This is a genomic window from Pontimicrobium sp. SW4 (assembly GCF_039954625.1).
In the GTDB taxonomy this organism is placed as follows: Bacteria; Bacteroidota; Bacteroidia; order Flavobacteriales; family Flavobacteriaceae; genus Pontimicrobium.
Genome location: NZ_CP157199.1, coordinates 575730 through 633400, shown reverse-complemented (window position 1 = coordinate 633400; position 57671 = coordinate 575730). Strand labels below are relative to the sequence as shown.

Genomic DNA, 57671 nt, shown 5'->3' with positions numbered 1-57671 from the left:
CTATCTTCACTAGGCAATAATACTAAACAATCTTGTATAGCTTGTTCTTTTTCTTTTGCCTCTATTTTGTCTAGAGCATTATCTAAGGTTTTTACTTGATGCTCTGTATATTCATTTATTTCAACAGTATACTGCTGTCTTTTATTTTTTTTAAGTCTGTCTAGACACGTATTATAAGCTACTCTATATATCCAAGTTGAAAATTTAGAATCGCCTTTAAACTTGTTAAGCGATTTATAAGCTTTAATAAAAGTATCTTGTGCAGCTTCTTCAGCTTCTTCGGTATGCTTCATCATTCGCAACGCTAAAGTGAATACCAAGTCCTTATAACGATTCACTAATACTGAAAAAGCATTGGTATCGCCGTTTAAAATAGCCTCTATATAAACTTGATCGTTGGTGGTCATTATTACTATGACTATATAAGTCTAAGTTTGGTTACACTTTTTTACGAAAAAAAATAAATTTTAATTTTTTTGTAACCAATATTCAAAAGCAGTCGTCATAAGCTATGAACACATTAAAAATAATCAATTAAAAACAAACAATTATGGAAGTAGCAATAATGGCAATTATATTCGGATCGATTTTCGGAGTGTTTTATTTATTTATTTCGTCAAGAAACAAAGAGCGTTTAGCGCTAATAGAAAAAGGAGCAGATGCAAGTATCTTTAATATTGGTAAACGAGCAGGCTCATCATGGAAAGTGATTATTATTAATCTTGCTTTTCTTTTAATGGGAATTGGCTTAGGTGTATTTGTAGCAACCTTATTAGACACCTATTCTAGTTTAGATTCAGATGCTATATATCCTTCACTTATTTTCTTTATGGCTGGAGTTGGTTTATTTATAGGATATACGCAAACAAAAAAAGCAATAGACGAATAAAACACTACCTAATCAATCAAAAAGTTAAAAACCGTTTCGAAATTATCGAAGCGGTTTTTTTATGCTTTAATACTTAAAAAAATATCACGGCAATCAATAGATATGCTCTAATCTAATTAATTTTCTTCTTGAGGTTTAATAAATTCAGATCTGTATTTTTCTAAAAACTTTTTCTGTCTTGCAATCATTTGTTGTCTTATTTTATCAATATCCATAAAATCTTTTCCAAAATCACTTCCAAAAAAATCATCATTAAAAAAGTGCTTACTAAAAAGTGAATCTTTAGAGAAAATATCTTCAAAACCTTGGTTTTCAAAATGAGAAAATCCTCTAAAGAATTTAGATTCAAATGACTTAAGCAAGCTATCTTTATCAAAGGATGATAAGTCATTAAACTTGTTATTGGAAGACCAAGAATAGATACTATCATATCTAATTAAATTTCCATTTTCATCAAACTCTTTATCTACTTTCCAAGACCCTTTTGGTTGCTCAGCGATAGATTCTTGTTTTTCTTTTGTATTGTCTTTTTTGCCTTTATTGCTTTGACCATTGCAACTCAAGCTCAATAAAGCTACTGTTATAATTAAAATATACTTTTTCATTATCCTACATTTTAGTTATACTTTTTAATGACTTATCATGCATCAATACCTTTAATTATACATATAAGCCACCCGTTTTTATGAATTTTATTAACTTATTTTGGTGAAATATTTCTGAATATCTTTCCCCATTTTTATACCAAATACATTCTAAATAACTATCATCATTTTTTAAACCTAATGAGTTTTTCTTAGAAACATATTTGAGTACTTCCATTTTGGGACTATCCAAATGTCCTTTTATTTTCACCCAATCCCCAGGTTTAAATTTTCTAGGCATAGTAATATTCTATTTAATACTTAAGTACTGATTATTAAGAGGAGGCTGAAAAACCAGCCTCCTTCTCAACACTTAAGTCTAAAACTTAGTAAACAATTATAAAATTTTAATGGTTCTTGCAGGCTTTTGTTTAGCCTCTTCTTTTTTAGGTAAATGAATACTTAAAATACCATCTTTATACCTTGCATCTATTTTATCTTCATTAACACTTTCAGGTAATGTAAAAGTCCTTTTAAACGAAGAATATCCAAACTCTCTACGAGTATAATTTTTTTCCTCGTGTTCTTTTTCTTCCTTTAGTTCTGTTGAGATTGATAATAATTGATTGTCAAGATTAAGGTGGAAATCAGATTTCTTAAGACCAGGTACAGCCATATCTACTATAAAAGCATCAGCTGTTTCTTCTATATTTACTTTTGGTAAAGAAATACCTGTATTAAAATTTGAAGTAAATACAGATGGTAAGTCTCTGTTAAAGATATCATCTAACCAATTTGACCAATTTTGGAAGTTTGTATTTGAATTAGTGTTTGCTAAACTTCCATTTTTAGGAACATTAACTAAATTGCTCATAATTACAAAATTTTAAATTAAACATTATTTCAAATTTGAAACCTATAATTGATTTCAATATGTCATATACAAACAAAATACCAAAATGAGTAGAAGCTTATTTTTTTAAGAATATTTTCACATAAACAGAAGCTCTTATCGACTAATAATGAACAATTTGACAGATTTTTATTTTAAAAATGCCATCTTGACATTTATGTCTTTCCTACTTAATTAATGAGCTTATTAGATAAAAGCATAATTCAATTCTGCTAACTGATCCCTTTTTTTTCATAACTTTAATTTTTCAACAACCAACCAATTATGAAATCTATTAAATTCCTTCTATTGCTAATAATAATTAGCAGTTGCTCCTCTCCTACTAATTACGATGTTTTAATAAAAAATGGTACGATTGCAGATGGCTCAGGTAATGCAACTTATATAGGTAGTGTTGGTATTAATGCAGATACCATTGCTGCTGTTGGAGAACTTAAAAATGCCACAGGAAACATAGAGATTGACGCTACAGGTTTAGTGGTTGCTCCTGGGTTTATTAATATGCTTTCTTGGGCAACCGAATCGTTGATTGCAGATGGTAAATCACAAAGCGATATTCGTCAAGGTGTCACTTTAGAAGTCTTTGGAGAAGGATCGTCTATGGGACCACTTACAGAAGACAGAAAAAAACAATGGCAAGAAAATCAAAGCGAATTAAAATTCGATATTGATTGGACAACTTTAGACGAATATTTACAATCGCTTGTAAAGCGTGGTGTTTCACCAAACGTGGCATCCTTTATTGGCGCGACTACAGTTCGTGTAAATCATATAGGTTATGAAGATAGACCACCTACAGATGAAGAAATGTCATCTATGAAAAACATGGTGAGAGAAGCCATGGAAGATGGCGCACTTGGTGTTGGGTCGTCATTAATTTATGCGCCTGCATTTTATTCTTCAACTGAAGAATTGATTGAACTTTGTAAAGTTGCTTCGGAATATGATGGCATGTATATTTCGCACATGCGTAGTGAAGGCAATCGTTTATTAGAAAGCATGGATGAGCTTATACGAATTGCTGATGAAGGAGATATAAGAGCAGAAATTTACCATCTTAAAATGGCAGGAAAAGATAACTGGAGTAAATTTGACGCTGTCGTTAAAAAAATTGATTCAGCCAGAGCAACAGGTTTGTATATTACAACAGATATGTACACCTATACAGCTGGAGCAACAGGTTTAGATGCCTCAATGCCACCATGGGTTCAAGAAGGAGGCTATACTAAATGGGCTGAACGCTTAAAAGACCCAGAGATTAGAAAACGTGTTTATAAAGAAATGATCACACCAACGGATGAATGGGAAAACTTAATGTATGCCGCTGGAACACCAGACAATCTATTATTAGTGGGTTTTAGTAACGACAGCTTAAGGCATTATACAGGAAAAACATTAACTGAAGTTGCCAAAATCCATGGAAAAAATCCTGAAGAAACAGCCATGGACTTAGTGATCGCAGATGGTAGTCGTGTTGGAACTGTTTATTTCTTGATGAGTGAAGACAACGTAAAAAAACAAATAGCGTTACCCTATATGAGCTTTGGTAGTGATGCAGGTTCCATCGCTCCTGAAGGATTGTTTTTAAACTCAAATCCGCATCCCAGAGCCTATGGTAATTTCTCAAGAGTGTTAGGTAAATATGTAAGAGACGAGAAAGTCATTCCGCTAGAAGAAGCCATCTATAAACTAACTAAGCTGCCAGCCACTAATTTAAAAATTAAAAATAGAGGAAATCTAACTGAAGGCTATTTTGCAGACTTAGCTATATTTGACCCTTCAACAATTCAAGACCATGCCACCTTTGCCGAACCTCATCAATTATCAACTGGAATGGTACATGTATTTGTAAATGGAGAGCAAGTTTTAAAAGATGGTGAACACACAGGAGCATTACCAGGACAAGTAGTTAGAGGTCCAGGATACAAAGAAAACTAATGACCATAAACATATTTCAAATAGATGCTTTTACTGACCAGTTGTTTGGAGGAAATCCAGCAGCTGTATGTCCATTAAACGAATGGCTTCCAGATGCAACATTATTAAATATTGCTAAAGAAAATAATCTTGCAGAAACTGCCTATTTTATTCATAAACACGATAATGTATTTCATTTGCGTTGGTTTACACCTGAAATTGAAATCGACCTTTGTGGTCATGCAACTTTAGCTTCTGCCTTTGTGATTTTAAATTGTTTGGATTATAATTTTGACACAGTAGTTTTTCAAACATTGAGTGGCGAATTGATAGTGTCTAAAAATGAAGATTTTTTAGAGATGGATTTACCTTCTCGCCCACCAAGTAAAGGCGAACTACCAGAAATTATCTCAAAATCACTAAGTGTACAACCTATTGAAGTTTATAAAGCAAGGGATTATGTGTTGGTTTATGATACTGAAAATGACATTCAAAATTTAAAAGTAAGTGCTTCCATTTTAGAACAGATTGATTTAAGTCCTGGTGGTATAATTGTAACCGCAAAAGGTAATACTTCAGATTTTGTGTCTAGGTTTTTTACGCCTGGAGCTGCTGTTTTTGAAGACCCTGTTACTGGTTCGGCACATTGTACATTAGTTCCTTTTTGGGCAGATATATTAGGGAAAAATGAATTACATGCACTTCAAATTTCAGAACGCAAAGGGGAGCTATTTTGCAAACTTGCAGGTAATCGTATATTTATAAGAGGTACAGCAGTAAAATATCTTCAAGGTACCATAGACATTTAATTCACAGGAAAATCAAAATATGTATCTGGAAAAGGTTCGTTCTTTAACGTGAAATGCCACCACTCCTTAGTATAATACTTAAAGCCATGTTTACGCATAATAGTTTGCAATAACATTCTATTAGCTCTTTGCTGTGATGTTAATTCCAAGTTTGCCACCCAAGATTCAGATCCAAAAAAGTCCCAAGGGCTTCCCATATCCAATTCTTCACCCGTATTAATATCAACCAACGTCATATCTATTGTGCTTCCACGTGTATGACCAGATTTGGAAGATATATACCCTTCTTCAAAAAGATGTTCTTTTTTTACTTTTGGGTAAAACTTCTGCTTGTTAATAGTATCATTTAATTGTTTTGCCCATCTCACAAAATGATTTACAGCAGTTTGCGGTCTATAACCATCAAAAAACTTAATAGATAAATTGTATTGTTTTAATTCATCTTGCACATTTTTTAAAGCTTTTATAGCTTCAACAGACATAATAGCAACATTTTTTTTATATCCATCAATAGGTTTTCCAATAAAATTATCTACTCCAAAATATCGTAACTCTAGTTGAATATCTGGAATGGTATTACGAACATAATCAAAACCTTCTGGAAGTTTATTTTGAGAAGTACAAGACCAAATACTACAAACAAGAAGAAAAAATAAAAATCGTTTCATTTTACATTATTTAATTTACTAAGTTAAAAAATAATATAAAATAAAAGCCGAGGTCCCTCAACCTCGGCTTTCTTATTTGCTTTTATCTTACGAAGATAGATTTAGGGTCTCTAATTCTATTACATAACGCAAATATTAATTAATTAATCCATTGAACTAAAAACTAAATTTTAGTACACACCAAATGTAAAATTAATATTTAAATTATCGTCAAACAACATTATTAATTCGATGAAATACATATAATTTTAACATTTATCGTTTAAAATAGCCATTTTATCGATGAAATGCACAACTAGTATTACTTATTTATTATGTTATATAAACTGAAAAAGCCTCGTTCTAGATAGATACGAGGCTTTTCTACTAACCAACCAAAAATTGTTACTACGTTTTATTAAAGTAACCACACTTTTAAAAACTTATATGTAGTAACATTTATACTTATTCAATCATCATGCCAAAAATTAATATTTAAAAAGATTTTGTTAAATAAATTTATTTATATATCTTTATGATATCATTTTAATATCATTTAATTTAAATATCATGAAAGAAGAGAGAATTATTGTCCCAGCTAATGGTTACCTAATGTTGTTTGCATTTTTAGTTTTGTTTTTTGGAGGCATAGTCTCAGCAATTGCTTTGCAAAGTCCTTGGCCTGCTTTTGCTGTATTAGCAGCTATTTTTATTGCTCCTGGATTTATAATGGTTCAGCCTAACAATTCAAGAGTTTTGCTGCTTTTTGGAAAATATGTTGGAACAGTGAAAAAAAATGGCTTCTATTGGGTTAATCCTTTTTATACCAAAAAGAAAATATCGTTAAGAGCGAGTAACTTTGATAGTGAGCGCCTTAAAGTAAATGATAAACTAGGTAACCCAGTAATGATTAGTACTATTTTAGTATGGCGCGTTCAAAACACATACAAAGCAGCTTTTGATGTAGATAATTTTGAAAACTTTGTCCGTGTACAAACTGATGCTGCGGTACGTAAATTAGCTAGTATGTATCCTTATGATAATTTTGCTGATGAAGGACACAAAGAAGATATCACTTTACGCTCAAGTGTCAATGAAGTTAGTGAAGCATTAGAAAAAGAAATTGACGAACGCTTATCTATTGCAGGTATTGAAGTTCTTGAAGCTCGCATAGGTTATCTAGCGTATGCTCAAGAAATTGCAAATGCTATGCTAAAACGCCAACAAGCAACAGCAATAGTCGCTGCAAGACATAAAATTGTTGAAGGTGCAGTAAGTATGGTAGAAATGGCATTAGAAGAATTAGGAAAAAAACAAATTGTTGAACTAGATGAAGAACGCAAAGCAGCTATGGTTAGCAACTTAATGGTAATACTTTGCGGCGATAAAGATGCATCACCTGTATTAAATACTGGTACTTTAAATCACTAAAATGAATAAAAAACAAGTATATAGTATTGCTATAGGCAGTGCATTAGGATCAAGCATAGGAACAACATTTGGAGTCGTAGTTAATAATATTGCACTTGGTATTGTATATGGTTCCATGATAGGATCAATAATTGGTATATTGATTGCCGTATTCTATATTAAACAAGATAATAATAGTTTATAAAAGTATATAAAGTAATAGCCCAAAGATTAGAGTTTAAAAGATAAGAATCAGAGGCTAGAAATACTTTTAATCAATATGCAAGAGAAGGTTGGGTTGTATCACATACGGCATAAAGCACCTTCTTCATTGCACTTGAACGTAATAAAAATAGATAATGAACAATAAAAGACCTCGTATAAAAGTATCTTTTGAAACAGTAGATATTGTTATTGAACTTATCTCAATCACATTGCTCATTTTAATGTGGTGCTATTGTATTATAAATTACTTTGACCTTCCAGATACTATAGCTACACATTTTAATGGTACTGGAGAACCAGATGGTTATGGAAACAAGCTAACAATTTGGATTATTCCAGTGATTGCTACAGTTATATATGTTGGCTTATTTATTTTGAATAAATATCCACATATGCATAATTATATGGTAAACATAACAGAAGAAAATGCGCTAAAAAATTACCGCTTTAGCACACGCGTTCTAAGAGTAGTAAACTTTCTTTGTGTACTTTTAATGACATATGTAACGTATATGATAGTAGAATCAGCCTTTGGCAAACAATTTAATCTCGGAACCTGGTTTGTTCCTGTTGTCATTGGTATAAGTGTTATATTACCTATTGTGCTTATAGTGTACATGAAAAAAATGAATAAATAAAGAAGAAGAAATGGCGAAAAAGAAAGCTTTCGCATTGCGAGTAAATGAAGATATGTTAAAAGCTATTGAGAAATGGGCTTCCGATGAGTTTAGGAGTACCAATGGTCAAATAGAATGGATGCTTATGCAAAGCCTTAAAGACGCAAAACGAGAACCAAAAGAATCTTAAAACAATCATAAAGTTTTTCAATTGTATTAGTATTAAAAATTATTCCTTTAATTTTATGCTAACCAACCAAGATTTACATTGAAAAAAACCTTCATATTATTCGCCTTATTTACCGTCTTTATTGGATTTAGTCAAAACAAATCATTTACCGTTAAATATATAGACACACCAATTGTTCTAGATGGAAACTTAGAAGAATCCGTTTGGAATGATGCTGAATCTGCTACAAATTTCTGGCAATATTTTCCGACAGATTCGTTACAAGCAACTCAACAAGCTGATATAAAAATGCTCTTTGATGATACCAACCTATATATTGGTATGAAAGTCAATGCGCCTTCAAACAACTTTGTGATTCCATCATTACGTCGTGATTTTAGAGCTGGAGGGAGTGATAACATTACCTTAATGTTTGACACATTTAATGACGGAACAAACGCATTTATATTTGGTACAAATCCAGCTGGAGTGCAACGTGAAATATTACTGTCTGGAGGTGGTAATGAATTACGCGGCTTTAATGGTGCGTGGGATACTAAATGGCGAAGTGAAACTGTAGTACATGATAACTATTATACCGTTGAATGGATTATTCCATTTTCGGCGTTCAAATATCGTGAAGGAGAAACCAAATGGCGTTTTAATAGTTATCATTTCGATACCCAAGCTAACGAACGTAATACTTGGATGCAAATTCCTCAAAATCAACCAATTTTTAGTTTGGCCTATATGGGAGACATGATTTTTGAAAAGCCCTTAGGTAATTCAAAAACACCAATTTCAATTATTCCATATGTTAATGGTTTAATTGGGAAAGATTACGAAAACGGAATCACAACTGAAGATTTTAAATATGGTGGTGATGCAAAAATGACTATTGGTAATAGTATGAATCTTGACCTTACGGTTAACCCTGATTTTTCTCAAGTTGAAGTCGACCAACAAGTCACCAACTTAACAAGATTTGAAGTATCATTACCTGAAAGAAGGCAGTTTTTTATAGAAAATAGCGATTTATTTGCCGATTTTGGAAATGACAGAGACGCTAATCCTTTCTTTTCAAGACGCATAGGTATTGCAAGAGATGTAGATGGAAATAGCATAGAAAATGATATTATTGCTGGAGCTCGCCTTAGCGGAAAAATAAGTAATAATTTACGACTAGGAATTTTAAATATGCAAACCGCTGAAGACGTAGCAAATGAAATTCCAGCCACAAATAATGCAGTAATCACTGCACAACATAAACTCTTTAATCGTTCTAACATTAGTTTCATGTTTATTAATAAACAAGCAACAAAAGATTATGATTTTTTAGCAAATGAAGACAAATACAATCGTGTTTTTGGCCTAGACTACCGACTAGCATCAGAAGACAACACATGGATTGGTAAATACTTTTTCCACAAATCGTTTTCGCCAGATACTAGTGGAAAAGATATTTCTTCTGGAGCAACAACAGAATATAATAGTAAAAATTGGAATTTAAGCTTTGGAGCTATTTATGTTGGCGATAATTTTAGATCCGATTTAGGTTTTATTAGACGAACAGATGTTTTTAAAATTAGTCCAAAAATTGAACGCGTATTTTGGCCAAAAACAGGAGCCATACAGAAGCATAGTATTACAGTTATGCCATTCTATTTATGGAGACCAGAATTAGACTTCGAAAAATCCGATCATACAATTGTAACTAGTTGGAAAGCCGAAATGAAAAACACATCAAACATAGAGTTACAAATGTTTAATCGGTTTACACATCTTTATGATAGCTTTGATCCTACAAGAACAGATGGTGGAATTCCACTTCCAGGAAATAAAGGTTATCATTACACAAGCTTTGAAGCTAGCTATAGGTCAGATCAACGTAAGGCATTATCTTTTAACATACAACCATCTATAGGTCAATTTTATAATGGTAAAAAGTATTCTCTTGGAGGAACAATGTCTTGGAGGTTACAACCATATTTTTTAGCATCTATCCAAGTAAATTACGATAAAATTAATTTACCAAATCCATATCCAGACGCATCAATTTGGTTAATTGGTCCAAAGTTTGACGTCACCTTCAACAAAAATATATTTTGGGCAACCTTTATACAATATAGTACCCAAAGAGATAACTTTAGTATCAACACACGTTTACAATGGCGTTTCGCACCTTTATCAGATTTGTTTGTAGTATATAATGACAACTATTTTACCGACAACATATTTGCTCCAAGAGTACGATCTTTTAATGTTAAATTAACCTATTGGCTTAATATCTAATTATTTTTACAATCAACCTTAAAAAGCATCATTTTCAATTTAAAAATGGTACTTTTTTATTTACTCAAACCTTAAAGAACGTTTTATTTTCTTATTTTACGGCATAATAAAACTAACTATAAATGGAAAATACGTCACCTCTTTTCACAAATGACGCAATTGTTTTTGGGCTATTAATGCTTTCTCTAGGCTTTGTTTTTTACACGGAAGCAAAAAAAACAGGATTTTGGAATAAGTTTTACAAAATTATTCCTGGATTATTGATGTGTTATATGATTCCAGCAATATTCAATTCCTTAGGGCTAATCTCGGCTGATATTACTCAAACTTACTTTGTAGCAAGCCGTTATTTATTACCTGCTTCGTTAGTATTACTAACTATTAGCATTGATTTAAAAGCAATTTTTAATCTAGGTTGGAAAGCCTTAATTATGTTTTTTACAGGAACTATAGGTATCATTGTAGGTGGTCCGTTAGCTATTTTATTAATTTCAACTTTCTCACCAGAAACAGTTGGAGGAGCTGGATTTGAAGCTGTTTGGAGGGGGTTAGCAACACTGGCTGGAAGTTGGATTGGTGGTGGTGCCAATCAAGCTGCTATGCTAGAAATTTATGAGTACGACCAAACGCTTTATGGAGGCATGGTGTTAGTAGATATAGTTGTGGCTAATATTTGGATGGCTATTATTTTACTTGGAATTGGAAAACGTAAAAAAATTGACAAATGGCTTAAAGCTGATAATTCGGCCATAGATGAATTGCAAAATAAAGTGCAAAAATTTACTGATAAAATAACCAGAAACCCTTCACTAACCGATTTAATTATTATTCTAACATTTGCTTTTACAGCTGTTGGAATTGCACACTTTGGTTCAGAAAAAATCTCAACTTTCTTAAATGACAACTTTGAAGCTGTGAGTAATCCAAAAAGTGCTTTATCATCATTTGGTAGTAGTTTCTTTTGGTTAATAAGTATAGCTACACTGATAGGTATCCTTTTATCATTTACGAAAGCAAAAAATTATGAAGGTGCAGGAGCAAGTAAAATTGGAAGTGTATTTATATATATTCTTGTGGCGACCATTGGAATGAAAATGGATTTAGGTAAAATTTTTGAAAATCCTGGTTTAATCTTAATTGGATTAGTTTGGATGGCGATACATGCAGGACTATTAATTTTGGTTGCAAAAATCATTAAGGCTCCTTATTTCTTTTTGGCTGTAGGCAGTCAAGCAAATGTTGGTGGAGCCGCTTCAGCACCTGTGGTAGCTGCAGCTTTTCATCCATCGCTTGCCACTGTTGGTGCATTATTAGCAGTATTTGGATATGTTGTTGGAACTTATGGAGCAATATTATGTGCAGAACTAATGAAAATAGCTGCTGCTGGTTAGTATATAATAAATTAATATAAGATATTTGCCGACATAATTTTTTATAAATGAAAAAACTCACATTTTTATTAATAGCACTTACTATTATTTCTTGCGGTAAAAAAGAAGCCGATTTAACAGTTACTGGAACTATTAAAGGTTTAAAAAAAGGAACTGTTTACCTTCAACAGCTAAAAGATTCTTCTTTAGTTGTTTTAGATTCGATGGTTATTAATGGCGAACAATCTTTTATATTACAAAGCACTCTTGAAGAGCCTGAAGTACTATTACTAATGTTAGATAAAAATAGTTCAGAAGAATCAAGAATAGCTTTTTTTGCTGATAAAGGTATTACCGAAATTAATGCAACACTAAAAGATTTCCCTTTTAAACATACTATCAAAGGATCTTCTCAACAAGAGAAATACACTGAGTTTAAAAATATGATTTCTCAATTCAATAATAAAAATTTAGATATTATTAAAGCCAAATTAGAAGCACAAGTGAGTGGAGATACAGCTGAAGCTAATGCAAAAACAGCTGAAGCTAATAGCTTACTTAAGCGTAAATACTTATACGCTATTAATTTTGCTATAAATAATAAAGATAGTGAAGTGGCTCCTTATATTGCTATATCTGAAATTTATGATGCTAACACCAAGTTTTTAGACACTATATATAAAGCATTACCACAACATGTGGCAAATTCTAAATATGGTTTAGAACTAGATAAGTTTATTAAACAACGTAAAGAGGAAGACAAACAATAAAAAAGGCGCTTTAAAAGCGCCTTTTTTATTATAGTCTATTGATTTTTTCAATTAATGCTCGTCCTTTAGACTCGAGCTCTTGATTTATACTTTTAAAGTGTGCTTTCTTATCTTCAACACTTTTATCATTTACCTTTGCAATTAAATCGTCAAAAGTTTCAATTGCTTCATCAATTACAGCTTCACTTTTTTTAGTGTCTTTATCTGTATTTTCATATTCCCAAAAATAAACTGCTTCAATAATATCTCCAAGAACGTAGTTTATATCCTTTTTTAAATTTCTAACGTTTGCCATTTTATAATAAAAATTAATTTCTGCAAAATTACGGAATTTTACACATAAACCTCTAAAAGTTTTGCATTGTTTGATTCTAATTCAAATTGCTTTAAGGCAGCGGGAATCAAAACAGTTTCTCCCTTCGCAATTGTTTCAGAAAAACCTTTACTATTTATATTTATTTCTCCATCTACACATATATATATTATGAAAGAATCGTAATGATTCTCTTTTTTAATTGTTTGTGTAAGATGAATAAAATTTGTTGTGAAATAAGGACAAGAAACCATTTTATTAGTTTGATTTTCTTGCTTACTATAAGATACTCTAAAATCATCTTTCATATTAAAATCGATGGCATCAATAGCTAAATCGTTATGCAATTCTCTTTCATTCCCTTCATCATCTGTTCTATCCCAATCATAGACACGATAAGTAATATCACTTGTTTGTTGTATTTCGGCCAACATCACTCCTGCTCCAATGGCATGTACACGACCAACTTCAATAAAATAAGTATCGCCTTTCTTTACGTATTCAAAATTCAAAATTTTGGTAAGCGCTTTATCTTGTAAATGTTTTAAATAAACTTCAGGTGTTATTTTTTGATTGAATCCAACAATTAAATTTGCATCGTCATCTGCCTGCATCACATACCACATTTCGGTTTTACCAAACGAATTATGACGCTCTGCAGCCAATTCATCATTTGGATGCAATTGTATAGACAAATCTTCTTTAGCATCTATAAACTTTATAAGTAACGGGAATTTTTCTCCAAAAACCTTAAAGTTCTTTTTTCCAATGAGTTCTTCTTGATAAGTAGATAGTAATTGTTTGAGAGAAGAACCTTCTAACTTTCCATTTGAGACAATAGATGTATCTCCATCAACATCACTAAGTTCCCAACTTTCCCCAACATTCTTTGCATCACTTTTTTTATTGAGAATTGTTTTAAGTTTTTCACCTCCCCAAATTTTTTCTTTTAATATTGGGTGAAATTTAATTGGATATAAATGGTTTCTCATTAATTAATTTCCTGAATAGGTTACAAAGTTTCGAGGTGTTTCGTAGAGTGTTATTTCTAAATCCAACAATGTGTCAAGTTTTGGTTTAATCTTGTTATAAATAACAACAGCTATGTTTTCGGCTGTTGGGTTTAGATCTTTAAATTCTGGAACTTCAATATTTAAATTTTTATGATCAAAAGCGTCCTCTATTTCATTCCTAATAATATCTTTCAACACTTTCATATCAATTACATAGCCAGTTTCTTGACTAATTTCACCTGTAACGCTTACTATTAACTCATAGTTATGACCATGGAAGTTTGGGTTGTTACATTTTCCAAAAACTTCATCGTTTTTTTCGTGACTCCAGTCTTTTCTATATAATCGATGTGCTGCATTGAAATGTGCTTTTCTACTTACGGTTACCTTCATTGTCAACTAAATTTATGTGTTCGTAGAATTTATCAAAAATAATTTTAAACCAAGCAGTATAAAGCTCTGGGTGCAAAACCATGTCAACTTTTACATCTTCCAAATCCATCCATTTCCAAGATTCAACTTCATCTGGATTAATGTTTGGTTCACTATTAAAATGACCAACCATGATATGATCTAATTCATGTTCAGTCAAACCATTATCAAAAGGGGCTTTATAAATAAATGATATGGTTTCTTTTAGCTCTGTAACAAAACCCATTTCTTCTTGTAAACGACGTTTTCCAGCATCTATATTACTTTCACTATCACGTTGATGGCTACAACAGGTATTCGTCCAAAGTCCAGGAGAATGGTATTTACTTAATGCTCGTTGTTGCAACATCAATTCATTCTTATCATTAAATATGAATACAGAAAAGGCACGATGCAAAACAGCTTTTTCATGTGCTTCCATTTTAGGCATTAAGCCTATTTGCTCATCGTTTTCATTTACTAGAATTACTTTCTCTTCGCTCATAACACAAAAATACCAAGTAAAATTTTAAATTCCACTAATGATTTCATAAAATAAAAAGAGCATTCAATAATTGAATGCTCTTAAACTATTTTATATCGCTAAGGTTAATTAGCTATTACAATAAATTCACTTCTTCTATTTTCTTGGTGTTCTTCTTTAGAACATTTCACTCCATTCTTACATTTGTTTACTAATTGAGTTTCTCCATAACCTTTTCCAGTTAATCGGTCTTTAGAGATCCCTCCTTTTTCTACAATATACTTAACGGTAGATTTATTCCTTCTATTAGAAAGTGCTAAATTATAAGCATCTTTTCCTCTTGAATCTGTATGCGATCTTACATCTACTTTTACAGAAGGAAATTCATTCATATAGTTTATGATTTTTGTTAATTCTATTTCAGCGTCTGGTCTAATATTAGACTTATCGTAATCAAAATAAATTGGATTTAAATTGAGTAGTTTGAATAAATCTGTTCCGATTTCAGCTGCTTTTGGTTCTGCTTTTAAACTCAATTTTAAATCAACAGGTTCTCTTAATTTAGAGTGTACTTTAAATTGTTCTTCATCGCTACTGTAATCTGTTTTAGATGCTGTAACTCTATAGGTCATGTCTTTACACACTAGATCTGTTGAAAAAGCACCATTAGCATTAGATATTAATGTTTCAACTACATTATTATTCTCATCATAAATAGTGAGATTTGCATTCGCTATAATTTCATTTGTATCCACATCAACTACAGTTCCAGATACGTTTTGTTTACAAACATTTCTTGTAAAGCTATAAATATCGTCGTCTCCTTTTCCTCCTTCTCTATTTGATGAAAAATAACCTTTTCTAGTTTCTTCGTTAATGATATATCCAAAATCATCTTTTGGACTATTAATTGGCTTGCCAACATTATAAGGAATATCATTAGAGCTAGAAATATTGTCTATATTAGGAAACTCAAAAACATCCAATCCGCCTAATCCTACATGAGCATCAGATGAAAAATATAAAGTTCCGTTGTTACTTACAAATGGGAAATTTTCTCTTCCTTCTGTATTAATTTTAGAACCTAAATTTTGTGGGGTTCCATAAGTACCATCTTCATTAATTGTAACTACAAAAATATCTGAACCTCCAATCGTTCCAGGCATATCTGAAGCAAAGTAAAGCTTTGTTTCATCATTATTTAAAGCTGGATGTGCTACATTATATTCATCGTTATTAAAAGGCAATGGTGTAACATTAGTCCATTTACCATCAATTAATGAAGCTTTATAAACTTTTAAGCTGTGCTCATCTTTACTGTTTCTTTTAAACTTTCCATTAAAATAATTATTCCTAGTGAAATACATGGTCTTACCATCTTTAGAAAATGTTGTTGAAGACTCATGGTATTGTGTATTAATATCTCCTTTTATTTCAAGCACATTTGAAGCGTTTATACTATAAATATTTAAAAAAGGTTGCTCATTCCAATTATATATCTTCCCTTCACCTCTTGAAGATGCAAAATATATTCCTGATTTATAAAATGAAGTTCCGAAATCTGAATACTTAGTATTCAAGCTTAAGTTTTCTACTTTAAAATCGTCTGATAATTTTTCTATAACATTTAAATAATCAGAGGAATTAATAAATGCTTTTGCTCTTGAATCTTCAGGCTTTAAGCTAACAAATTGTTGCATTGCCTTGTCAGATTCTTTATATTTATTTTGAGCTTTTAATGCTTGCGCATACCTAAAATAATTTTCTGCTTCTACATCTTCGTTCTTAGAAAACAACTCTCCATACCAATTAGAAGCTTCTTCCATCATACCATTAAAATAGTAAGCATTAGCTAAGTTATTAAGAACTTCTGTCGATGAATTTCCACTTTCTACAATTTTCAAAAGCGCATCTACAGATTTTATATAAGACAATTTATCATACTGCTTTTGAGCATTATTTATTTTTCCCTTTTGAGCGTATGCAACATTAAATACAAATGTGCTTATAGCTGCTATTATATATATTCTTTTTTTCATGTTTGCTTTTTTAGAAGAATCTAGGTGATAAAATTTTGCCTACTTTTTTTAATTCAAATCGTAACATAATTTCATGTGTACCACTATTATAGTTATTTAAATTAGTAGTCGTATAATCATAGGCATATCCAATAAATAAACCTTCGCTAACTTGAAACCCTGCTAAACCACTAAACGAATCGTCCCAACGATATGCTAACCCTAAAGATAGTTTCTCATTAAACAATAAATTAGCTGATAAATCTGCAATTAATGGGGATCCTGAAACTGCTTTTACTAAAAATGCTGGTTTTAATTTTACACTTTCACTTAAATCAAAGACGTAACCTCCAATTAAGTAATAATGTAATCTCTCGGCTGCTATAGATTCTTGAAAATCGTCATAATGTTCTGTAGTAATAAAATTAGGAACAGATAACCCTAAATACCACTTTTGAGAATGCAAATACATTCCTGCTCCAACTGTTGGTGAAAACAGACTTAAATTCTCTTCAAATGCTGTATCCGGATTTTGATATCTTCCTTTACTCCAATCTGTATCTAATAAATGAAATCCTCCTTTAAGTCCAAATGACAATTTAGCTCCAGATTCATTTACAGGAACTGTATATGAAAAATTCGCGTCAAAATAAGTTTCACTTGCTGGTCCCAATTGATCATTTACAATAGAAAACCCTATACCTACTCTTTCATTTTTTAAAGGTGTATGTAAACTAAGTGTTTGGGTTTTTGGAGCACCATCTATACCGACCCATTGGGTACGGTATAGACCTGTTATACTCAATACTTCTCTTTGTCCTGTATATCCTGGATTAACACTCATTGTATTATACATATATTGTGTAAACTGAGGGTCTTGTTGTGCAAAACTTTCGTTAATCATAAATGTAAATACAAGTATGATTAACCCTTTTAATAATGATGATTTTTGTATCATTTTATTTTATTTTTTTTGAAATCTTTCTTTCTTATCTGTTTATATATAACCATCCATTTTTTGGCTTAGAACCATCTCCTAAGTCTAGGATATAATAGTAAGTTCCTGCTGGTAATTTATCTGATGAATTAATAGTAGATCTACCATTAGAAGTACCTTTCCAATTATTAGAATAACCTTTCTGTTTGTAAACAATATTACCCCAACGGTTATAAACTTCTAATGTGTTATTTGGATAATTTTCAATACATCCAATCACAAAATTTTCATTAACACCATCATCATTAGGTGAGAATTCATTATAGATGATTAAGCATCCTAATTGAGTAACTGTTTCATCATCTTCAGTATTACCATCTAAATCATCTCCATCATCACTAGTATCATTAACAACATCTCCAATTGGTGTTCTTGCATTAGCAACAACACTATTACTAACTCCTTCAGCATTAATTGCTTGTTGAGTAATAACAAAGTCAGCCATATAAGTTGCTATTTCTCCCACTAATAAAGTCCCTTCAGTACTTCCTAAATCTGAACTCATAAAGTAAGGTTCTGTAGTCAATGCTATAGGGTTTCCATTAGCATCTAGGAATGTATCTACTAATGAAACATTGGTTAATACAACATCTCCTGTGTTTTCAACAGTAATAGTATATGTTATTGTGTCACCAAGATTAGTTCCTGAAACAGAAGCAGATTTAACCACAGCTAATCTACCAATACAGTTGCCTGTATAAGTTACTGTAGTAGTAATATCTGATGCATGATAATCACATGGATTAGTCGGATCGGTAGGATCTTCACCATCTGGTGGATTTAACTCATCACCGTTTGTTACACCATCACCATCACAATCAGCTAATAAATAGTCTCCAGTTTGTGTTAAAGTAATATCGCTTGCTGTAAAATCACATGGATCGGTTGGATCGGTATCGCCTGGGCCTTGTGTACCATCGCCATCTGGATCTACTTCGTCTAAGTTCGTGACTCCATCGCCATCACAATCGGCTGTTGCCCACATTGAGGTCGTATTGCTTAAGTCTACATTGGCTAATGTTCCGCCTACACATGGATCTTGATCGTCTGGATCGGTCGTACTGTCTTCGCCATCGCCATCACAATCGGTTACTGCCGTTACTGTTAAAGTAATATCGCTTGCTGTAAAATCACATGGATCGGTTGGATCGGTATCGCCTGGGCCTTGTGTACCATCGCCATCTGGATCTACTTCGTCTAAGTTCGTGACTCCATCGCCATCACAATCGGCTGTTGCCCACATTGAGGTCGTATTGCTTAAGTCTACATTGGCTAATGTTCCGCCTACACATGGATCTTGATCGTCTGGATCGGTCGTACTGTCTTCGCCATCGCCATCACAATCGGTTACTGCCGTTACTGTTAAAGTAATATCGCTTGCTGTAAAATCACATGGATCGGTTGGATCGGTATCGCCTGGGCCTTGTGTACCATCGCCATCTGGATCTACTTCGTCTAAGTTCGTGACTCCATCGCCATCACAATCGGCTGTTGCCCACATTGAGGTCGTATTGCTTAAGTCTACATTGGCTAATGTTCCGCCTACACATGGATCTTGATCGTCTGGATCGGTCGTACTGTCTTCGCCATCGCCATCACAATCGGTTACTGCCGTTACTGTTAAAGTAATATCGCTTGCTGTAAAATCACATGGATCGGTTGGATCGGTATCGCCTGGGCCTTGTGTACCATCGCCATCTGGATCTACTTCGTCTAAGTTCGTGACTCCATCGCCATCACAATCGGCTGTTGCCCACATTGAGGTCGTATTGCTTAAGTCTACATTGGCTAATGTTCCGCCTACACATGGATCTTGATCGTCTGGATCGGTCGTACTGTCTTCGCCATCGCCATCACAATCGGTTACTGCCGTTACTGTTAAAGTAATATCGCTTGCTGTAAAATCACATGGATCGGTTGGATCGGTATCGCCTGGGCCTTGTGTACCATCGCCATCTGGATCTACTTCGTCTAAGTTCGTGACTCCATCGCCATCACAATCGGCTGTTGCCCACATTGAGGTCGTATTGCTTAAGTCTACATTGGCTAATGTTCCGCCTACACATGGATCTTGATCGTCTGGATCGGTCGTACTGTCTTCGCCATCGCCATCACAATCGGTTACTGCCGTTACTGTTAAAGTAATATCGCTTGCTGTAAAATCACATGGATCGGTTGGATCGGTATCGCCTGGGCCTTGTGTACCATCGCCATCTGGATCTACTTCGTCTAAGTTCGTGACTCCATCGCCATCACAATCGGCTGTTGCCCACATTGAGGTCGTATTGCTTAAGTCTACATTGGCTAATGTTCCGCCTACACATGGATCTTGATCGTCTGGATCGGTCGTACTGTCTTCGCCATCGCCATCACAATCGGTTACTGCCGTTACTGTTAAAGTAATATCGCTTGCTGTAAAATCACATGGATCGGTTGGATCGGTATCGCCTGGACCTTGTGTACCATCGCCATCTGGATCTACTTCGTCTAAGTTCGTGACTCCATCGCCATCACAATCGGCTGTTGCCCACATTGAGGTCGTATTGCTTAAGTCTACATTGGCTAATGTTCCGCCTACACATGGATCTTGATCGTCTGGATCGGTCGTACTGTCTTCGCCATCGCCATCACAATCGGTTACTGCCGTTACTGTTAAAGTAATATCGCTTGCTGTAAAATCACATGGATCGGTTGGATCGGTATCGCCTGGGCCTTGTGTACCATCGCCATCTGGATCTACTTCGTCTAAGTTCGTGACTCCATCGCCATCACAATCGGCTGTTGCCCACATTGAGGTCGTATTGCTTAAGTCTACATTGGCTAATGTTCCGCCTACACATGGATCTTGATCGTCTGGATCGGTCGTACTGTCTTCGCCATCGCCATCACAATCGGTTACTGCCGTTACTGTTAAAGTAATATCGCTTGCTGTAAAATCACATGGATCGGTTGGATCGGTATCGCCTGGGCCTTGTGTACCATCGCCATCTGGATCTACTTCGTCTAAGTTCGTGACTCCATCGCCATCACAATCGGCTGTTGCCCACATTGAGGTCGTATTGCTTAAGTCTACATTGGCTAATGTTCCGCCTACACATGGATCTTGATCGTCTGGATCGGTCGTACTGTCTTCGCCATCGCCATCACAATCGGTTACTGCCGTTACTGTTAAAGTAATATCGCTTGCTGTAAAATCACATGGATCGGTTGGATCGGTATCGCCTGGACCTTGTGTACCATCGCCATCTGGATCTACTTCGTCTAAGTTCGTGACTCCATCGCCATCACAATCGGCTGTTGCCCACATTGAGGTCGTATTGCTTAAGTCTACATTGGCTAATGTTCCGCCTACACATGGATCTTGATCGTCTGGATCGGTCGTACTGTCTTCGCCATCGCCATCACAATCGGTTACTGCCGTTACTGTTAAAGTAATATCGCTTGCTGTAAAATCACATGGATCGGTTGGATCGGTATCGCCTGGACCTTGTGTACCATCGCCATCTGGATCTACTTCGTCTAAGTTCGTGACTCCATCGCCATCACAATCGGCTGTTGCCCACATTGAGGTCGTATTGCTTAAGTCTACATTGGCTAATGTTCCGCCTACACATGGATCTTGATCGTCTGGATCGGTCGTACTGTCTTCGCCATCGCCATCACAATCGGTTACTACCGTTACTGTTAAAGTAATATCGCTTGCTGTAAAATCACATGGATCGGTTGGATCGGTATCGCCTGGGCCTTGTGTACCATCGCCATCTGGATCTACTTCGTCTAAGTTCGTGACTCCATCGCCATCACAATCGGCTGTTGCCCACATTGAGGTCGTATTGCTTAAGTCTACATTGGCTAATGTTCCGCCTACACATGGATCTTGATCGTCTGGATCGGTCGTACTGTCTTCGCCATCGCCATCACAATCGGTTACTGCCGTTACTGTTAAAGTAATATCGCTTGCTGTAAAATCACATGGATCGGTTGGATCGGTATCGCCTGGGCCTTGTGTACCATCGCCATCTGGATCTACTTCGTCTAAGTTCGTGACTCCATCGCCATCACAATCGGCTGTTGCCCACATTGAGGTCGTATTGCTTAAGTCTACATTGGCTAATGTTCCGCCTACACATGGATCTTGATCGTCTGGATCGGTCGTACTGTCTTCGCCATCGCCATCACAATCGGTTACTGCCGTTACTGTTAAAGTAATATCGCTTGCTGTAAAATCACATGGATCGGTTGGATCGGTATCGCCTGGACCTTGTGTACCATCGCCATCTGGATCTACTTCGTCTAAGTTCGTGACTCCATCGCCATCACAATCGGCTGTTGCCCACATTGAGGTCGTATTGCTTAAGTCTACATTGGCTAATGTTCCGCCTACACATGGATCTTGATCGTCTGGATCGGTCGTACTGTCTTCGCCATCGCCATCACAATCGGTTACTGCCGTTACTGTTAAAGTAATATCGCTTGCTGTAAAATCACATGGATCGGTTGGATCGGTATCGCCTGGGCCTTGTGTACCATCGCCATCTGGATCTACTTCGTCTAAGTTCGTGACTCCATCGCCATCACAATCGGCTGTTGCCCACATTGAGGTCGTATTGCTTAAGTCTACATTGGCTAATGTTCCGCCTACACATGGATCTTGATCGTCTGGATCGGTCGTACTGTCTTCGCCATCGCCATCACAATCGGTTACTGCCGTTACTGTTAAAGTAATATCGCTTGCTGTAAAATCACATGGATCGGTTGGATCGGTATCGCCTGGACCTTGTGTACCATCGCCATCTGGATCTACTTCGTCTAAGTTCGTGACTCCATCGCCATCACAATCGGCTGTTGCCCACATTGAGGTCGTATTGCTTAAGTCTACATTGGCTAATGTTCCGCCTACACATGGATCTTGATCGTCTGGATCGGTCGTACTGTCTTCGCCATCGCCATCACAATCGGTTACTGCCGTTACTGTTAAAGTAATATCGCTTGCTGTAAAATCACATGGATCGGTTGGATCGGTTGGTGTTTCACCATCTGGTGGATTTAATTCATGACAATCCGTGACTCCATCGCCATCTGTATCAGAAGTATTATCCTCAGTTACTATTACTTCAGATGTGTCATTGCCTGCACATGGTGCTGTTGCAGCTACTGTATAGGTATAGGTTCCTGCGCCTGCTAATGCTGGTGACCAGGTTCCACCTGTATCTGCGCCTGTTAACGAAGCAAATAATTGTGCCTCAGTTACAGTATCTCCAGAACATATAACTAAACTACCATCTGTTCCTGCATCTGGTGCTGCTTGTTCAGTAACTACTACTTCTGATATGTCGTTTCCTGTACATGGTGCTGTTGCAGCTACTGTATAGGTATAGGTTCCTGCACCTGCTAATGTTGGTGACCAGGTTCCGCCTGTATCTGCACCTGTTAACTCTGCAAATAGTTGTGCATCTGTTACTGTATTGCCTTCACAAATGGTTAATGTACCATCCGTTCCTGCATCTGGTGCTGCTTGTTCAGTAACTACTACTTCTGATGTATCATTAAAACAAGATGAAGTAACTGTATATGTATATGTTCCTGCGCCTGCTAATGCTGGTGACCAGGTTCCGCCTGTATCCGCGCCTGTTAACTCTGCAAATAGTTGTGCGTCTGTTACTGTATCGCCTTCACAAATGGTTAATGTACCATCTGTTCCTGCTTCTGGCGCTGAATTTACTGTAGTAACATCTGATGTTGTTCCTGTATAACCTCCTTGCCCTGTTACTTGACCAACTCCATTGACTGTTACTGGTGAATTACCTAAATAGCCATCATCATCTGGATCCGTATGTCCAGCTTCAATTGAATCTTTACATGTATCTCCATCTGAGTCATCATCTAAATGGTTAGGAATTCCATCTCCATCTAAGTCGTATATAGGGTTTACAACACCGTCAGCATTATGGACTCCAACATCATTATCATCATCATCTAAATAAGCTGGATAACCATCTCCATCAACATCAGCATCAGGATCTAAACCAACATATTCATTTAAATCTAATATTCCATCATTATCATCATCTATATCATCTTCATCTAATATTCCATCATTATCAGAATCTGGAACTAACCTCACAACCTCTATAGATAATTGCACTGACTCATGATTTGAAGAATAACCTGGAGATGCATTAAATCCTGGATAAAGATCAAAAGTCATTGATGCAGCAGTAGCTGTAAATCTAACTCTATTTAATCCCCAAGATTCTTGCGTAATCCCAGTAACTGTTTGTCTAGCTCCACCACTAATTGAGTAGTGAAATTCATCAATATAATTGGGAGAATAAGCAGATAATGCTGTAAGACTAAATATATTCACCTCATATACTTCGCCAATAATTAATCCTGTCATATTTGTTCCGACAATTTCTTCAGGATAACCTGTTCCTAAATCTCTAAGTGAAATCCAATTTTGATGTCCATTTGGAGGTAAAGGCAGAGGCGCATTTGTCCATACGCTACCTCCTCCTGCCGTTCCAGAAGCAGCAGCTATATCCCTGTTGGATATATCTGGTGTACCAGTAATAACTGCCCAACCTGTTGGTGCACAAACTGCACAGTTAGCTGAGCTATCGGTATCGGGAATGTCTTGAGCACTAATACTATTTGTTCCGAGTATTAATGTCATTAGACAGATTACAGAGGTATATCCATACCTCTGTAAGGTTTTAGTAAAAATTTTCATTGTTCTAATTAATATGTTGATTAACAATTGACATTTATTTCATCGATTAAAAACATTTTTTTACGATGAAATACAAATATATACGTTTATCTGTTAAATGCAAAATTATTCTTACATAAATTGATAATTGTTCTAAACTGCTCTCTTTTTATTATAAACGTCATGTTTTTATGACACACTGCTTTGAAGATTGTCACAAATTTACGTACCAAATGCTTAACTAAATCTAATATTACTACTCACTTAGTACTCACTAGTAATATTTAGCGTTAAAAAAAGCTGGCTACATATATTGATATTACTAAAAACATTAGTATCAATAAATTATAATACATTAACCCTTGCTAATATATCTTGACGGTATTTTTTACCAATAGGAATAGTTATATCATATAACTTTAATGATGTATAACTCACTTGGTCTAAATACGTTGTATTAACTATATAACTTCTATGTGAACGAATAAAGCTATAATTAAGCTTTTCTAGTATATCATTTAAACTACCACGAACAACATACTTTTTTTTGTCTTTTAATATAATTTCAACATAAATATGCGCGCTTTTTATGTATAAAATATCTTTAAAGGCTAGTTTGTAGAATACTCCTTTTTCTTTAATAAATAAGGCTTCTTTAATAATTAGATTATCACTATTTAATTGTCCGATTTTTTGTGAAAAATTATATAAAGCAATTTCAATAGAAGTATACAATTCGTTCTTTGAAAATGGTTTTACCAAATAAGCCGAAGGCATTACTGTTTTAGCTTTATTTAAAGTTATTACATCTGCATTTGATGTTAAAAATATAAATGGGAACTTATACTCTTTTTTAATAGTATTAGCTAAATCTATTCCAGTTTTATTACCCGAAAGTTCTATGTCTAAAATTGCTATATCTGGAATTTCATTTTCAATTACTTCAATAGCTTCTGTATAACTAATAGCTGGTTCGAAAGCATCGTAACCCAATTCTCTTAATGTTTCACATATACTATCTGCAATTATAATTTCATCTTCAACAACTAAAATTTTTACTTTATCCATGTATTAATATTTACCAGCTAATCAATAAGTTTTCTAGAAAATGCATCTTTAAAAACGATTTTATAATGTGCTCCATTTTCATTTTTAAAAGTTAATTTTCCTTGTAATTGTTTTGTCAAACGATTTACTAAATATAAACCTAAGCTTTTGTTATTCTTTATTTTAGCTTCATTAGATATTCCTACACCATTGTCTACAATTTCTAAAATATAATCTTCTTCTGTCTCTTTTCTAATTTCTATTTTTAAATCTCCTTCATTTTCTAAAAACGCATGTTTATAAGCATTAGTAATAAGCTCATTAATTATCAAACCTAAAGGAATTGCGGTATCTACATCGAAAAAGATATTACTAACTTTTATATTGGTTCTTATTTTCTTTTTAGGTGCATAAATGGTTGCCAACTCATTTACCAGATTAAAAACATAATCCTCAAAATCTATTAATCCGTTTTCATTTTGATATAGCTTTTGATGAATTAAGGCCATTGATTTAATTCTAACTTTACCATCATTAACTAATTCTATAGCTTTTTTATCTTCTATACCTTTAGATTGTAATTCCAACAAACTAGAAACTATTTGAAAATTATTTTTAACTCTATGGTGCACCTCTTTTACAAGTAATTCTTTCTCTTTTAAGTTAATCTCTATTTGCTTATTTTTCAGCTTTAACAAATTAGATTGCGTTCTTTTTTTTAATAGAAAAAAGAGTGTTATAATTAATAAAGCAACAGTAAGTGAGGCAATAATTACATATAAATTGGTTCTTTCTTCTTGGTATTTAAGCTCTGCTTCTTTATCTCTTACAGCTTGTTTCGTACTAAAAGACACTAACGACTTAGACAAATCTTGCGAATATATTTCTCTTAATAAACTTAATGCTTTGTTTTTAAATTGAAACGCTTCATTTGTATATCCTTTTTTAAATAATGTGTTGGCAGATTCGTTTACAAGGTGACAATAATCATTAGGATTTAATTTGCCTTTGCCTAATTCATTAATTTTTGAGCAAAATTCTAGTAGTGTATTGACTTTAAATTCTTTTAAAACACTTTGATAATCTTTTGAATCATTTTCTAAAGTCCCTAAAAACTTCGCATATAAAGAATAGCTTTGATATAATCCTTCTTGGGTAGAAGACATCTCTTGAAGTAATTTTTTTACTCTCTCATTATAACCTCCTTTGTAAATATACGCATCTAATAAATTAATTAGTATTTTTTGATAATAGTGTGTATGATTAGCTATACTATTCTCAGTTTCCAAACATTCTTCACTTGTTTTAATATAAGCATCTAAGTTTCCTTCGATGATGTAGAAATCACACAAATGGTATAAAAATGCTATAATTAATTCTTTATCATCAAGCTCTCTTGCTATCTCAAGGTTTTTTAAGCATAAACTCTTACCATTCTCTAGATCAAATTGTATTTCAAAAAGTACTAGTTTATGTGTATCTGCCCATAACCTTGCTTTTACTACATCTTCTTTTTCTTTTTTAAATCTATTTATATAATTTAAAAGCTTTTCATGTTCAAAATTAGCATCCTCAACAGTTTCTCTATCTCTTAGCTCATAAATTTGAAACCATTTTAACTTAACATAATCCAGATTAATATCTTTAGTATTTATGGGCTCTTTTACATATTTATTAATGAAGTTTGATATATAATGGAATTCGATATCGAATTGCTTACTTGCATTTACAATGAACGAATACCATTGATTATATGTAATTGGATTTTCAAGTGCAATATTTTTTAATAAGCTATTGTAGTCAGTTATCTTAGATAAGCTAATGTAATAGCTTGCAGAGTCAAGTTCTTCCTCTATTATAAGTTTTTCAATACGTTTTGTATAATCATTTACAGAAGTTTTTGTGCTTGTATCGAATTGTGAAAAACAAGTATTACTACATATAAAAAAGATTAATGCAGTGAGTAGATTTTTAATCATTTATTATTGGATATTTACTATCGTAAATATAGAAATCCATTTTAACAAAAACATTTTTTTAATAATCACTTTTATGGCTATTAACCCTATATTTGACACTTTTTAGAACATTATGAGTTTTATAGAGGAAATTAATAGGCGAAGAACCTTTGGTATTATTTCGCATCCAGATGCAGGTAAAACAACACTAACAGAAAAACTGCTTTTGTTTGGTGGTGCTATACAAGAAGCTGGTGCTGTAAAAAGTAATAAAATAAAAAAGGGAGCCACCAGTGATTTTATGGAAATTGAACGTCAACGTGGAATTTCTGTAGCAACTTCTGTTTTAGCATTTGAATATAACGGTATAAAAATTAATATTCTTGATACTCCTGGACATAAGGATTTTGCCGAAGACACTTTTAGAACCCTTACTGCCGTTGATAGTGTTATTGTAGTTATTGATGTTGCCAAAGGGGTTGAGGAGCAAACTGAAAAGCTTGTTGAAGTTTGTAGAATGCGAAACATTCCTATGATTGTGTTTATTAACAAACTAGATCGTGAAGGTAAAGATGCGTTTGATTTATTAGATGAAGTTGAACAAAAACTAGGTCTAAAAGTCACACCTTTAAGTTTCCCAATAGGTATGGGTTATGACTTTAAGGGTATTTATAATCTTTGGGAAAAGAATGTAAACCTATTTAGTGGTGATAGTCGAAAAAATATTGAAGAAACCATCGAGATTTCAGATTTAGCTTCGGAAGAACTCACAAAATTAGTTGGTGAAAAAGCAGCACAAACATTAAGAGATGAAATCGAATTGGTTGAAGGCATTTATCCAAAATTCGATAAAACAGATTATCTAAATGGCGATTTACAGCCTGTGTTCTTTGGTTCTGCTCTAAACAATTTTGGTGTTCGTGAGTTATTGGATTGCTTCGTAGAAATAGCTCCAAAACCAAGACCAAAACAAAGTGAAGAACGATTAGTAAAACCTGAAGAGAAAAAATTTACTGGCTTTGTTTTTAAGATTCATGCAAATATGGATCCAAACCATAGAAACCGTCTAGCATTTATTAAAATTGTTTCTGGTACTTTTGAAAGAAATAAGCCTTACCTACATGTGAGGCACAACAAAAAGGTGAAATTTTCAAGTCCTAATGCTTTTTTTGCAGAAAAAAAAGAAATTGTGGACATATCATATCCAGGCGATATTGTTGGATTACAGGACACAGGAACATTTAAAATTGGAGATACATTAACCGAAGGCGAAGTTTTAAATTATAAAGGTGTCCCTAGTTTCTCCCCAGAACATTTTAGATATATAAACAATGCAGACCCAATGAAAGCAAAACAGCTTTATAAAGGTATTGACCAATTGATGGATGAAGGCGTTGCACAGTTATTTACACTTGATTTAAATGGGAGAAAAGTAATTGGAACTGTTGGTGCACTACAATATGAAGTCATTCAATATAGGTTGGAACACGAATATGGAGCTAAGTGTACTTATGAAAATTTAAATGTACATAAGGCGTGTTGGGTTGAACCAGAAGACAAAAATAATGAAGAGTTTAAAGAATTTATACGTGTAAAACAACGTTTTTTGGCGAAAGACAAACAAAATCAACTCGTATTTCTAGCTGATTCTATGTTTTCTTTACAAATGACTCAGCAAAAATATCCTAGTATTAAATTCCATTTAACTTCTGAATACAACTAATAATTAATGAATATATAGTGTGTATGTTTCTAACGAAGCTATAATTCGATTTAATAAAAAAGTAGTATTTATTTGTTTTTAATCGTAATTATCGTACATTTAAACGATGATTTAAAGATTTAGCATTAGTGATTATATATTTAAAATAGATTCATAACCCCAAACATGAACTACTTATGGAAACTCAAGATAACATCTTCAGTAATGAAGATATTACAGTAACCTTTGAACCTTGCAAGTGTATTCATGCTGAAAAGTGTGCTAAAGAATTATCTCAAGTTTTTAGAACTTCTGTAATTCCATGGATTAATTTAGAAGGTACAGAACCACAAAAGATTATTGAACAAATAAAAAAGTGCCCTTCTGGAGCTCTGCAATACTCTTTAAATACTATTAAAAGAAAAGTAAGCTAAACAAAAAAATAAAGATAAAAAAAGCCCTTTGTGAATCACAAAGGGCTTTTTTTATGCTTGTCCTGTTGGCCCAAAATTTAATGGCATTGGAGGTTGCTCATAATCTTTTATCTCTCCATGTGCATTCTCAAATCGTTTAACATTTTCATTTAAAGCTTTTACTAAACGCTTCGCATGTTGCGGTGTTAAAATAATTCTTGATTTTACTTTACTTTTTGGGATTCCAGGCATAATACTTACAAAGTCAAGAACAAATTCAGAAACTGAATGATTGATTATTGCTAAATTAGAGTATATTCCTTCAGCAATTTTCTCATCCAATTCTATATTAATTTGACCTTGTTTTGGTTTATTTTTATTTTCTGCCATAATAATAAATTTAAAAAAATTCCCGCAAGAGCGGGAATTTTATATTTAGTTATAATTTAGCTCTTGTTTAGCTTGCATCATTTCGTCAAACTCTTCTTTAGAACCAACGATAATATTCTCGTAATGTCTAAGTCCAGTACCCGCTGGAATCTTATGTCCAACAATTACGTTTTCTTTAAGTCCTTCAAGCGTATCTATTTTACCATTAACGGCTGCTTCGTTTAAAACTTTAGTTGTTTCTTGGAAGGAAGCTGCAGAGATAAATGATTTTGTTTGAAGCGAAGCTCTTGTAATTCCTTGAAGAATAGGAGTTGCTGTTGCTGGATTCGCATCACGAGCTACAACTAAGTTCTTATCTTCACGACGTAACAATGAGTTTTCATCTCTTAACTCTCTAGACGTAATAATTTGTCCAGCTTTTAGGTTTTCAGAATCTCCTGCCTCTTCTACTACTTTCTTTCCAAAAATCTCGTCATTTTCTTCAATAAAATCAGACTTATGTACTAATTGATCTTCTAAGAAGATAGTATCACCAGAATCTTGAATTCTAACCTTACGCATCATTTGCCTTACAACAACTTCAAAGTGCTTATCATTAATTTTCACACCTTGTAAACGATATACTTCTTGTACTTCATTAACTAAGTATTGTTGCACTGCAGAAGGACCTTTAATATTTAAAATATCGTTAGGTGTAATTGAACCATCAGATAATGGCATACCAGCTTTAACAAAATCATTTTCTTGAACAAGAATTTGATTTGAAAGTTTCACTAAGTATTTCTTAATATCTCCTAGTTTAGATTCAACTATAATCTCACGGTTACCTCTCTTAATTTTACCAAAAGAAACTACACCATCTATTTCACTAACTACAGCTGGGTTAGATGGATTACGCGCTTCGAATAGCTCTGTTACACGAGGTAGACCTCCGGTAATATCTCCAGATTTTGCAGACTTACGAGGAATCTTAACTAAAATTTTACCTAAGTTAATCTTTTCACCATCATCAATCATCAAGTGAGCACCAACTGGCAAGTTATAAGAACGTATTGTTTCTCCTTTACTATCATTAATATGTAGTGTTGGAATTAACTTCTTATTTCTTGATTCAGAAATTACTTTTTCTTGGAAACCAGTTTGCTCATCAATTTCAACTTGGTACGTTACCCCTTGCTCAATGTTTTCGTAAGCTACTTTTCCAGAGAATTCTGAAATAATCACACCGTTATAAGGATCCCACTGACAAACAACATCATTAGCTTTCAACTTCTGACCATTCTTTATAAAGATTGTAGATCCGTAAGGAATATTATTGGTACTTAAAGTAATACCCGTTTTCTCATCAATTAACTTGATCTCAGACGTTCTAGAAATTACTACATCAATTTCATTTCCTTCACTATCTTCACTCTTTACAGTTTTAAGATCTTCAATTTCAGCTATACCATTAAACTTCACAGCCAATTTATTCTCTTCAGAAATATTACCCGCTATACCTCCAACGTGGAATGTACGAAGCGTTAACTGTGTTCCAGGTTCTCCAATAGATTGTGCTGCAACAACACCAACTGCCTCACCACGCTGTACCATTTTACCAGTAGCAAGGTTACGACCGTAACATTTAGTACAGATTCCCTTCTTAGCTTCGCAAGTTAATGGTGAACGTACTTCTACTGCATCTACAGGTGAATTTTCGATTTTCTTAGCAATGTCGTCATAAATATGACCTCCAGCTTCAACCAAAAGTTCATCGGTTAGTGGGTCATAAACATCATATAATGAGGTACGACCTACTATTCTATCTTCTAAACTCTCAACAACTTCTTCGTTTTTCTTTAATGGTTCTACATTAATACCTCTTAACGTAGCACAATCTTCTTCATTTACAATAACATCTTGAGATACATCAACCAAACGACGTGTTAAATAACCAGCATCGGCAGTTTTAAGTGCGGTATCGGCAAGACCTTTACGTGCACCGTGAGTAGAAATAAAGTATTCTAAAATTGAAAGTCCTTCCTTAAAGTTAGAAAGAATTGGATTTTCAATAATTTCACCTCCTCCTGCGTTAGATTTTTTAGGTTTTGCCATCAATCCACGCATTCCTGTAAGCTGACGAATTTGTTCTTTAGATCCACGAGCTCCAGAATCAAGCATCATAAATACTGAGTTAAACCCTTGTTGGTCTTCACGAATACGTTTCATTGATAACTCTGTCAATTCAGCATTTGTAGACGTCCAAATATCAATAACTTGGTTATAACGTTCATTATTCGTTATAAGTCCCATGTTATAGTTAGCTCTAATACCTTCTACTTCCTTGTTAGCAGCATCAATCATAGTATGCTTCTCTGGTGGAATAATAATATCCCCTAAACTAAACGATAATCCACCTTGGAATGCAAACTTATACCCTAAGGTTTTAATTTCATCTAAGAACGCAGCCGTTTCAGGCACACTAGTTGCTTTTAAAATATCACCAATAATATCTCTAAGAGATTTTTTAGTTAATACTTCATTAATATATCCAGCTACTTCAGGAACTTTATCGTTAAATAATACACGTCCAACAGTAGTTTCAACAATTTGATTTACTAACTCACCTGCTTCATTGAAGTCTTTAGTTCTAACTTTGATAGCAGCATTAAGATCAGCTTTATTTTCATTGTAAGCAATAACAACCTCTTCTGGAGAATAGAATGTTAATCCTTCACCAATAACCTTTACATCTTCTGTCGATTTACGCAACTTAGTCATATAATATAGACCAAGTACCATATCTTGAGAAGGTACCGTTACAGGAGAACCATTTGCAGGGTTCAAGATATTATGAGATGCCAACATTAAAAGTTGAGCTTCAAGAATAGCCTCAGGTCCTAACGGTAAATGTACAGCCATTTGGTCACCATCGAAATCGGCATTAAATGCAGTACATACTAATGGATGTAACTGGATTGCTTTACCTTCGATAAGCTTTGGTTGAAATGCTTGTATTCCAAGTCTGTGAAGTGTAGGAGCACGATTTAAAAGTACTGGATGTCCTTTTAAAACATTCTCTAAAATATCCCAAACTACAGGTTCTTTTTTATCTATAATTTTCTTTGCAGACTTTACAGTTTTTACAATTCCTCTTTCAATTAATTTTCTAATTACAAAAGGCTTATATAACTCAGCTGCCATATTTTTTGGCAATCCACATTCAAATAATTTTAATTCTGGTCCAACAACAATTACTGAACGTGCAGAATAATCCACACGCTTACCAAGTAAGTTTTGACGGAAACGACCTTGCTTACCTTTTAATGAATCTGATAAAGATTTTAAAGGTCTATTTGAATCGGTTTTAACTGCTGATGATTTACGCGTGTTATCAAATAATGAATCTACAGATTCTTGCAACATACGCTTTTCATTACGCAAAATAACCTCTGGTGCTTTAATCTCAACAAGTCTCTTAAGACGATTGTTACGAATAATAACACGACGATATAAATCATTTAAATCAGACGTTGCAAAACGACCACCATCAAGAGGCACTAAAGGACGTAATTCTGGTGGAATTACTGGAACAGCCTTCATAATCATCCATTCAGGGTGATTTTCTCTATTCTCGTTAGCTTCTCTAAATGCTTCAACAACTTGAAGACGTTTTAAGGCTTCTGTTTTACGTTGTTTAGACGTTTCAGTATTCGCTTTATGACGTAATTCGAATGATAATGAATCTAAATCAATTCGTGATAATAGTTCAATTAAACATTCAGCTCCCATTTTAGCAATGAACTTTTCTGGGTCGTTATCATCTAAATATTGATTTTCTTTTGGAAGTGTTTCAAGAATATTTAAGTATTCTTCTTCCGTTAAGAAATCCATTTTTTGAACAGGCTCACCTTCAGCATTTTTAGCATTTCCTGGTTGGATTACTACATAACGCTCGTAATAGATAATCATGTCTAATTTCTTAGATGGTAATCCAAGTAAATACCCAATTTTGTTAGGCAGCGAACGGAAGTACCAAATGTGTGCTACTGGAACAACAAGGTTAATGTGGCCTACACGGTCACGACGTACTTTCTTTTCGGTTACTTCTACCCCACAACGGTCACAAACAATACCTTTGTAGCGTATACGCTTATACTTACCACAAGCACATTCGTAGTCCTTTACAGGTCCAAAAATACGCTCACAGAATAAACCATCACGTTCTGGTTTATGTGTTCTATAGTTAATAGTTTCTGGTTTTAAAACTTCTCCACGAGAGGCAGCCAAAATTGACTCTGGAGATGCTAAACCAATTGAGATTTTATTAAATCTCTGTACTGTATTCTTATCTTGCTTTCTTGCCATAATATATGGTTATGATAATGAATTAATTACTCTTCTAATCTTATGTCTAGTCCAAGACCTTTCAATTCGTGCATTAATACGTTGAAAGATTCTGGTAGTCCAGGTTCTGGCATTGGTTCTCCTTTTACGATTGCTTCGTAAGTTTTTGCTCTACCAATTACATCATCAGATTTTACTGTTAAGATTTCTCTTAATGTTGCCGATGCACCATAAGCTTCAAGTGCCCAAACTTCCATTTCTCCAAAACGCTGACCACCAAATTGTGCTTTACCACCAAGAGGTTGTTGTGTAATTAATGAATATGGTCCAATTGAACGTGCATGCATCTTATCGTCTACCATATGTCCTAGTTTTAACATATAGATAACACCAACTGTTGCTGGTTGATCAAAACGAGATCCTGTACCTCCATCATATAGATAAGTATGACCATATCTTGGAATTCCAGCTTCGTCTGTGAATCCATTAATCTGATCAATTGTAGCACCATCAAAAATTGGTGTAGCGTACTTACGATCTAATTTTTGTCCTGCCCATCCTAATACTGTTTCATAAATCTGACCAATATTCATACGAGAAGGTACACCAAGTGGATTCAATACGATATCAACAGGCGTTCCATCTTCTAAGAAAGGCATATCTTCTTGACGAACAATACGAGCAACAATACCTTTGTTACCGTGACGTCCTGCCATTTTATCTCCAACTTTCAGTTTACGTTTTTTAGCAATATAAACTTTAGCTAATTTTATAATACCTGCTGGCAATTCATCACCAACTGAGATTGTAAACTTCTCACGTCTTAAAGATCCTTGAAGATCATTTTCTTTAATTTTATAGTTGTGAATTAAATCTGCAACTAATTTATTAGTCTGTTCATCTGTGGTCCACTTTCCTGATACTAAATGTGCATAATCATCTACAGCATTTAACATTTTTAAAGTAAACTTCTTTCCTTTAGGGAAAACCTCTTCACCTAAATCATTAAATACACCCTGAGCAGTTTTTCCAGCAACTATAGCAAAAAGTTTTTCAATTAAAACTTCTATTAAGTCATCAAACTTTTTGTCGTAAACAGCTTCTAGTTGAGAAATATCTTCTTTATCTTGAGCTCTTTTACGCTTATCTTTAATTGCTCTTGCAAACAATTTCTTATCAATTACAACACCATGTAAAGAAGGTGAAGCTTTTAAGGATGCGTCTTTTACATCTCCAGCTTTATCTCCAAAAATAGCACGTAATAATTTTTCTTCAGGAGTAGGATCACTTTCTCCTTTTGGAGTAATTTTACCAATTAAGATATCTCCTGGTTTAATTTCGGCACCAACACGAATCATTCCATGCTCATCAAGGTCTTTCGTAGCCTCTTCTGAAACATTAGGAATATCGTTAGTTAACTCTTCATTACCAAGCTTTGTATCTCTTACTTCTAAAGAATATTCATCTATATGAATAGATGTAAATACATCTTCTCTAACAACTTTTTCGGAAATTACAATTGCATCCTCAAAATTATATCCTTTCCAAGGCATGAAGGCAACTTTCATGTTTCTACCTAAAGCTAATTCTCCTTTTTGGGTTGCGTAACCTTCACACAATACTTGTCCTTTAGTTACTTTATCTCCTTTTTTAACAATTGCTTTTAAATTAACAGATGTTCCTTGGTTTGTTTTTCTAAACTTAGTTAAAGGATATGTTACCGTATCTGTATCGAAACTTACCATGGCTTCTTCTTCAGTACGGTTATATTTAATAACTATTTCGTTAGCATCTACATACTCTACAACTCCTTCTCCTTGGGCATTAATTAATACTCTTGAATCTGAAGCTACTTGACGCTCTAATCCTGTTCCAACAATAGGAGCTTGAGGACGTAATAATGGTACCGCTTGACGCATCATGTTTGATCCCATCAACGCACGGTTTGCATCATCATGCTCTAAGAATGGAATTAACGATGCCGAGATAGATGAAATTTGGTTTGGCGCAACATCTGTATAATGAATAGATGTTGGATCTACCACAGGGAAATCACCTTCTTGACGTGCAATAATTTGATCGTGTAGGATTTTTCCTTTGTCATCAACTTTAACGGTAGCCTGAGCTATTAGTTTTTCTTCTTCTTCTTCAGCACTTAAGTAAACTGGTGTTCCTTTAATATCAACTACTCCATTTTCAACTGACCTATAAGGTGTTTCAATGAATCCCATTGAATTTACTTTTGCATAAACCGAAAGCGAAGAAATTAAACCAATGTTTGGTCCTTCTGGCGTTTCGATAGGACATAAACGTCCGTAGTGTGTATAGTGAACATCACGAACCTCAAATCCCGCTCTTTCACGAGATAAACCTCCAGGTCCTAAAGCTGATAAACGACGCTTATGCGTAATCTCTGCTAATGGATTGGTTTGGTCCATAAACTGAGATAGCTGGTTGGTTCCAAAAAATGAGTTAATTACAGACGACAAGGTCTTTGCATTAATCAAATCTATTGGCGTAAACACCTCATTATCACGAACATTCATACGTTCACGAATAGTACGTGCCATACGCGCTAAACCAACACCAAATTGAGAAGATAACTGCTCACCTACTGTACGTACACGACGGTTAGATAAGTGATCAATATCATCAATCTCTGCTTTTGAGTTAATTAATTCAATTAAGTATTTTATGATAGTAATAATATCTTCTTTGGTAAGCACTTGCTTATCCATTCCAATATCTAACTGTAATTTTTTATTCATTCTATAACGACCAACTTCACCTAAGTTATAACGTTGATCACTAAAGAATAGCTTGTCAATAATACCACGAGCTGTTTCCTCATCTGGCGGCTCAGCATTACGTAATTGACGGTAAATGTGTTCTACTGCTTCTTTTTCAGAGTTAGTAGGGTCTTTTTGAAGTGTGTTATGGATAATTGCGTAATCACCAGATTGTCCATCTTCTTTGTGTAAAAGAATAGTTTTCACACCAGCTTCAAGAATTTCTTCTACATTGTCCTTATCTAATATAGTATCACGATCAAGAACAATTTCATTTCTTTCTATTGATACTACTTCTCCTGTATCTTCATCAACAAAATCTTCATGCCATGTATTAAGCACACGTGCAGCAAGTTTGCGATTGATTACTTTTTTAAGTCCCGATTTAGAAACTTTCACTTCTTCAGCTAGATCAAATATTTCAAGAATATCTTTATCTCTTTCAAATCCAATAGCACGGAATAGTGTAGTTACAGGTAATTTTTTCTTTCTATCGATATACGCATACATGACACTATTAATGTCTGTAGCAAATTCAATCCAAGAACCTTTGAAAGGAATTACTCTTGCCGAATATAATTTAGTTCCATTAGCATGGAAAGATTGCCCAAAGAATACACCTGGAGATCTATGTAATTGAGATACAACAACACGTTCTGCCCCATTGATACAAAATGTACCACTAGGTGTCATATATGGAATTGTACCTAAATACACATCTTGAACAATAGTTTCGAAATCTTCATGTTCAGGATCTGTACAGTATAATTTAAGTCTTGCTTTAAGCGGAACACTATAAGTAAGTCCTCTTTCAATACATTCTTCTATGGTGTATCTTGGTGGATCAATAAAATAATCCAAAAATTCCAAGACAAATTGATTACGAGTATCTGTAATCGGGAAGTTTTCCATGAAGGTGTTATATAACCCTTCATCACCTCTTTCTTCTGATTTTGTTTCTAACTGGAAAAAATCCTGGAAGGATTTAATCTGAATATCCAGAAAATCAGGGTATTCGGTTCTATTTACAATAGACGAGAAATTTAATCTTTCAGCTTTAGTTGCTAACATCGACGGACGAAATTTTGATTAAAAAATAATTTTACGTGTACATAACGTTTATATACACAAAAGGGTCTAGGTCGTAGAGACACCTCTCCAGACCTAAACCATATTTTGTAGGTTAGTTAAGCTTACTTAAGCTCAACCTCTGCTCCAGCTTCTTCTAGAGAAGACTTAAGGCCTTCAGCTTCATCTTTAGAAACTCCTTCTTTGATAGCGCTAGGTGCATTATCAACTAATTCTTTAGCTTCTTTTAATCCTAAACCAGTTAATTCTTTAACTAATTTTACAACTGCTAATTTAGAACCACCAGCTGCTTTAAGAATTACATCAAACTCTGTTTGCGCTTCACCAGCATCATCACCACCAGCTCCAGGGCCAGCAGCTACAGCAACTGCAGCAGCAGCAGGTTCGATACCATATTCATCTTTTAATATTCCAGCTAATTCGTTAACCTCTTTTACTGTTAAGTTTACTAACTGTTCTGCGAAATCTTTTAAATCTGCCATTTTTCTATCGTTTTAATAATTTTGTAATTTAATTTATTTTGTAAAAAGTGCGTACATTTTAAACTATCCCTCTTTTTGAGATAGTGTTTTTAAGATACCTGATAATTTACCACCACTAGACTGAAGCGCTGAAACAACGTTCTTAGCTGGAGATTGTAATAATCCAATAATATCTCCAATAAGTTCTTCTCTAGATTTGATATCTACCAACATATCTAATTGGTCGTCACCTAAGTAAATTGCTTCTTCAATAAAAGCTCCTTTTAATAAAGGCTTATCTGATTTTTTTCTAAAAGCTTTAATTACTTTTGCTGGTGCGTTTCCTGTCTCAGAATACATAACCGAAGTATTACCCTTTAATATAGAAGGTAATTCTCCAAATTCTCTATCTGAAGCCATCATTGCTTTTTCAAGCAAGGTATTCTTTACAACTGCCAACTTAACGTTTGCTTTAAAGCAAGCACGACGTAAGTTTGAAGTAGTTCCTGCATCTAATCCAGAAATATCAGCCAAATAAATATTTGCGTTTTCGGATAATTGAGCAGTTAACTCTTCAATTACTTGTGATTTTTCTTCTCTTGTCATAATAAAAAGTTTTACTGCTTAACCTATTTTTGGATCAATTGCAACACTAGGACTCATTGTACTTGACATAAAAATGCTTTTTACGTAAGTTCCTTTTGCCGCAGTTGGTTTGAGTTTCATTAATGTTGTAAGTAACTCTTGTGCATTACCTGCAATTTTATCAGCACTAAATGATGCTTTACCAATTGCTGCATGAACAATACCAGTTTTATCAACTTTAAAGTCAATTTTACCAGCTTTCACTTCACCAACAGCTTTAGCAACATCCATAGTTACTGTACCTGTTTTTGGATTAGGCATTAAGCCACGAGGACCTAATACTCGTCCTAAAGGACCTAATTTACCCATAACGCTAGGCATAGTAATAATTACATCAACGTCTGTCCAACCACCTTTAATTTTTTCAAGGTATTCATCCAAACCAACATAATCAGCACCAGCTTCTTTAGCTTCTGCTTCTTTGTCTGGAGTTACTAATGCTAAAACTTTAACATCTTTACCAGTACCGTGTGGAAGAGATACTACACCTCTTACCATTTGGTTAGCTTTTCTAGGATCTACCCCTAAACGAACAGCTAAATCTACTGATGCATCAAACTTTGCATTGGTAATTTCTTTTATTAATACTGATGCCTCGTTTAGAGAATAAAATCTTCCTTTCTCTATTTTAGCAACAGCTTCTTTTTGTTTTTTTGTTAATCTTGCCATTTTAAAATCTTTTTAGGTTAATTAGGTGCTTCACCACCTTTAACAGTTATACCCATAGATCTTGCAGTTCCCGCAACCATTTTCATTGCTGATTCAATTGTAAATGCATTTAAATCTACCATCTTGTCTTCAGCAATAGTTTTAACTTGATCCCAAGAAACTTTAGCTACTTTTTTTCGGTTTGGTTCTCCTGAACCTTTTTTCACCTTGGCCGCTTCTAATAATTGTACTGCAGCTGGAGGAGTCTTGATTACAAAATCAAATGATTTGTCTTTGTAAACAGAGATAACAACCGGTAATACTTTACCAGGCTTATCTTGAGTTCTTGCATTAAATTGTTTACAGAACTCCATTATGTTAACTCCAGCAGCACCTAAAGCGGGTCCAACCGGTGGCGATGGATTCGCAGCACCTCCCCGAACTTGTAACTTAACTACTTTACCTAATTCTTTTGCCATTTTTAATAATTTAGTTTCATATGTCTCTTAAAGTTGGAAGCTCAAGAACATACATATATAGTGTAACAATTATTATACTTTTTCAACTTGCATATAGCTTAACTCTAATGGTGTTTTTCTTCCAAAAATCTTTACCATTACTTCTAGCTTACGCTTTTCTTCATTTATATTTTCAATAGTACCATCAAATCCATTAAATGGACCATCAATTACTTTTACTGTTTCTCCTTTTGTAAAAGGAATCGCAACATTAGAATCTGCTTCAACAGATAACTCATCTACCTTACCTAACATTCTGTTTACTTCAGATTGTCTTAATGGTACAGGGTCACCTCCTTTTGTTTCTCCCAAAAACCCAATTACATTAGTAATGGATTTAATGATATGCGGAATCTCACCACTTAGGTTTGCCTGAATCATAATATAGCCTGGAAAAAAAACTTTTTCCTTATGGACTTTTTTTCCATTACGTATTTGAATCACTCTCTCGGTTGGCACCAAAACTTGATCAACAAAATCACTTAAACCTAATCTAGCAATTTCGTTTTCAATGTAGTTTTTGATTTTGTTTTCTTGACCGCTTACAGCCCTTACAACGTACCATTTTTTCTCAACACTCTCAGACATTCTCAAAATGTTTTTAAATCCAATTAAAATACGCCTTTATAACTCTGCTAAAAACTGTATCTACTCCCCAAATAGCCAGTGAAAAAATAATAGAAAACACAGCAACTAATACTGTTAAACTTTGTGCTTCTGACCAAGGAGTCCAGCTTACATTATTTTTAAGCTCTCCAAAAGATTCTTTTATATAATTTACTATTCCTGCCATTTGTTTTTATTTTTTGCACGGGTTGAGAGACTCGAACTCCCGACACCTGGTTTTGGAGACCAGTGCTCTACCAACTGAGCTAAACCCGTAAATATAAGTCAAGGTATTCCGAAAAAATCGGAATACCTTAACTTAATATTTATTAACTTAAATTAGTCTAAAATCTCAGTAACCTGACCAGCTCCAACTGTTCTACCACCTTCACGGATAGCGAAACGTAAACCTACGTTCATTGCAATTGGCTGGTGTAAATCAACAGTAATTGTTAAGTTATCTCCAGGCATTACCATTTCAACTCCATCAGGTAAATTAATATTTCCTGTTACATCAGTTGTACGTACGTAGAACTGTGGACGGTAGTTATTATGGAATGGAGTATGACGTCCACCTTCTTCTTTTTTAAGGATATAAACCTCAGCTTTAAACTTAGCATGTGGAGTTACAGAACCTGTTTTACAGATTACCATTCCTCTTCGGATATCCGTTTTTTCAATACCTCTTAATAAGATACCAACGTTATCTCCAGCTTCACCTCTATCTAATATCTTACGGAACATTTCAACTCCTGTAATAGTAGATGTTAATTTTTCAGCTCCCATACCAATAATATCAACAGGATCTCCAGTATTAGCAACACCTGTTTCAATACGACCAGTTGCAACTGTACCACGACCAGTAATAGAGAATACATCTTCTATAGGCATTAAGAAAGGCTTATCAACATCTCTAGTTGGTAATTCAATCCAGTTATCTACAGCTTCCATCAATTCCATAACTGTATCAACCCATTTTTGCTCACCATTTAAAGCTCCTAAAGCAGAACCTGAAATTACAGGACCGTTGTCACCGTCATATTCATAGAAGTTTAATAAATCTCTAACTTCCATATCTACTAATTCTAAAAGCTCTTCATCATCCACCATATCAACTTTGTTTAAGAAAACAACAATACGAGGAATTCCTACCTGACGTCCTAAAAGGATATGCTCACGAGTTTGTGGCATTGGACCATCAGTAGCAGCAACTACTAATATAGCTCCATCCATTTGAGCAGCACCAGTTACCATGTTCTTTACATAATCCGCGTGACCTGGACAGTCTACGTGCGCATAGTGACGATTAGCTGTTGAATACTCAACGTGTGATGTATTAATTGTAATACCTCTTTCTTTTTCTTCAGGAGCGTTATCGATCGAATCGAATGCTCTCGCTTCAGATAATCCTGCGTTAGCTAATACAGATGTAATAGCTGCAGTTAAAGTTGTTTTTCCGTGATCAACGTGCCCAATTGTACCTATATTTAAGTGCGGTTTGGAACGATCGAAAGTTTCCTTTGCCATGATTTAAAATTTAATCTTAGTTATATAATAATATTAGTGTTCAAAATTTTTAAATCTTTATAAGAGCCAATGACGGGATTTGAACCCGTGACCTCTTCCTTACCAAGGAAACGCTCTACCCCTGAGCTACACCGGCCAAAAAAAAATTAGAGCGGGAGACCGGGTTCGAACCGGCGACATTCAGCTTGGAAGGCTGACGCTCTACCAACTGAGCTACTCCCGCAATTTTTTTTAAATCCTTTAAAATGTGGGGAGAGCAGGATTCGAACCTGCGAAGACGTAGTCAGCAGATTTACAGTCTGCCCTCGTTGGCCGCTTGAGTATCTCCCCAATTATAAAAAATCATCAGTCTTTAAAAGAACTTGAGCCGATGGAGGGACTCGAACCCACGACCTGCTGATTACAAATCAGCTGCTCTAGCCAGCTGAGCTACATCGGCTTATTTTGTTGTTTTTAACGCAACAAAAAGTCCGCTATTTCTAACGGACTGCAAATGTATATATATTTTTTTTGTTTCAAAACATTTTTTGAGAAATTTTCTCTATAAATATGTTCTTAGTTTTTCTTTTCTCTTTTTTAGCTGTCTTTCTAAGGATGCAACTGCCATATCTGCACCTTCTTCAAAGCTTTTACATTGTTTTTTCACAACAAAACTATCTCCTGGTACATGTACTTTAGCTTCAAATATTTTATTTTGTTTATTACTAGTGTTTTCTACTTTCAGAAACACATCGGATTTAATGACTTTGTCATAATACAATTCTAACTTGTCCATTCGCTTTTGAATAAAGTCTATTAATTTTTGGTCTGCATTAAAGTTAACTGATTGCGTATTTACTTTCATCTTTTACTTTTTTTAGTTAGACAATATTTTAGTGTTTATTTATTTCTTGGATGTGATTTAGCATATACTTTTTTAAGTTCGGCAATACTATTATGAGTATACACTTGGGTAGCAGCTAAACTGGAATGCCCAAGTAATTCTTTAACAGCATTTAAATCGGCACCTTGATTTAGTAAGTGAGTTGCAAATGAATGCCTTAATATATGTGGACTCTTTTTTACTTTAGTTGATGCCTTACTAAAATAGTTATTTATTATTCTGTAAACAAGAGTTTCGTAAATTTTATGACCCTTTTTGGTTAGAAATAAGGTTTCTTTATCTACAATCTTTTCTAATCTATTTCTATTACTTATATATACTTTAATTGTATCCAATACAGATTCTAATAACGGTAAATAGCGTTCCTTATTTCTCTTTCCTAAAACTTTAAGTGTTTTATTTGCATTATCAACATCTTTTAACTGTAGTTGCACTAACTCGATACGTCTAATTCCAGTAGAGTAAAATAATTCGATTATCAACTTATCTCTTACTCCTTCAAAAGAATTATCAAAATTAAACTCATCTAATACCATATTCACTTCTTCTTGCGAAAAAGGAATTTGAATTTTTTTACTAACCTTAAGTGCTTTATGTTTAGATAAAGGGTTTACTTTTATTTCTTCTGTTTTTAGTAGAAATTTATAATAAGTGTTTAGTGAAGATACTTTTCTGTTTACAGTTCTGTTTTCTAAACCTGAATCTACTAAACTAATAATCCAATTTCTAATTTGTGAGTAGTTAGCTTTATCAATACTTACTTGATTAAAACATTCTTGATTGAATTTTGTAAAGTCACTTAAATCCTTCGCATAAGCATTTACTGTATGCTTGGAGTATTTCTTTTCTAATAATAGGTAATCTTTAAAAGATGATAAGGACATTGATATGTATTAGGCTTTTAAAAATACAAAACTTAAAAATGGTTGCGCTTCTTTTTTGAATAAAAAAATCCCACAATTTTCATTGTGGGATTTTTATGTATTTGTTTATATAAGTTTAAACTTCTTCTGCATCTCTTAATCTTTGGATGTATTGCGCTTTTTGAATTTGAGCTCTACGCGCTACCGAAGGTTTTGTAAACTGCTTACGTGTTTGTAACATTCTTTTCGTTCCAGTTTTATCAAACTTTCTCTTAAAACGCTTTAGCGCTCTATCTATATTTTCTCCTTCTTTAATTGGTATTATTAACATAGTGTCTTAACCTCCTCTCTTTTAGAATTTTGGTTTGCAAATATATAATTTATTATAAAATTACAAACGCAATTATATTTTATTTTAAAATATTTCTAGCGATTACCAATTTTTGAATTTCGGTTGTGCCTTCTCCAATAGTACATAACTTAGAGTCTCTATAAAATTTTTCCACAGGAAACTCTTTTGTGTATCCGTAGCCTCCATGAATTTGAACAGCATCATTAGCTACTTTTACACATACTTCACTTGCATACATTTTTGCCATGGCGCCAATGGTTGTCATACGTTCGCCTGCATTTTTTTTAGATGCAGCTTTATGAAGTAATAACTCTGATGCTTCAATTTCGGTAGCCATATCAGCCAATTTAAATGAAATACCTTGAAAGCTTGATATAGGTTTACCAAATTGATGACGCTCTTTAGAATATTTTAAGGATGCTTCATAGGCGCCTTTCGCTATCCCCAAAGACAAAGCTCCAATTGATATTCGTCCACCATCCAATACTTTTAATGATTGAATAAATCCTTCGCCTTCTTCTCCTAACATATTATCTTTATGTATACGACAATTATCAAACACTAGTTCTGCTGTTTCACTTGCACGCATTCCTAATTTATCTTCTTTCTTACCCGAAGTAAATCCTGGTGTACCTTTTTCTATCACAAAAGCAGACATGCCACGAGAATCACCTTTATCTCCTGTTCTTGCTATTACAACAGCAACATCTCCACTTTTTCCATGAGTAATAAAATTCTTTGCTCCATTAAGTACATAATAATCTCCATCTTTAATAGCTGTAGTATTCATTCCTCCAGCATCACTTCCTGTATTATGCTCAGTTAATCCCCAAGCTCCAATCCATTCGGCTGATGTTAGTTTAGGTAACCATTTTTGTTTTTGGATTTCGTTTCCAAAATAATAAATGTGTCCTGTACAAAGCGAATTATGAGCTGCTACTGATAATCCTATTGAAGGGTCGACTTTTGAAATTTCTTCTATAATGGCAATATATTCATGGTAGCCAAGTCCTGAACCTCCATATTTTTCATCTACAAAAATACCCATAAAGCCCATTTGTCCAGCTCTTTTAAAAAGTTCAACAGGGAAAATTTGAGCTTCATCCCACTCCATGATATTGGGTCTAATATATTGTTCTGAAAAATCTTTAGCTGAAGCTGCAATTAGTAATTGCTCTTCACTATAATTAAAATTCATAGCTATGTAATTGGTACGTATTAATTGAGGGTCAAATATAATTTAATTATCTCAATTTTATCGACTGGAAAGCCTTTTACTTTGGTTAAGTCATCCAAAGATTTGAAACCTTCTCTTAAGATCCGTTGGTCTAAAATTTCGTAAGCAATCTCGTAGTCTATATGCTGAATAGTCACAAGCTGTTCAATAGACGTAGAGTTTAACCTAATTTTTTTTATTTGTCTTGGTGTTTTTACTGTAAACTCGTTTAACAACCTTTCCATTACTTCAAGTGATATTCCGTAAACATCTTGTAACTGGACATCATCAATAAAACCACCTTCGAACTTATTTCTAAACTTAATAATTCTATCTGATAATTTTTCTCCAATCCCATTAATTCCCTGTAATTGTTTTGCTGTTGCTGTGTTTAAATCTATTTTTTGTATAAATGTTTTAGGCGTGTCATTTTGATATTTAAAGCTAGCTTTTGGTTTAGGGTTTGTAACCCATTCTGGGAATTTAAAATATGGGGATATAGCATTTAATAAAGAATCGGAAACTTTTGTAACCTCTTGAAATTGCTTTGTGGAATTTACCCATTTGTTCTGTTCTCGAAATTTTAATAGCCTATCTATTTCTTCTGGCAACATTCCTAATGTGTATCCTTTATAATCAGTAATGTAATTTGGGTTGAATGGAAATATTTTTGATTGCTGTGCTTCTATTTCAACTAAACGCAACGAGTCTATTTCGTTTTGAAATACTATTAATTCATCTTTATTAATTGGGATATCTTTTGAAGAAAAGTCTACAAAATAGTATAGACTTTGCATAATTAAGATGATTAATAACAATAAAAAAATCCCACTTCGTTGTCCTTTTGTGAACTTGAAATGGGATTTCTTCATAATATATATTTTAGTTTATTCTTTACTACCTCTAATTGCCGAAACATACTTAGCCATTTCTTCTCTCACTTTAGGGAATAAGAAGAATAGACCTATCATATTTGGAAATACTAATGCTAATATCATGGCATCAGAAAATTTAATTACTGCATCTAAAGTTGCAGCTGCACCAATTACTATAAATACTAAGAATAATACTTTGTATACTGTATCAGCAGTTTTTCCTTTTCCGAATAAATATTTCCAAGATTGAAGTCCATAATATGACCAAGAAATCATTGTTGAGAATGCAAACAATATAATAGCTATTGTTAATATATAAGAGAATCCAGGTATTACAGAATCAAAAGCCATAGATGTTAAATCTACTCCTCCAATTGAACTTCCATCCGCATTTAACAATACACTACTTGATGATTCTCCAGCTGCTCCATATTGGAACACACTTTGCATATTTCCACCATCTATATTAAAGAAAATAATAACCAAAGCGGTCATTGTACAAATTACAACTGTGTCGATAAATGGTTCTAATAAAGCAACTACACCTTCAGATGCTGGATATTTTGTTTTAACAGCTGAATGCGCAATAGCAGCAGATCCTGCTCCTGCTTCGTTTGAGAATGCTGCACGTTGAAAACCTACAATAAGTACACCAACTAGACCACCAAGTCCAGCCATAGGTGTAAATGCTCCATCAAATATTAATCCGAAAGCCGTTCCTATATCACTAAAGTTTGCAAAAATTATCACTAAAGCCGCAAGCACATAGATTCCGGCCATAAATGGTACAATTTTTTCAGTAATACTAGCAATACGTTTAATACCTCCAATAATTACAATACCAACTAAGATGGCTAAAATGATTCCAATAACAAACCCCATTGAACCACCTTCTAATCCTAACATTGATGTAATTTGAACTGTTGCTTGGTTAGATTGGAAAGCATTACCACCTCCAAATGAAGCTCCAATACATAGAACTGCAAAAATTACGGCAAGCACTTTTCCTATTCCTGCAAAGCCTCGTTCTTTTAATCCTTTAGACATATAATACATTGGTCCACCATATACCGTTCCATCTGGACCGACATCTCTATATTTTACACCTAGCGTACATTCAACAAATTTTGTTGACATCCCTATTAATCCACAAACAATCATCCAGAATGTTGCTCCAGGACCACCTAAAGCAATTGCTACAGCTACACCTGCAATATTTCCTAAACCAACAGTTCCAGAAACTGCGGTTGCTAAAGCTTGGAAGTGACTGACTTCCCCTTCTTTGCTTTCATCTCTAATAGTATCAGGAATATCTCCATCAATTGCTAATTCTGTTTTTCCAGCATGGTGCCCTCCTTCTATCTCGTCATATTTTCCTCTTACTGTATTAATTGCCAATCCAAATTTTGTAAAACTTGGAAACTTAAAATAAATAGTAAAAAATGTTGCTCCTACAACTAAAAGAATAACAACAAATGGGACATCTTTACCAGCTATAGGCACTGTAGTTAATACAAAACCTTCCCACCAAGTAGCAACTGGCATAAAGGCATCATTTATTTTTTCATCTAGGCCTTTTTCAGCTTCTTGAGCGAATGTTAAAATTGGTAAAATAAGGGTAAACATTGAAAGAAGATATTTCTTCATAGTTAAAAATATTAGTTAGTAGTTTATTTCAATTTTATGTTTGAAGCAAGCAAGATGCTAAAAAAAAATGAGTTTTTAAAACATTGGTTGTTAAAAAGCCTACTCAACTTCTATATTATATAATGAATTCAACTTCTGTATCTGCTCTGGTCGTCCTAAAACAATCACTTTGGAATTTGGATTTAATTTTTGCTCAGCTTCTGGATTTATCAAGTATTCGCCATTTTCATTTTTATAACCTATAACATTACAGCCTGTTTTTTTACGTAAATCTAAATCTCTTATGGTTTTTATTTGAGATGTATCGTACAAATGTTCAACAGAGATTTCTTCAATATTTATATTAGTCTCACCTACTATTGAAAGATTATCAATAAACTCCAATAAATCTGGAACCACTACTAATGAAGCCATATGATCTCCTCCAATTTTATCTGGTAGGATTACGTTATTTGCGCCTGCAAGTTTTAATTTACCATAGGTAGTTTCTTGTGAAGCTCGACTTATTATGCGTATGTCTTTATTTATCTGTCTAGCAGAAAGCACCACAAAAACATTATCAGAATCACTTGGTAGTGCCGAAATTAAGCAACTAGCTCTATCAACTCCTGCTTGCATTAGTATATCGTCTTCATTTGCATTTCCATATACAAAAGGCACCATATCGCTTTGATGTTTATCAACCGTTTCTTTTTTTGCCTCAATAACAACAAAAGACCTTTTATGAGCCAACAACTTTTTAGCTGCTTGTTTTCCATTTCTTCCATAACCACAAATAATAACATGGTTAGAAAGTGCATCAATCTTTTTTTGCATTTTTTTTTGTTTTAGTTCTTCAACATTATTTTTTGTGATAATATATTCTGTAATAACTTTTATTGCATAGCCTACTATTACAACACTAGTAAGAATAAGAAAAATAGTAAAAATCTTTGATTGAGAATCCAGTGAACCTCCAACTTCTTTAAATCCAACTGTTGTTATTGTAATTACAGTCATATAGAAAGCATCTAACCATGTATATTCATTTAGATACTTAAAACCTATTACTCCAATACAAAGCAAGATGAGTAATAGGGTTATCGCTGTATTAACTTTAGATCTAAATACTTTAATTAAAGGGTTTGTCATAATTTATAAATCAAAAACCGAGCTTCGTTTAGTGTATAATAAATCTTTAATTCGCATCCAGAACGCTATAAATAAGTAGAGTGCAAAACCAAACCCAAGTGTTACAAAGGTTAAGTACATAAAAGATGTTCTTACCACTTTAGCCCTAATTCCCAAGCGATCTGCAATACGCTGACACACATAATAGCCGTGTTTTTGGAAATATAGTAACGTTTTATAGAAAATATTCATGATGATTGTTACTTATTTATTTGTTTGTTAAATGTAATGCGCTAATTATAATTTGGATAAATATCGAATTTACATAAGCTCATTTTATATTGCAAGTTAATTAAATCTATGAAATTAATACACTTCCAATAGCGCATTGCAAACATTTATTTTTATCACAGTATTCATTTTTTAATTGTAATAAAGCTTGTGAATAAAATGCCGATTTAGATACATTTTTTAAAGTATTAAACTTATTAACAACTTCATTTTTCTCCGAAGGTAACTGCTGTATAATGTTTAGAATAATATCATTTGCTATTTTCCCTTGATGTTTTGCATATGAAAACTTTAATGGTGCAATGGTATTAATAATTAAAAGGTCAACAAATGAATTCGTTAGCTTTTTAGCGGAACGCTTTGACGTTTTATTTAAGGTATAATGTGTTTCCCAAAACACAGACGTTTTTACATCAAATATATTATAAATGTCTTTGGTGGTTTTTGCTTCAATTATTTTAGAAAATAAATTACTGTGTTTATAATATAAATTTGCTAATTGAGATAATCTAATGGTAGGAAAATTTGATGGTCGCAGCCTAAAAAATTGTATAGACAATACTCCTATAGTATTGATTTGGAATTTAGTTTTTATAAATTCATACTCCTTTTGTAGCTCATTTAAATAATGTTCTTGAGTATCTGTATCAAGTAATCCCGCTTGTCCAAATAATAAGGCTTCTATACTTTGCAATTTAGATTGTTGTTTTCGTAATACCGAAAAATCAAATGAATTTGCTAAACTTAAAAAAGCATCACTATTTACTTTTAATCCGAAATTTTTAGCAAGCATTTTAAAAAGCACTTCTTCCCAACTATTATTAGACTGTTTTAAAAGCCACTCAATATCGTTAGCTTTTCTTTCTAAACGCTCAAAATACAAACGCTCTAACCAATTTTGAAGAATAAAATCATCTACCGAAGAAAAATCATTCTCACAATTAATCCATTTTTCGTTTTTGGAAAATAGTTTTTCAAAGCTTTGCAAAACATTTTTAGAAACATATGTTTTTAGTTGTAAAGTTGGTATTTCGGTTTTATCTTTTCTAAATATTTCAATATCATGTTCCCAAACTACATGCAAAATCACATTGTCATAATTTTTGTCATTTTCATGGTTATGAACATACCAATCACTAGATTTAATATGTATTTCAACATTTCCAGCCCATAATTGTTTACCTATTACTAATAGAGCGTTAAAAAAGTCTGGTCCTGAATTATGATTATGAGCTCCTATATTAGTAATTGAAATTGCTTCACCTCCTGTTGTTTGTAATTGAAGTGTCTCAAACTTTTTATATTTCCATATATAGTGTAGAAAGTCTTCCCGCATTTAACTAAATTAATGAAAATTTTCGTAAGAAAAAACGCATACAACTGCACATTAGTTTAATAGTAAAATAGCTACTTTTATTTACTAATAGGTATAATGGTTAAAAATCTCAATACTTCTATCAAATTGATCTCATTGATTCACAGTAATTCTCTAATATTGGCGTAACTATTTTCAATAGCTTTGGCTTGTTTTTTCTTTCCAAGCCATTTTACTTTGGTAATCCCTTCACTGGTTTCTGGCTTTAATTCTCCACTATAGCTGGTATGCATTTCAAACCAATAGGTAATCTTGATTTTATAACGTCCATTACGCTTAAAAATATGATAGGTAGTTTCTAAAGGTTTTGTAATTCTAAGTCCCTTTACACCTGTTTCTTCTTCAACTTCACGAATGGCTCCTTCTTCTATAGTCTCTTTATTTTCAACACGACCTTTAGGCAAATCCCATTTATCGTTTCGGTAAATAAATAATACTTTCCCATCATCGTTAATCACTTTACCACCCCCTGCAATCACATTTGGAAACTTTTTTAAGAATTTTTTTAAAAGCTTATCTTTATTTGGATGATATAAATATACCCCTTCAATAGCCTTTCTTTTAAGGTCACGAACTACTTTAGGTAAATCTACATATTTTAGAGGGTACGTTTTGTATAGTTTATCCTTCGAAACTATAGAAGTAAGGATAATAGGTTTGTGGTTAACAAATACTTTATACATTGTGTATAATAAGAGTTAGGCTTTTGTAAAAGTATCAATTTTTAATTCATAGCAAGACATCTTCAAAAAAATATTTTTATTCAATATTTTTTTATTCCTAAAAATAAATTTATACGTAGTTTTGTAACTATGATTGCTAACAAGAACACTGCCAAAAAAACTGCCGAAGTTTTACTACAAATTAATGCTATAAAACTAAGTCCTAAAGAACCTTTTACTTGGGCTTCTGGATGGAAATCGCCAATATATTGCGATAATCGAATTGTACTTTCGTATCCACCAATACGAAACTATATCCGTGAAAAAATGGCAAAACATATTGAAAAACAATATGGTAAACCAGATGTTATCGCTGGTGTTGCTACTGGAGCTATTGGTATTGGGGCATTAGTTGCAGAATATTTAGGTTTACCGTTTATATATGTACGCCCTGAAGCAAAAAAACATGGGCGTCAAAATCAAATTGAAGGTTATATTCAAAAAGGACAAAGCGTTGTAGTCGTTGAAGATTTAATTAGCACAGGAAAAAGCAGTTTAAATGCTGTTAAAGCCCTAAAAACTGCCGAAGTTAATGTAAAAGGTATGGTCGCTATTTTCTCATATGGCTTTGATATCGCTAATGAAAATTTTACAAAAGAAAATGTAACACTTCATACTCTTAGTAATTACGAAAACTTGCTAGAACAAGCATTAGACACACATTATATTAACAAAAAAGAATTGGAAACTTTGTCGCAATGGAATGCTAATCCAAGTGAATGGAACGCTAATTGATACGTTAATAAAAAACACACTATGAATTTAGAATCACCTAAAGTATCTGTAAATAAATCGGCACAAGACGTTTTTAATTTTTTAACCAATGTTGAGAATTTTGAAAAATTGATGCCCGAAAACATTAGTAAGTTTGAAGTTTTAGATGAAGGCAAATTTTTGTTTGCCTTAAAAGGTATGCCAGAAATTATTTTAAAGCAAAAAGAAGCTACCCCACCAAATAGAATTGTACTAGGAGCTGCAGGTGGAAAGCTAGATTTTTCTTTAGTAGGTAATATTACTGAAACTTCAGAAAACCAAAGTGATATTCAATTAAGTTTTGCAGGTGATTTTAATCCAATGATGGCTATGATGATTAAAGGCCCAATATCAAAATTTATTGAAACCCTTGCTACGAATATTCCAAACGTAATCTAGTACAACAACTGTATTTCTTTTAATTCAAATTCTTTTATAATATCATCTTCAAGTAATATTTGAAGCGTCCCATTATTATTTACGCCTTGAATAAATCCTGAAAATAGATTTCCTTCAAAATCTTTAAAAGTTGATGGTTTTTGTTTTCTAAAAAGCAACGCTTCATAAGCACGCTTTATAAAGTCATGCTTTCCTTGTTCTAATTTATCAAAATAATATTTTAATTGATCTACAATACGAACTAATAACTCTTCTAGGTCAAACAAGTTTCCTGTGAGATTTTTTAATGAAGAAGCTGATGGTAAATTTGCAAACTGTGTTTGATTTACATTTAAACCAATACCAATAATACTACCTTCAATGTCTTGTTGTTTTATGACATTTTCAATTAAAATACCACATATTTTTTTTTGTTCTGACAAAATGTCGTTAGGCCATTTAACCACTAATTTTGGAACATGAAACAGCTGTAATGTTTTAATAATTGCCAAAGAAGTCACCATACTTATATAAAATTTATCATCAATAGATACGCCACAGTTTCGTTTAAACACACTACAAGTAAGGTTTTTACCTTTTTCTGAATTCCAAACAGCTCCAATTTGACCTCTACCGTTCGTTTGGTGTTTAGCTATAACAACTGTAAAATCTTCTAAAGTTTTTTTAGAAGCCAACTCACGCAAATACGAATTTGTAGAGTCAATGGCATTAAGTTTGATTATATGCATTACGACTAGAAAATTTAAATTATAATTTTCTTAAGAATATTAAAGGTATTATGACCTAAAAAAATAATAACTTTGCACAAATTAAAACAATTTAATGACGAAAGAAAATAGTAATGCAGACCATTTAATATCAGTTGTATTAAATGGCATTGAAGATGTAAAAGGACAAAACATTAATATTTTAGATTTAAGAGATATAGAAAATACCGTTTGCGATTATTTTATTATTTGCGAAGGAACTTCAAATACACAAGTTAACGCCATTGTAAATTCCATCCAAAAAAAGGTTAGTAAAGAAGCTAAAGACAAACCTTGGCATATCGAAGGTAGTGATAATGCCGAATGGGTTTTAATGGATTACGTTAATGTGGTTGTTCATGTTTTTCAAAAGCATATTAGAGAATATTATGATATTGAAAGCCTTTGGGGAGACGCAAAATCAACCGAAATAAAAACCAGTTACTAAAAAACAGTACATGTCAAAAGATAATAAATTAAATACAAAAAAACCAAAGTTTAGCCCATATTGGATTTACGGAATCATTATAGTTATATTTTTAGGAATTCAAGTTCTTTCAGGTGGTATGGGTTCAACCACTGGATCTCCAACCACTCAAGATAAATTTTTCGAGTATTTTGAAAATGGTGATGTAGAAAAAGTAGTCATCATAAACAGAATTCAGGCCAAAGTCTATTTAACACCTGAAGCCATTTCTAAAACGGAACATAAAAATACTGTAAAACCTCAACTGCTACCAATGTCTGGAAAAGCTCCAAACTATCAGTTTCAGTTAGGAGATCTTCAAAATTTTGAAGATAAAATAGATCAAATTAAATCTGAAAATACAGAATTAACTACCATTGTAGATTATAAAATAGAGGAAAACCTTTGGGGCGATTTTCTACTTACACTCTTACCTTTTGTACTTATTATTGGCGTTTGGATCTTTATTATGCGTCGTATGTCTTCAGGTGGAGGCGGTGGTGCCGGAGGTCAGATTTTTAATATTGGAAAATCTAAAGCCAAACTATTTGATCAAAATACCGAAGTAAAAACATCTTTTAAAGATGTAGCTGGTTTAGAAGGCGCAAAAGAAGAAGTACAAGAGATTGTAGACTTCTTAAAAAATCCTGAAAAATACACTTCTTTAGGTGGAAAAATCCCAAAAGGAGCCTTATTAGTAGGCCCTCCAGGAACTGGTAAGACTTTATTAGCAAAAGCAGTAGCTGGAGAAGCTAAAGTACCTTTCTTCTCATTATCTGGATCAGATTTTGTAGAAATGTTTGTTGGTGTTGGAGCTTCTAGAGTTCGTGACTTATTTAAACAAGCTAAAGAAAAATCTCCTGCAATTATTTTTATTGATGAAATAGACGCTATTGGTCGTGCAAGAGGAAAAGCAAATTTCTCTGGTTCCAATGATGAAAGAGAAAATACGCTTAACCAATTGTTAACCGAAATGGATGGCTTTGGTACAAACACTAATGTTATTGTACTTGCTGCCACAAACAGAGCAGATGTTTTAGATAAAGCCTTAATGCGTGCTGGACGTTTTGATAGACAAATATTTGTTGACCTTCCAGATGTTCGTGAGCGTAAAGAAATTTTTGAAGTGCATTTAAAACCACTTAAAAAAGCAAAAGAATTAAATACAGATTTCTTATCTAAACAAACTCCAGGATTCTCTGGAGCGGATATTGCCAATGTGTGTAATGAAGCTGCATTAATCGCAGCAAGAAAAGGAAAAAAATCTGTAGAAAAACAAGATTTCCTTGATGCTGTAGATAGAATTGTTGGAGGACTAGAAAAGAAAAATAAAATAATAACACCTGCTGAGAAAAAAGCTGTAGCATATCATGAAGCAGGTCACGCAACCATAAGTTGGCTACTGGAACATGCTGCTCCATTAGTAAAAGTAACCATCGTTCCTCGTGGACGTTCGTTAGGAGCTGCTTGGTATTTACCAGAAGAACGTTTAATTGTTCGTCCAGAGCAAATGCTAGATGAAATGTGTGCTGCCTTAGGTGGTAGAGCTGCCGAAAAAGTAATATTCAATAAAATTTCAACTGGAGCTTTAAGTGATTTGGAAAAAGTCACTAAACAAGCAAGAGCCATGGTAACTATCTATGGTTTAAGCGATAAGGTAGGAAACCTCACGTATTATGATTCTTCAGGTCAAAATGAATATGGATTTACAAAACCTTATAGTGAACGAACTGCTGAATTGATTGATAAAGAAATTTCAGATATTATTGAAGCACAATACCAACGCGCTATAAAAATATTAGAGGAAAATAAAGACAAACTCACCTTATTAGCTGAAGAGCTTCTTGTAAAAGAAGTGATTTTTAAAGATAATCTTGAAGTAATCTTTGGAAAAAGTCCTTTTACGAAGCATGATGAAGATATAGCCGAAGAAGAGTAGAACCGTTACAAAAACCTTAAATAGCCTAATGTTTCCTTTAGATTTTATATATTTGATAAAAACTAGGACTTAACTGGTTAATAGCGAAACCCTAAATGAGCCTATTTCGAAAAATCTTCGGTCCAAAATCTAGCGACTCTCAAGAACGCATTGAAAACGACGAGAGAAGCAAATATATGCCTGATATTAAGCTGCCTATTGATGAGCGTTTTACCATCAATTTTAAAGCTAATGGAGGTAAATTTTTATATTGTGAAGATTTTGATGAAGTAGACCAAAATTTAACTCTAATTTTAGAAGAAAACGATTGGAAAGATAAACATGTGATGGTTCTTGACGATCGCTTAGGTGACAAATTTGCTAACTTTAATCTAAAAATGAGTAAAAAAACAAGTGAGTGTACATATTTTTTAACCACTTGTGAATATTTAATCTCTAACGATGGTTCGCTTTTAATTTCGTCCAATCAAATTGCTGAAAAGAAACTAAAGGAACTTCCTTCAAATTTTATCATTTTTGCTACTACAAGTCAGTTTGTAGAAACTATTAGTGAAGGACTAAGAGGTATAAAAGATAAGAATCGTGAAAAAATACCTACCAATATTACTACAATTAAACATTTTAAAGCTAGCGAAGATAACGACTTCTTAAGTTATGGAAGTAGCTCAAAAAACTTATATTTGCTCTTATTAGAAGACCTTTAACCAAACCACGTGAAAGAACTAATTGTTAGAGCAATTTCAGGCGTTTTATACGTTATCCTTTTTTTATTATCCTTACAATCACAACACCTTTTAATAGGTTTATTTTTTGTTTTTGGATTGATTTGCATTGCTGAGTTTAACAAACTCATCAACCAAAAAGGGGTTAGCTCCTACGTAATTTTTATAATTTCCTACTTCTCTTTTTCTTATTGGCAATTAATGTTAGATAATAATGAGGGGTTTGATGAAGCAATTCAAATTTTGCATGTATTAACCATATTTGTAATGCTTTTTTTAATAAAAGATTTATTTTCAAAAAAGACATTGCCACTTTTTATAACCAATAAGTACATTAATACCACCTTCTATTTATCGAGTGGTTTCATTTTTATAATTCTTATTGCAAATTATTACGAAATATTTAATCCAAATATTTTACTAGGTGCATTTATATTAGTTTGGGTAAATGATACTTTTGCGTATTTAGTTGGTAAAAATTTTGGGAAACAAAAATTGTTTCCTAGCATATCTCCAAAAAAAACAGTTGAAGGCTTTTTAGGAGGCTTACTTTTTGCATGTATTAGTAGTTATTTTATTGCAAAACACACTAACACTTTGGGTTCTACCGAGTGGTTAATACTTGCTATAATT

General features: G+C 33.4%; 53 protein-coding genes and 5 tRNA genes (2 of these 58 cut by a window edge). 18 read left to right on the top strand and 40 right to left on the bottom strand.

Translation table 11 applies throughout. The features are described from left to right. A protein-coding gene (locus ABGB03_RS03005; RefSeq protein WP_347924715.1) for an RNA polymerase sigma factor crosses the window boundary here: on the bottom strand, positions 1 to 407 show its 5' portion. 193 nt of this gene lie to the left of the window's left edge; the window shows 407 of its 600 coding nt (coding positions 1-407); it begins with the start codon at positions 405 to 407; its stop codon lies off the left edge, out of view. A 143-nt stretch (positions 408 to 550) separates the two neighbouring features. Here ABGB03_RS03005 and ABGB03_RS03000 point away from each other — a divergent pair, with 143 nt between their 5' ends. Then, positions 551 to 889, top strand: coding sequence for a DUF6249 domain-containing protein (locus ABGB03_RS03000; protein WP_347924713.1), 339 nt, complete (start codon positions 551 to 553; stop codon positions 887 to 889). A gap of 116 nt (positions 890 to 1005) precedes the next feature. On the opposite strand, the gene ABGB03_RS02995 is transcribed toward ABGB03_RS03000, so the two are convergent. From ABGB03_RS02995 to ABGB03_RS02985, 3 genes are all read right to left on the bottom strand, one after another. Further along, the gene (locus ABGB03_RS02995) at positions 1006 to 1494 is read right to left on the bottom strand and encodes a hypothetical protein (RefSeq protein WP_347924712.1); all 489 of its coding nucleotides are present in this window, start codon (positions 1492 to 1494) and stop codon (positions 1006 to 1008) included. Between the two features lie 55 nt (positions 1495 to 1549). Beyond that, positions 1550 to 1774, bottom strand: a complete 225-nt coding sequence (locus tag ABGB03_RS02990) for a hypothetical protein (protein ID WP_347924710.1) — start codon at positions 1772 to 1774, stop codon at positions 1550 to 1552. Between the two features lie 96 nt (positions 1775 to 1870). Then, positions 1871 to 2347, bottom strand: a complete 477-nt coding sequence (locus ABGB03_RS02985) for an Hsp20/alpha crystallin family protein (protein ID WP_347924708.1) — start codon at positions 2345 to 2347, stop codon at positions 1871 to 1873. A gap of 303 nt (positions 2348 to 2650) precedes the next feature. Between ABGB03_RS02985 and ABGB03_RS02980 the strand changes: the two genes are divergently transcribed. Both ABGB03_RS02980 and ABGB03_RS02975 read left to right on the top strand, forming a co-directional pair. Beyond that, on the top strand, positions 2651 to 4324 hold the full coding sequence (locus ABGB03_RS02980) for a D-aminoacylase (RefSeq protein ID WP_347924706.1): 1674 nt from the start codon (positions 2651 to 2653) through the stop codon (positions 4322 to 4324). After that, complete coding sequence (locus tag ABGB03_RS02975) at positions 4324 to 5112, top strand: PhzF family phenazine biosynthesis protein (protein ID WP_347924704.1); 789 nt, start codon at positions 4324 to 4326, stop codon at positions 5110 to 5112. The genes ABGB03_RS02980 and ABGB03_RS02975 overlap by 1 nt, the downstream gene beginning before the upstream one ends. Here the strand turns inward: ABGB03_RS02975 and ABGB03_RS02970 are convergent. Next, positions 5109 to 5780, bottom strand: coding sequence for a M15 family metallopeptidase (locus ABGB03_RS02970; protein ID WP_347924703.1), 672 nt, complete (start codon positions 5778 to 5780; stop codon positions 5109 to 5111). The genes ABGB03_RS02975 and ABGB03_RS02970 overlap by 4 nt on opposite strands. A 549-nt stretch (positions 5781 to 6329) precedes the next feature. On the opposite strand from ABGB03_RS02970, the gene ABGB03_RS02965 reads away from it, so the two are divergent. From ABGB03_RS02965 to ABGB03_RS02935, 7 genes are all read left to right on the top strand, one after another. Further along, positions 6330 to 7190 (top strand): SPFH domain-containing protein, encoded by an 861-nt coding sequence (locus ABGB03_RS02965; protein WP_347924701.1) that lies wholly within the window; start codon positions 6330 to 6332, stop codon positions 7188 to 7190. A 1-nt stretch (position 7191) separates the two neighbouring features. Next, the gene (locus ABGB03_RS02960; RefSeq protein WP_347924699.1) at positions 7192 to 7374 is read left to right on the top strand and encodes a hypothetical protein; all 183 of its coding nucleotides are present in this window, start codon (positions 7192 to 7194) and stop codon (positions 7372 to 7374) included. Between the two features lie 154 nt (positions 7375 to 7528). After that, positions 7529 to 8032 carry a DUF1648 domain-containing protein gene (locus ABGB03_RS02955; protein WP_347924697.1) on the top strand — a complete coding sequence of 168 codons (504 nt, stop codon included), beginning with the start codon at positions 7529 to 7531 and terminating at the stop codon, positions 8030 to 8032. Between the two features lie 10 nt (positions 8033 to 8042). Beyond that, on the top strand, positions 8043 to 8201 hold the full coding sequence (locus ABGB03_RS02950; protein ID WP_347924695.1) for an Arc family DNA-binding protein: 159 nt from the start codon (positions 8043 to 8045) through the stop codon (positions 8199 to 8201). Between the two features lie 78 nt (positions 8202 to 8279). Then, positions 8280 to 10472: a DUF5916 domain-containing protein gene (locus ABGB03_RS02945; RefSeq protein WP_347924694.1), complete on the top strand. Its 2193-nt coding sequence runs from the start codon at positions 8280 to 8282 to the stop codon at positions 10470 to 10472. A 122-nt stretch (positions 10473 to 10594) separates the two neighbouring features. Beyond that, positions 10595 to 11863, top strand: coding sequence for a DUF819 family protein (locus ABGB03_RS02940; protein ID WP_347924692.1), 1269 nt, complete (start codon positions 10595 to 10597; stop codon positions 11861 to 11863). A gap of 47 nt (positions 11864 to 11910) precedes the next feature. Beyond that, positions 11911 to 12612, top strand: a complete 702-nt coding sequence (locus tag ABGB03_RS02935) for a DUF4369 domain-containing protein (RefSeq protein WP_347924690.1) — start codon at positions 11911 to 11913, stop codon at positions 12610 to 12612. A 28-nt stretch (positions 12613 to 12640) separates the two neighbouring features. Here ABGB03_RS02935 and ABGB03_RS02930 read toward each other — a convergent pair whose 3' ends face one another. The 9 genes from ABGB03_RS02930 to ABGB03_RS02890 form a co-directional block, all read right to left on the bottom strand. Continuing rightward, positions 12641 to 12907 carry a hypothetical protein gene (locus ABGB03_RS02930; protein WP_347924689.1) on the bottom strand — a complete coding sequence of 89 codons (267 nt, stop codon included), beginning with the start codon at positions 12905 to 12907 and terminating at the stop codon, positions 12641 to 12643. A gap of 38 nt (positions 12908 to 12945) precedes the next feature. Continuing rightward, entirely contained in the window at positions 12946 to 13917 is a 972-nt protein-coding gene (locus ABGB03_RS02925) for a type I phosphomannose isomerase catalytic subunit (protein WP_347924687.1), read from the bottom strand. A 3-nt stretch (positions 13918 to 13920) separates the two neighbouring features. Further along, positions 13921 to 14331: a 6-carboxytetrahydropterin synthase gene (locus tag ABGB03_RS02920; protein WP_347924685.1), complete on the bottom strand. Its 411-nt coding sequence runs from the start codon at positions 14329 to 14331 to the stop codon at positions 13921 to 13923. Further along, on the bottom strand, positions 14312 to 14854 hold the full coding sequence (idi, locus tag ABGB03_RS02915; protein WP_347924683.1) for an isopentenyl-diphosphate Delta-isomerase: 543 nt from the start codon (positions 14852 to 14854) through the stop codon (positions 14312 to 14314). The genes ABGB03_RS02920 and idi overlap by 20 nt, the downstream gene beginning before the upstream one ends. A 104-nt stretch (positions 14855 to 14958) precedes the next feature. After that, positions 14959 to 16872 carry an OmpA family protein gene (locus ABGB03_RS02910; protein WP_347924682.1) on the bottom strand — a complete coding sequence of 638 codons (1914 nt, stop codon included), beginning with the start codon at positions 16870 to 16872 and terminating at the stop codon, positions 14959 to 14961. Positions 16873 to 16882: 10 nt separating this feature from the next. Continuing rightward, on the bottom strand, positions 16883 to 17809 hold the full coding sequence (locus ABGB03_RS02905) for a type IX secretion system membrane protein PorP/SprF (protein WP_347924681.1): 927 nt from the start codon (positions 17807 to 17809) through the stop codon (positions 16883 to 16885). Positions 17810 to 17840: 31 nt separating this feature from the next. Next, a complete protein-coding gene (locus tag ABGB03_RS02900; protein ID WP_347924679.1) occupies positions 17841 to 24524 on the bottom strand; it encodes a gliding motility-associated C-terminal domain-containing protein in 6684 nt (2227 codons plus the stop codon). 381 nt (positions 24525 to 24905) lie between these two features. Further along, positions 24906 to 25628: a response regulator gene (locus tag ABGB03_RS02895; protein WP_347924677.1), complete on the bottom strand. Its 723-nt coding sequence runs from the start codon at positions 25626 to 25628 to the stop codon at positions 24906 to 24908. Positions 25629 to 25645: 17 nt separating this feature from the next. Continuing rightward, the gene (locus ABGB03_RS02890; protein ID WP_347924675.1) at positions 25646 to 27586 is read right to left on the bottom strand and encodes a sensor histidine kinase; all 1941 of its coding nucleotides are present in this window, start codon (positions 27584 to 27586) and stop codon (positions 25646 to 25648) included. A 112-nt stretch (positions 27587 to 27698) separates the two neighbouring features. Between ABGB03_RS02890 and ABGB03_RS02885 the strand changes: the two genes are divergently transcribed. Continuing rightward, on the top strand, positions 27699 to 29288 hold the full coding sequence (locus ABGB03_RS02885) for a peptide chain release factor 3 (RefSeq protein WP_347924674.1): 1590 nt from the start codon (positions 27699 to 27701) through the stop codon (positions 29286 to 29288). 176 nt (positions 29289 to 29464) lie between these two features. Continuing rightward, on the top strand, positions 29465 to 29701 hold the full coding sequence (locus tag ABGB03_RS02880) for a (4Fe-4S)-binding protein (RefSeq protein WP_347924672.1): 237 nt from the start codon (positions 29465 to 29467) through the stop codon (positions 29699 to 29701). Between the two features lie 51 nt (positions 29702 to 29752). Here the strand turns inward: ABGB03_RS02880 and ABGB03_RS02875 are convergent, their stop codons facing one another. From ABGB03_RS02875 to ABGB03_RS02755, 25 genes are all read right to left on the bottom strand, one after another. Further along, positions 29753 to 30070, bottom strand: a complete 318-nt coding sequence (locus ABGB03_RS02875; protein ID WP_347924671.1) for a DUF3467 domain-containing protein — start codon at positions 30068 to 30070, stop codon at positions 29753 to 29755. 45 nt (positions 30071 to 30115) lie between these two features. Beyond that, positions 30116 to 34417 (bottom strand): DNA-directed RNA polymerase subunit beta', encoded by a 4302-nt coding sequence (gene rpoC, locus ABGB03_RS02870; RefSeq protein WP_347924670.1) that lies wholly within the window; start codon positions 34415 to 34417, stop codon positions 30116 to 30118. A gap of 26 nt (positions 34418 to 34443) precedes the next feature. Continuing rightward, positions 34444 to 38256 (bottom strand): DNA-directed RNA polymerase subunit beta, encoded by a 3813-nt coding sequence (rpoB, locus tag ABGB03_RS02865; protein WP_347924668.1) that lies wholly within the window; start codon positions 38254 to 38256, stop codon positions 34444 to 34446. 122 nt (positions 38257 to 38378) lie between these two features. Beyond that, positions 38379 to 38756, bottom strand: coding sequence for a 50S ribosomal protein L7/L12 (rplL, locus tag ABGB03_RS02860; RefSeq protein WP_347924667.1), 378 nt, complete (start codon positions 38754 to 38756; stop codon positions 38379 to 38381). Positions 38757 to 38819: 63 nt separating this feature from the next. Further along, entirely contained in the window at positions 38820 to 39341 is a 522-nt protein-coding gene (gene rplJ / locus ABGB03_RS02855) for a 50S ribosomal protein L10 (RefSeq protein WP_347924665.1), read from the bottom strand. An 18-nt stretch (positions 39342 to 39359) separates the two neighbouring features. After that, positions 39360 to 40049: a 50S ribosomal protein L1 gene (gene rplA / locus ABGB03_RS02850; RefSeq protein WP_347924663.1), complete on the bottom strand. Its 690-nt coding sequence runs from the start codon at positions 40047 to 40049 to the stop codon at positions 39360 to 39362. Between the two features lie 17 nt (positions 40050 to 40066). Continuing rightward, positions 40067 to 40507 carry a 50S ribosomal protein L11 gene (gene rplK, locus ABGB03_RS02845; protein WP_167769957.1) on the bottom strand — a complete coding sequence of 147 codons (441 nt, stop codon included), beginning with the start codon at positions 40505 to 40507 and terminating at the stop codon, positions 40067 to 40069. A 72-nt stretch (positions 40508 to 40579) separates the two neighbouring features. Further along, complete coding sequence (gene nusG / locus ABGB03_RS02840; RefSeq protein WP_347924662.1) at positions 40580 to 41134, bottom strand: transcription termination/antitermination protein NusG; 555 nt, start codon at positions 41132 to 41134, stop codon at positions 40580 to 40582. A 13-nt stretch (positions 41135 to 41147) separates the two neighbouring features. After that, positions 41148 to 41339, bottom strand: coding sequence for a preprotein translocase subunit SecE (gene secE / locus ABGB03_RS02835; RefSeq protein ID WP_167769959.1), 192 nt, complete (start codon positions 41337 to 41339; stop codon positions 41148 to 41150). A gap of 16 nt (positions 41340 to 41355) precedes the next feature. After that, positions 41356 to 41428: transfer RNA gene (locus ABGB03_RS02830), tRNA-Trp, on the bottom strand. 63 nt (positions 41429 to 41491) lie between these two features. Further along, entirely contained in the window at positions 41492 to 42679 is a 1188-nt protein-coding gene (tuf, locus tag ABGB03_RS02825) for an elongation factor Tu (RefSeq protein ID WP_347924660.1), read from the bottom strand. Positions 42680 to 42743: 64 nt separating this feature from the next. After that, a tRNA-Thr gene (locus tag ABGB03_RS02820) sits at positions 42744 to 42815 on the bottom strand. A gap of 14 nt (positions 42816 to 42829) precedes the next feature. Continuing rightward, positions 42830 to 42902, bottom strand: a tRNA-Gly gene (locus tag ABGB03_RS02815). Positions 42903 to 42927: 25 nt separating this feature from the next. Beyond that, positions 42928 to 43009, bottom strand: a tRNA-Tyr gene (locus tag ABGB03_RS02810). Positions 43010 to 43044: 35 nt separating this feature from the next. Continuing rightward, positions 43045 to 43118: transfer RNA gene (locus tag ABGB03_RS02805), tRNA-Thr, on the bottom strand. Positions 43119 to 43220: 102 nt separating this feature from the next. After that, positions 43221 to 43523 (bottom strand): ribosome-associated translation inhibitor RaiA, encoded by a 303-nt coding sequence (gene raiA, locus ABGB03_RS02800; RefSeq protein ID WP_347924658.1) that lies wholly within the window; start codon positions 43521 to 43523, stop codon positions 43221 to 43223. Between the two features lie 35 nt (positions 43524 to 43558). Next, on the bottom strand, positions 43559 to 44446 hold the full coding sequence (locus ABGB03_RS02795; protein WP_347924656.1) for a tyrosine-type recombinase/integrase: 888 nt from the start codon (positions 44444 to 44446) through the stop codon (positions 43559 to 43561). Positions 44447 to 44561: 115 nt separating this feature from the next. Beyond that, positions 44562 to 44756: a 30S ribosomal protein S21 gene (rpsU, locus tag ABGB03_RS02790; RefSeq protein WP_347924654.1), complete on the bottom strand. Its 195-nt coding sequence runs from the start codon at positions 44754 to 44756 to the stop codon at positions 44562 to 44564. 79 nt (positions 44757 to 44835) lie between these two features. Continuing rightward, entirely contained in the window at positions 44836 to 45975 is a 1140-nt protein-coding gene (locus tag ABGB03_RS02785; RefSeq protein WP_347924653.1) for an acyl-CoA dehydrogenase family protein, read from the bottom strand. A gap of 20 nt (positions 45976 to 45995) precedes the next feature. Next, positions 45996 to 46865, bottom strand: a complete 870-nt coding sequence (locus ABGB03_RS02780) for a helix-hairpin-helix domain-containing protein (RefSeq protein WP_347924652.1) — start codon at positions 46863 to 46865, stop codon at positions 45996 to 45998. Positions 46866 to 46880: 15 nt separating this feature from the next. Continuing rightward, complete coding sequence (locus ABGB03_RS02775; RefSeq protein ID WP_347924650.1) at positions 46881 to 48515, bottom strand: alanine/glycine:cation symporter family protein; 1635 nt, start codon at positions 48513 to 48515, stop codon at positions 46881 to 46883. Between the two features lie 99 nt (positions 48516 to 48614). After that, positions 48615 to 49646, bottom strand: coding sequence for a potassium channel protein (locus tag ABGB03_RS02770; protein WP_347924648.1), 1032 nt, complete (start codon positions 49644 to 49646; stop codon positions 48615 to 48617). Between the two features lie 3 nt (positions 49647 to 49649). Next, positions 49650 to 49877 carry a PspC domain-containing protein gene (locus tag ABGB03_RS02765; RefSeq protein ID WP_347924646.1) on the bottom strand — a complete coding sequence of 76 codons (228 nt, stop codon included), beginning with the start codon at positions 49875 to 49877 and terminating at the stop codon, positions 49650 to 49652. Between the two features lie 106 nt (positions 49878 to 49983). Then, entirely contained in the window at positions 49984 to 51252 is a 1269-nt protein-coding gene (locus tag ABGB03_RS02760) for a DUF2851 family protein (RefSeq protein WP_347924644.1), read from the bottom strand. A gap of 140 nt (positions 51253 to 51392) precedes the next feature. Next, on the bottom strand, positions 51393 to 51974 hold the full coding sequence (locus ABGB03_RS02755) for an NUDIX domain-containing protein (protein ID WP_347924642.1): 582 nt from the start codon (positions 51972 to 51974) through the stop codon (positions 51393 to 51395). A gap of 129 nt (positions 51975 to 52103) precedes the next feature. Between ABGB03_RS02755 and pyrE the strand changes: the two genes are divergently transcribed. Both pyrE and ABGB03_RS02745 read left to right on the top strand, forming a co-directional pair. Next, entirely contained in the window at positions 52104 to 52748 is a 645-nt protein-coding gene (gene pyrE / locus ABGB03_RS02750; RefSeq protein WP_347924640.1) for an orotate phosphoribosyltransferase, read from the top strand. A gap of 21 nt (positions 52749 to 52769) precedes the next feature. After that, positions 52770 to 53165, top strand: a complete 396-nt coding sequence (locus ABGB03_RS02745) for an SRPBCC family protein (RefSeq protein WP_347924638.1) — start codon at positions 52770 to 52772, stop codon at positions 53163 to 53165. Here ABGB03_RS02745 and ABGB03_RS02740 read toward each other — a convergent pair. Then, positions 53162 to 53893 (bottom strand): biotin--[acetyl-CoA-carboxylase] ligase, encoded by a 732-nt coding sequence (locus ABGB03_RS02740; protein ID WP_347924637.1) that lies wholly within the window; start codon positions 53891 to 53893, stop codon positions 53162 to 53164. The genes ABGB03_RS02745 and ABGB03_RS02740 overlap by 4 nt on opposite strands. 94 nt (positions 53894 to 53987) lie before the next feature. On the opposite strand from ABGB03_RS02740, the gene rsfS reads away from it, so the two are divergent. The 4 genes from rsfS to ABGB03_RS02720 all read left to right on the top strand — a co-directional run. Continuing rightward, positions 53988 to 54359, top strand: coding sequence for a ribosome silencing factor (gene rsfS, locus ABGB03_RS02735; RefSeq protein WP_347924635.1), 372 nt, complete (start codon positions 53988 to 53990; stop codon positions 54357 to 54359). Positions 54360 to 54369: 10 nt separating this feature from the next. Then, positions 54370 to 56316, top strand: a complete 1947-nt coding sequence (gene ftsH / locus ABGB03_RS02730) for an ATP-dependent zinc metalloprotease FtsH (RefSeq protein ID WP_347924633.1) — start codon at positions 54370 to 54372, stop codon at positions 56314 to 56316. A gap of 95 nt (positions 56317 to 56411) precedes the next feature. Further along, positions 56412 to 57020, top strand: coding sequence for an LUD domain-containing protein (locus tag ABGB03_RS02725; RefSeq protein WP_347924632.1), 609 nt, complete (start codon positions 56412 to 56414; stop codon positions 57018 to 57020). 9 nt (positions 57021 to 57029) lie between these two features. Next, positions 57030 to 57671 carry the 5' portion of a phosphatidate cytidylyltransferase gene (locus ABGB03_RS02720; protein WP_347924630.1) on the top strand. The gene runs 180 nt beyond the window's last position, so 642 of the gene's 822 nt are visible here — the first part of the coding sequence; its start codon is at positions 57030 to 57032; its stop codon lies beyond the right edge, outside the window.

Coding starts and splice junctions, on each gene's coding strand:
- ABGB03_RS03000 (WP_347924713.1), top strand. CDS start 551: ATGGAAGTAGCAATAATGGCAATTATATTCGGATCGATTTTCGGAGTG.
- ABGB03_RS02995 (WP_347924712.1), bottom strand. CDS start 1,494: ATGAAAAAGTATATTTTAATTATAACAGTAGCTTTATTGAGCTTGAGT.
- ABGB03_RS02990 (WP_347924710.1), bottom strand. CDS start 1,774: ATGCCTAGAAAATTTAAACCTGGGGATTGGGTGAAAATAAAAGGACAT.
- ABGB03_RS02985 (WP_347924708.1), bottom strand. CDS start 2,347: ATGAGCAATTTAGTTAATGTTCCTAAAAATGGAAGTTTAGCAAACACT.
- ABGB03_RS02980 (WP_347924706.1), top strand. CDS start 2,651: ATGAAATCTATTAAATTCCTTCTATTGCTAATAATAATTAGCAGTTGC.
- ABGB03_RS02975 (WP_347924704.1), top strand. CDS start 4,324: ATGACCATAAACATATTTCAAATAGATGCTTTTACTGACCAGTTGTTT.
- ABGB03_RS02970 (WP_347924703.1), bottom strand. CDS start 5,780: ATGAAACGATTTTTATTTTTTCTTCTTGTTTGTAGTATTTGGTCTTGT.
- ABGB03_RS02965 (WP_347924701.1), top strand. CDS start 6,330: ATGAAAGAAGAGAGAATTATTGTCCCAGCTAATGGTTACCTAATGTTG.
- ABGB03_RS02960 (WP_347924699.1), top strand. CDS start 7,192: ATGAATAAAAAACAAGTATATAGTATTGCTATAGGCAGTGCATTAGGA.
- ABGB03_RS02955 (WP_347924697.1), top strand. CDS start 7,529: ATGAACAATAAAAGACCTCGTATAAAAGTATCTTTTGAAACAGTAGAT.
- ABGB03_RS02950 (WP_347924695.1), top strand. CDS start 8,043: ATGGCGAAAAAGAAAGCTTTCGCATTGCGAGTAAATGAAGATATGTTA.
- ABGB03_RS02940 (WP_347924692.1), top strand. CDS start 10,595: ATGGAAAATACGTCACCTCTTTTCACAAATGACGCAATTGTTTTTGGG.
- ABGB03_RS02935 (WP_347924690.1), top strand. CDS start 11,911: ATGAAAAAACTCACATTTTTATTAATAGCACTTACTATTATTTCTTGC.
- ABGB03_RS02930 (WP_347924689.1), bottom strand. CDS start 12,907: ATGGCAAACGTTAGAAATTTAAAAAAGGATATAAACTACGTTCTTGGA.
- ABGB03_RS02925 (WP_347924687.1), bottom strand. CDS start 13,917: ATGAGAAACCATTTATATCCAATTAAATTTCACCCAATATTAAAAGAA.
- ABGB03_RS02920 (WP_347924685.1), bottom strand. CDS start 14,331: ATGAAGGTAACCGTAAGTAGAAAAGCACATTTCAATGCAGCACATCGA.
- idi (WP_347924683.1), bottom strand. CDS start 14,854: ATGAGCGAAGAGAAAGTAATTCTAGTAAATGAAAACGATGAGCAAATA.
- ABGB03_RS02910 (WP_347924682.1), bottom strand. CDS start 16,872: ATGAAAAAAAGAATATATATAATAGCAGCTATAAGCACATTTGTATTT.
- ABGB03_RS02905 (WP_347924681.1), bottom strand. CDS start 17,809: ATGATACAAAAATCATCATTATTAAAAGGGTTAATCATACTTGTATTT.
- ABGB03_RS02900 (WP_347924679.1), bottom strand. CDS start 24,524: ATGACATTAATACTCGGAACAAATAGTATTAGTGCTCAAGACATTCCC.
- ABGB03_RS02895 (WP_347924677.1), bottom strand. CDS start 25,628: ATGGATAAAGTAAAAATTTTAGTTGTTGAAGATGAAATTATAATTGCA.
- ABGB03_RS02890 (WP_347924675.1), bottom strand. CDS start 27,586: ATGATTAAAAATCTACTCACTGCATTAATCTTTTTTATATGTAGTAAT.
- ABGB03_RS02885 (WP_347924674.1), top strand. CDS start 27,699: ATGAGTTTTATAGAGGAAATTAATAGGCGAAGAACCTTTGGTATTATT.
- ABGB03_RS02880 (WP_347924672.1), top strand. CDS start 29,465: ATGGAAACTCAAGATAACATCTTCAGTAATGAAGATATTACAGTAACC.
- ABGB03_RS02875 (WP_347924671.1), bottom strand. CDS start 30,070: ATGGCAGAAAATAAAAATAAACCAAAACAAGGTCAAATTAATATAGAA.
- rpoC (WP_347924670.1), bottom strand. CDS start 34,417: ATGGCAAGAAAGCAAGATAAGAATACAGTACAGAGATTTAATAAAATC.
- rpoB (WP_347924668.1), bottom strand. CDS start 38,256: ATGTTAGCAACTAAAGCTGAAAGATTAAATTTCTCGTCTATTGTAAAT.
- rplL (WP_347924667.1), bottom strand. CDS start 38,756: ATGGCAGATTTAAAAGATTTCGCAGAACAGTTAGTAAACTTAACAGTA.
- rplJ (WP_347924665.1), bottom strand. CDS start 39,341: ATGACAAGAGAAGAAAAATCACAAGTAATTGAAGAGTTAACTGCTCAA.
- rplA (WP_347924663.1), bottom strand. CDS start 40,049: ATGGCAAGATTAACAAAAAAACAAAAAGAAGCTGTTGCTAAAATAGAG.
- rplK (WP_167769957.1), bottom strand. CDS start 40,507: ATGGCAAAAGAATTAGGTAAAGTAGTTAAGTTACAAGTTCGGGGAGGT.
- nusG (WP_347924662.1), bottom strand. CDS start 41,134: ATGTCTGAGAGTGTTGAGAAAAAATGGTACGTTGTAAGGGCTGTAAGC.
- secE (WP_167769959.1), bottom strand. CDS start 41,339: ATGGCAGGAATAGTAAATTATATAAAAGAATCTTTTGGAGAGCTTAAA.
- tuf (WP_347924660.1), bottom strand. CDS start 42,679: ATGGCAAAGGAAACTTTCGATCGTTCCAAACCGCACTTAAATATAGGT.
- raiA (WP_347924658.1), bottom strand. CDS start 43,523: ATGAAAGTAAATACGCAATCAGTTAACTTTAATGCAGACCAAAAATTA.
- ABGB03_RS02795 (WP_347924656.1), bottom strand. CDS start 44,446: ATGTCCTTATCATCTTTTAAAGATTACCTATTATTAGAAAAGAAATAC.
- rpsU (WP_347924654.1), bottom strand. CDS start 44,756: ATGTTAATAATACCAATTAAAGAAGGAGAAAATATAGATAGAGCGCTA.
- ABGB03_RS02785 (WP_347924653.1), bottom strand. CDS start 45,975: ATGAATTTTAATTATAGTGAAGAGCAATTACTAATTGCAGCTTCAGCT.
- ABGB03_RS02780 (WP_347924652.1), bottom strand. CDS start 46,865: ATGAAGAAATCCCATTTCAAGTTCACAAAAGGACAACGAAGTGGGATT.
- ABGB03_RS02775 (WP_347924650.1), bottom strand. CDS start 48,515: ATGAAGAAATATCTTCTTTCAATGTTTACCCTTATTTTACCAATTTTA.
- ABGB03_RS02770 (WP_347924648.1), bottom strand. CDS start 49,646: ATGACAAACCCTTTAATTAAAGTATTTAGATCTAAAGTTAATACAGCG.
- ABGB03_RS02765 (WP_347924646.1), bottom strand. CDS start 49,877: ATGAATATTTTCTATAAAACGTTACTATATTTCCAAAAACACGGCTAT.
- ABGB03_RS02760 (WP_347924644.1), bottom strand. CDS start 51,252: ATGCGGGAAGACTTTCTACACTATATATGGAAATATAAAAAGTTTGAG.
- ABGB03_RS02755 (WP_347924642.1), bottom strand. CDS start 51,974: ATGTATAAAGTATTTGTTAACCACAAACCTATTATCCTTACTTCTATA.
- pyrE (WP_347924640.1), top strand. CDS start 52,104: ATGATTGCTAACAAGAACACTGCCAAAAAAACTGCCGAAGTTTTACTA.
- ABGB03_RS02745 (WP_347924638.1), top strand. CDS start 52,770: ATGAATTTAGAATCACCTAAAGTATCTGTAAATAAATCGGCACAAGAC.
- ABGB03_RS02740 (WP_347924637.1), bottom strand. CDS start 53,893: ATGCATATAATCAAACTTAATGCCATTGACTCTACAAATTCGTATTTG.
- rsfS (WP_347924635.1), top strand. CDS start 53,988: ATGACGAAAGAAAATAGTAATGCAGACCATTTAATATCAGTTGTATTA.
- ftsH (WP_347924633.1), top strand. CDS start 54,370: ATGTCAAAAGATAATAAATTAAATACAAAAAAACCAAAGTTTAGCCCA.
- ABGB03_RS02725 (WP_347924632.1), top strand. CDS start 56,412: ATGAGCCTATTTCGAAAAATCTTCGGTCCAAAATCTAGCGACTCTCAA.